The sequence below is a fragment of the Oceanisphaera submarina genome (genome assembly GCF_046521305.1).
GTDB lineage: Bacteria > Pseudomonadota > Gammaproteobacteria > Enterobacterales > Aeromonadaceae > Oceanimonas > Oceanimonas submarina.
Map to the genome: position 1 here is coordinate 56,011 of NZ_JBKGFN010000012.1, position 57,671 is coordinate 113,681.

The window sequence follows — 57,671 nt, forward strand, 5'->3', positions numbered from 1 at the left end:
ACCGAACGCCTGGCATTTTCCGGCGGCCCGGACGGCGGTACCTTCCAGTATTTCTCCAATGGCATTGCCACCCGGCTGTCACGCACTATGAAAGGCATGGAAGTATCCAACATGGCCTCCGCCGGATCGGTGGAAAACCTGCGTCGAGTCAACTCCCGCGACGCCGACTTCGGTATCGTTTACTCCGGCGACATCTATCTGGGACTGAACGGCAAACTGACCAACGACACCCGCAAGTATCGCAATGTCCAGGCCATGTCCTATCTGTATGGCGCCCCGGCGCATCTGATCGTGCTGGACAATTCCGGTATTACCGATGTGGCCCAACTGGAAGGCAAGAACATCGCCGTGGGCCCCGCCGGCTCCGGGGCGGCCGCCTCCGCCCAGCGCTTCTTCGAAGGGGTAGGCTTGTGGGAAAAGATCACGCCACAGTACATCGGCTACAACCAGGGCGCTTCGGCACTGGGCGACCGCCAGATCGACGCCCTCTGGGTCTTTGCGGGCTTCCCCAATGCATCGGTGATCCAAGCCGCTTCCAGTAACAAAATCCGCCTGCTGCAGGTGAACGAAGCCGCCAAGAAGGGCACCCTGTTCAATGACCATCCCTACTACGCGCCGGTCACCATACCGGCGGGCACCTACCCGAACGTGGATTATGATGTGATAACCATTCAGGACTCCGCGCTGTGGGTCGCCGGGCGTCACTTGCCCGAAGAGAGGGTGCGCGACAGCCTGAATGAAATTTATTCGGAAGAGGGCCTGAAATTCATGTATTCCGTCTCCCAGGCGGCCAGTTCCATGACCATCGACGGCGGCACCATGGGGATAGTGACCCCGATGCATGACGGCGCCAAGACGTTCTGGACCGAGCAGGGAAACAGCCTGAGCGCCTCTCAGCAATAAGCCATATACGGCTTCGACACGCCGACCCCGCTCTTGTGCGGGGCTTTTTATATCCGACTGCACGACAGGCAGCACCGGGCGTCGAAATACGTTAAGATATTGTCATCATTAATGTTTATGGTGTAATTCCGGCCCGTGATCAGCGTTGAGCGTAAAGATGGCTTCGCCCTAAAAATATCCCGCATCCTGCGGGAGGCGACCGAGCACCGGCTGGATATTTACCTCTTTATTCCCGGCGAATTGGGGCTGAACACCAATGTGGTGCCGGAAGAAGAGTTTTACCACGGTGCCATTCACGTGCAGCGCACCTATTTCAGCGATCAGCCGCTGCTCCCGCTGGTGCACAGCCGCCTTGCCCGCCGGGGTAAACTCACCACAGAACAATATCGGCTCAGCCTCAGCCTTTACGCCTATCAGTATGTGGTGGGGCTGGAGCAGTCCTGCCACCAGCTGCGTAACGAAAAAAGCGGTGCCGGCCAGGAGGCGATAGAAGAGGTGATCGCCCTGGCCCAGGATATTCTGCGCCGTCTGCGCCGCAATGTGCCCACCGATCAGACCCTGCTCAAGTACTACGTCAATATCGACAACTATCTGTCCTGGTTTACCGAGCAGCGACTGTTGTCTCTGGTGGCCCACCTACCCCGCAACGGCGACTACAAGACCACCAAGTCACTGCTGCTGGAAATCTGTGATATCGAGCGTCGGCATCGCGTCACCCAACAATACAATTCAAGCCACACCACAGAGGCCCTGTCTCGTATTTCCAACAAGATGCGGCTGCTGCGCAGATTGATCGAATATCCGGTGACGCTCAAGGAGAAAACCCGGGAGCTGGGCGGCGGCGAGCAGAAGCTGCTCAAGGCGGGGGTCACCGCCGTGGTAATGACCTCGGTATCGCTGGCCGCCTACGAGGTACGCGAAACCCTGGGCGGCATATCGCTGATGGTGATCTTCGCCCTGGCCCTGCTCTATGCCCTGCGTGAACTGTTCAAGGATGACTTGCGCAACACCCTGTGGCGCTGGCTGCGCAAGGGTCGTCCCAAATGGCGACGACAGTATTTTGATGTGCACAGCAACCAGCTGGTGGGCCGTCAGCTGGAGTGGTTCGACTACCGCCGCCCCTCCCGGCTGAGCGAAGAAATCCTGGCGGCACGCCACGCCAACGTAAGCCAGCGGGAAGAGGTGGTCATGCACTACGGCAGCCACTCCCGCATGCTGCCTACCCGCTTCCTGAGTGGCTACGAACAGACCCGCGAGCTATTGCATCTGGATTTGAGTCTGCTGTCCAAGCTGATGGAAAAGGGCTCGCACCACGTTTATCAGCTCAAAGAAGGCCAGGTGTCCCGGCAGCCGGTGGAAAAACGCTATCTGATCAACCTGGTCACCCGTGAAATTCAGGGGCAGAAGCCGCCGGTCATCCAGCGCTGGAAGGTGGTAATGAGCCGATCCAAAATCGTGGAAATAGAGGAGATACCCCAGCGGAAAGCCGCCGGCTCTTCTCCGGGATCATAATTCACAATAAGGTATTCCCTTGCTCCGTTCCGGCCGAGAATGCAGGCCGGGTGGCTCAGGCATCGGTGCTCCGCCCACCCTGGCATGATTCATGCTTTTTACTTCGTGTAGGCCGCCTCAAGGCAGGTCCAACTCCGGCATGGTGCCGGCTGCCGTTTCCCGGTGTTCACACCGCAGCTGTGACGCTCGCCTGAGTCATAACGGCGACATTCCAAGAGGCAGCCGACGCGACAATGCACCATGCTGGCTAGACAATAACAGGAATGCACCACACCAGTGCATCACCTGCACCGCCATCGGGCACGTAGGAGAATACATTCATGGACAGTATCAGTAGCGCCATCGACACCCTGGCACAGAGTGCCAACACCCTGTTTATTTTGATGGGGTCTGTCATGGTGTTTGCCATGCACGCCGGCTTCGCCTTTCTCGAAGTCGGTACCGTGCGTCACAAGAACCAGGTCAACGCCCTCGCCAAGATCATGACCGACTTCGGTTTTTCCGCCGTCGCCTATTTTTTTGTCGGCTACTGGGTCGCCTATGGCGTCACCTTCTTTCAGGATGCCGAAACCCTGTCGGCAGGCCAGGGCTATGAGCTGGTGAAATTCTTCTTTCTGATGACCTTTGCCGCAGCCATTCCCGCCATCGTCTCCGGCGGCATCGCGGAGCGGGCAAAGTTCTGGCCTATTCTGTGCGCCTCGTCGCTATCGGTGGCCTTCATCTATCCGTTTTTCGAGGGCATCGCCTGGAACGGCAACTTCGGCCTGCAAGCATGGCTGGAAGCCACTTTCGGCGCACCCTTTCATGATTTTGCCGGTTCGGTGGTGGTTCATGCCCTCGGCGGCTGGATAGCCCTGGTGGCCATTCTGTTGCTGGGAGTTCGTCGGGGCCGCTACCGCAACGGCAAGCTGGTGGCCTTTCCGCCCTCCAGTATTCCGTTTCTGGCTCTGGGCGCCTGGATACTGTCCATCGGCTGGTTCGGCTTCAACGTGATGTCGGCCCAAACCCTGGACGGCATTTCCGGCCTGGTGGCGCTGAACTCCATGATGGCCATGGTGGGCGGTATTATCGCCGCGCTTATCCTCGGCAGAAATGACCCGGGCTTTATCCATAACGGCCCCCTGGCCGGTCTGGTGGCCGTCTGCGCCGGCTCGGATCTGATGCACCCCATCGGCGCCCTGCTCGTGGGCATCATCGCCGGCGCTCTGTTCGTGTGGCTGTTTACCCTGCAGCAGAACAAATGGAAGATAGACGATGTGCTCGGTGTCTGGCCGCTGCACGGTATCTGCGGCGCCTGGGGCGGTATTGCCGCCGGTATTTTCGGCCAGCAGGCGCTGGGCGGCATGGGAGGCGTCAGTATCGTTTCCCAGCTGCTGGGCACCGGTGCCGGTATCCTCGTAGCCTTGCTGGGCGGCCTGTTGGTGTACGGTAGCATCCGTCTGCTGGTGGGGATTCGCCTGAGCGACGAGGAGGAGTTCAACGGCGCCGATCTCAGCATCCACAAGATTGCCGCCACCTTCAATGACTGAGTAATACCGGAGCAGCCGCAAACGGTACCGACAGGCGCTCCCCTGATTAACAGGGCAGCGCCTGTTGTCATTTCAGCCTCAGTACGATCGCACACAAAACCCACTTCTTATGGTGATAACGAAAGAAAAACGGCAACAATTAGGCATAAAACTTCACGTAAAGCCAAGAAACTGGCATTATGCGCGCCGCTTAGCCACAACTGACATGCTCATGTGGCGGATCAGAGGCCCCAACCCTCACCTCAGGGCATCCCTTGATGCCACCGTTTTGTTCCCTTATATCGGATAAAGAGAGTCCATCTGATGACAACCGACAAGAAAAAACTGTCGCTGACCAGCAAGGTCCTGCTGGGCATGAGCCTCGGTATTGTGGCCGGCTTTATCTTCCGCACCCTGCTGGCCGAGGTAGCCTTCGTACAGGAGTATCTGGTCAATGGCCTGCTGCAGGTGGGTGGCGAAATTTTTATCGCCAGCCTCAAGATGCTGGTGGTGCCGTTGATTTTCGTATCGCTGGTCTGTGGCACCAGTTCGCTGAAAGATCTTTCCACCCTGGGTCGCCTCGGTGGCAAGACCCTGGCGTTTTATCTGGTCACCACCGCCATCGCCATCAGTCTGGCGCTGTTGATGGGCAACCTGTTCAAGCCCGGTGACGGCGTCGATCTCACCACCGCCACCAGCTTTGCCGCCAAGGAAGCGCCCAGCCTGGGTGATGTCATCATCGGCATGTTCCCCACCAACCCCATCAACTCCATGGCCCAGGGCAACACCCTGCAGATCATAGTGTTTGCGGTACTGTTCGGTATCGCCATCAGCCTGGCCGGCAAACCGGGCGAACGCATCGCCGCCCTGTTCGGTGACTTCAACGAAGTCATCATGAAGCTGGTAACCCTGCTGATGAACGTGGCGCCCTACGGCGTCTTCTGCCTGATGGCCCAGCTGTTCACCAGCCTGGGTCTGGATGCCATCGTCAACCTGATGGAATACTTCCTGGTGCTGGCCGGGACTCTGCTGCTGCATGGTCTGGTGACCTACTCCATCATGTTCCGGGCCCTTACCGGCCTGAATCCGCTGACCTTTCTCAAGAAAATGGAAGATGCGGTCATGTTCGCCTTTTCCACCGCTTCCTCCAACGCCACCATTCCGGTAACCATGGAAACCGCCACCCGCCGCATGGGCGTAGACAACAGGATTGCCGCCTTTACCGTGCCGCTGGGCGCCACCATCAACATGGACGGCACCGCCATCATGCAGGGCGTGGCCACCGCCTTTATCGCCCAGGCCTTCAACATCGATCTGAGCTTCAACGATTATCTGATGGTGATCATGACCGCCACCCTGGCCTCTGTCGGCACCGCCGGCGTACCCGGTGTAGGCCTGATCATGCTGGCCATGGTGCTGAGCCAGGTAGGTCTGCCGGTAGAAGGCATAGCACTCATCATCGGCGTGGATCGTCTGCTCGACATGATCCGCACCGCGGTCAACATCACCGGTGATTCCGTGGTTACCTGCATAGTGGGCAAGAGCGAAGGCGCCATGGATGTTGCGCGTTTCAACAACCCCGACGCCGGCAAGAGTGAAGAAGAAATCCACTTTCCGCACGATACACAACCGCAGACCAAAACAGGGGCCTGACAGCCGGTGTTCACCTGCATCACACCCGGGTCTGACCCGGGTGGTTTTTTTATCCGTCAACTCCCGCCCCCATTCCGGCCATTTTTTCTGCATGCCGGCCAGCAAAATAGCCCTGGCAACCATTGCCCTCGGCCGCCGAAAGTCGCATGATGGACTCATACACCACCGCCTGAGGACAGGGATGAATTCAGCCTCGATGCCCGCCTTAGGCAGGCTGGCTTCAGTGTTACGCCAGTTACCCGATTACCGTCTGCCGCTGGGCCTCTTCCTGCTGTTTGTCTCCGGCACCCTGTGGGCGAATGAATCCCGCGTACCACTCAGCGTCACCCAGCAAGTCTATCTCAATGCCCATCCGACCCTGTCGATGTGTGTGGATCCGGACTGGTTGCCGTTTGAAGCAATAGACAAAAACAACCAGCATGTGGGCATTGCCGCCGATCTTATCGCATTGGTCGCCGCCAGGACCGGATTGCAAATACAGCTGTATCCGACTTCCGGCTGGGAAGAGAGCCTGGCCGCCTCCCGTAACGGAGACTGCGTGGCCTTGAGCCTGCTCAACCAGACTCCGGAACGCGAACAGTGGCTGATCTTTACCGACCCGCTGCTGGACGACCCCAATGTGCTGATCACCCGCGAAGAACACCCCTTTATCTCCGATGTAGCCGGCCTGACCGATAAGACCATCGCCCTGCAACGGGGCACCGCCATGGCCGAACTCTTTGCCCGGGACTTCCCCAATCTGACCATTATCGACACCGATACCGAACCCGAAGCCCTGCAACTGGTATCGGATGGCAAAGCCGATCTGACCCTGAGATCGCTGGTGGTGGCGGCACAGACCATCAAGCAGCAGGGCTGGTACAACCTCAAGATTTCGGGACAGATCCCCGGTTACGAAAACCGGCTGCGCATGGGAGTACTGAAGTCGGAACATACCCTGCGCGATATTCTCAACCAGGGCATCAATGCCATTACCGAGCAGGAGCGGCAACGAGTGATGGATCGTCATCTGTCGTTGCAGATGGTGTCGGAGGTGATCACCGATTACACCCTGGCCTATGGGCTTGGGTTACTACTGGTTGCCGTCATCGGTACCAGCCTGTTCTGGGCGCGCCGTCTGCGTGCTCTGAACCGGCAACTCGAGTTGATGGCACAGACCGACTCCCTGACCCACTTGCCCAACCGCCACGGCCTGAACGCAACGCTGGAAAAAGATCTGCAACGCGCTATGCGTTACCATTATCCGCTGGCGGTGATCATGATCGACATCGATCACTTCAAGCAGGTCAACGATCAACACGGCCATCTGATCGGGGACAAGGTGCTGATCCGGTTTGGCGAGCTGTTAAAGATGCATCTGCGCGAAGCCGACTCCATCTGCCGCTGGGGCGGTGAAGAGTTTCTTATTCTCTGTTTTGACACCGATCTCGAACACAGCCGGCAATTGGCCGAACGACTGCTGACCGGCATACGCGAACACCGTTTCCCCGGTCAGGAGCACATTACCGCCAGTGCAGGCCTCGCGGCGCTCGAACCCGCCGATACCCTGGATACTCTGGTACAGCGAGCCGATGAGGCCCTTTACGAGGCCAAGCACAACGGTCGGGATCAGGCCTGCACGGCCAGACCATCACCCACGACAGCCAAACCCGGCAACAGGTCCTGAACACAGGGTTTGCATCCGCCCAATCCCGAGCGGCCGAACCTCTTTAATCGAGTGAAGCCACAGAATTCACTCAGGACGCTTAAGTCTTGGGGCCGATATGTCATACAATGCCGACCGGAAATTCAATCCAGCGGCGTTGACCGGCGCCAGTGCCAGCCAAAAGCAGGCCCTGCGTTGAGCCGCTGAACCCCCACCTATCAAGCAGGGAACGAGCGAAATAATGACAACCAAAGTACCCACCATCGTATATACCTTGACCGACGAGGCGCCCGCCCTCGCCACCTACTCTTTGCTTCCCATCGTGCGCACCTTCGCCAGCGCCGCCGGTATCAAGGTGACCCTGAGCGATATCTCTCTGGCCGGCCGTATTCTGGCCGCCTTTCCCGAGCGCCTTAGCGAAGCACAACGCGTGGCCGACGGCCTGAACGAGCTGGGCGAGCTGACCCAGGATCCACATGCCAACATCATCAAGCTGCCCAACATCAGCGCCTCTGTGCCCCAGTTGCGTGCCTGTGTGGCCGAGTTGCAGGCCCAGGGATTCGATATTCCCGATCTGCCGGAAGAAGCCAAAACCGACGAAGAAAAGTCCGCCGCCGAGCGCTATTCCAAAATCCTCGGCAGCGCCGTCAACCCGGTGCTGCGCCAGGGTAACTCGGATCGCCGTGCTCCGGCTGCGGTCAAGGCTTTCGTACGCAAGTATCCCCATTCCATGGGTGCCTGGAGCAAGGCCTCCCGCTCCCACGCCGACTACATGAATGGCGGCGACTTTTTCTCCAGCGAACAGTCTGTCACCATGGACAAAGACCAGACCGTCCGTATCGAATTCGTCAACAAGGCCGGCCAGGTCGAGCTGAAAAAAGAGCTGCCGCTGCAGACCGGTGAAGTACTGGACGGCATGTTCATGAGCGCCAAGGCGCTGGAAGCCTTCTTCGAACAGACTCTGCAGGACTGTAAAGAGACCGGCGTCATGTGGTCACTGCACGTCAAGGCCACCATGATGAAGGTGTCGCATCCCATAGTGTTCGGCCACGCGGTCAAGGTGTTTTACCGGGAAGTGTTCGAGAAATACGGCGAACTGTTCGACGAGCTGGGCGTCAACCCCAACAACGGCATGAACAGCGTACTGGAGAAGATCAAGACTCTGCCCCAGTCCACCCAGGATGAAATCGAGCAGGCCATTCACGACTGCTATGAGCACCGCCCGGAAATGGCCATGGTCGACTCGGTCAAAGGCATCACCAACCTGCACGTACCGAGCGACGTGATCGTGGATGCCTCCATGCCGGCGATGATCCGCAACTCCGGTCAGATGTGGGGCCGCGATGGCAAACAGAAAGACACCAAGGCGGTCATGCCCGAGAGCACCTATGCCCGCATCTACCAGGAAGTGATCAACTTCTGCAAAACCAACGGCGCCTTCGACCCCCGCACCATGGGCACAGTGCCCAACGTGGGTCTGATGGCGATGAAGGCCGAAGAATACGGCTCGCACGACAAGACTTTCGAGCTGACCGAAGACGGCACCATGCGCGTTGTCGATGCCAACGGCCAGGTGCTGATGCAGCACGATGTGGAAAAAGGCGATATCTGGCGTGCCTGCCAGACCAAGGACGCCGCCATTCGCGACTGGGTGAAGCTGGCCGTGACCCGCGCCCGCCATTCTGCTACTCCCGCAGTATTCTGGCTGGATGCCGACCGCGCCCACGACAACGAGCTGAAGAAGAAGGTGGAAGCCTATCTGCAGGAGCACGATCTGACCGGCCTGGACATTCACATCATGTCCTACAACGAAGCCATTCGCTTCTCGATGGAACGCATGATGCGCGGCCTGGATACCATTTCCGTGACCGGTAACGTGCTGCGCGACTACCTGACCGATCTGTTCCCAATCATGGAGCTGGGTACTTCGGCCAAGATGCTGTCCATAGTGCCCATGCTGGCCGGTGGCGGCATGTACGAAACCGGCGCCGGTGGCTCGGCGCCCAAGCACGTACAGCAGCTGATGGAAGAAAACCACCTGCGTTGGGACTCGCTGGGTGAATTCCTGGCGCTGGCGGTGTCGCTGGAAGAGCTGGGTATCAAGGAAGGCAACGCCCGCGCCAAGATCCTGGCCAAGTGCCTGGACAAGGCCACCGAGCTGCTGCTGGATAACGGCAAGTCGCCGTCGCGCAAAGCCGGCGAGCTGGACAACCGTGGCAGCCACTTCTACCTGAGTCTGTACTGGGCCCAGCAACTGGCCGCCCAGACCGATGACGCCGACCTGGCCGCCCACTTCGCGCCGCTGGCCAAGGCGCTGGCCGAGAACGAGCAGCAGATAGTCGCCGAGCTGAATGCGGTGCAGGGTCAGTCCGCCGGCCTGAACGGCTATTACCACGTCGACCCGGCTGCGGTAGAAAAGGTGATGCGCCCCAGCACCACCCTGAACCAGACCCTGGCCGCGCTGAAAGGCTGAGCCTGACCGTCTGAGCCAATTTGGTTACACCAAAACCCCGTCATCCTGGATGACGGGGTTTTTTATTATATGCTACATCGCAGATACATAAGATTATACTAATGTATGTCATTTCGGCCCTTGAAAGCCGCGGGCGGACGACGACCATCGTCGGCCGCTTCATCAAACACCCATCCCCGCATCTCAGCTTGCCCGTTACACATTCATTAGTGATGAAACCATATTTCCGCCGTTTATCGTCCGTCTTGTTCGTCGACTCATTGCTTGCGGCGGCTTGAGATACCCCTGCTGTCCGACCCGCAAAAAATCGCAAAAACATCCTTTAAATAACTATAAAACCGTACCATACAGCATAAATACCTACACTTGTGATCGTTTATCAAGCTGCTCCTGCTCACCGTCACACACTTGATTGCCTTGTTCTCTTGCGTCGGGGGTCGTCTTTTGACAGTCTATAATAGCCCCAAATGAGGTTAGAACCCGAAACGAAGGAGTGCACGGAATGAACAAGCAAAAAGGACTCAAGCTGGTGACCGGGCTGTCGGCGCTGGCGCTGTTCACCAGTACCGCCGCCCAGGCCGACAACTGGCGCTATGCCCACGAAGAATACGAAGGTGACGTACAGGACGTGTACGCACACAAGTTCAAGGAATACATCGAGGAGCACTCGGATCATAGCCTGCAGATTTATCGTTTTGGCGAACTGGGCGAATCCGATGACATCATGGAGCAGACCCAGGCCGGTATTCTCAACTTCGTTAACCAGTCTCCCGGCTTTACCGGTGCCCTGATCCCCGAAGCCCAGATTTTCTTCATTCCCTATCTGATGCCCACCGACATGAATACCGTGGTGACCTTCTTCCGCGAGAGCAAGGCCATCAACGAAGACTTTCCTAGGCTCTACGAGCAAAAAGGCCTCGAGCTGCTGAAAATGTACCCCGAAGGCGAAATGGTCATCACCCTGGATGAAAAGGCCACCACGCCGGAGGAGCTGCACAACAAGAAGATTCGGGTCATGACAAACCCGCTGCTGTCGGAAACCTATTCCGCCTTCGGCGCCACCCCGACGCCCCTGCCCTGGGGTGAGGTCTATGGCGCCCTGCAGACCAACATGATCCAGGGTCAGGAAAACCCGATATTCTGGATCGAGTCCGGCGGCCTCTATGAAGTATCCCCCAACCTGATCTTCACCGGCCATGGCTGGTTTACCACCGCCATGATGGCCAATCAGGACTTCTACCAGGGCCTGTCCGATGAAGATCAGCAGCTGGTACAGAAGGCAGCCGACTACGCCTTCGAGGAAATCATCGAGCACATCGATGGTCTCGCCGACCGCTCGCTGGAAAAAATCACCAAGAACAGCAAAAAAGTGACCGTTACTCGTCTCGATAACACCCAGATTGCCGCCTTCAAGGCACGAGCCCCCCAGGTGGAAGAGAAATTTATCGACATGACCGGAGACAGCGGCAAGGCACTGCTGGACCAGTTCAAACAGGATCTGAAAGATCTGTAAATAATTAATAACGAGCCCATGGCCCCATCGGATACTCCGATTGGGCCATATCATGCCCTGCCGGAGACGCTTCGCCACCGGGACCGGAACGGCTTTGGAGCACAACCATGTCTGAGCACACCCCTGAATTAGAAGATGACACCGCTTCCTATCACTCGGGCCTGCCCGGTGTTCTCGGTGTGATCGACGAGTGGATTGCCCGATTCGAGGCCGTGATGCTGGCGTCCGGCGTACTGCTGATGGCCATCAACACCTGCGCCAATGTCATCGCCCGCTTTGCCTTCAACGAAGGCTTCTTTTTTTCCGGCGAGATCAACCGGATTTTGATTATCTTCATCACCTTCGCCGGCCTGGGCTACGCCGCCCGTCACGGTCGCCATATTCGCATGTCGGCGCTGTACGACTCGCTACCCGCCAGGGCGAGAAAGGTATTGATGATCATCATCGCGCTCTTTACCGCCCTGGTGATGTTTTTTCTCAGCTATCACGCCTATGGCTACATCGACACCCTCCACAGCCGCGGCCGCATACTGCCGGCGCTGGGCATCGAGATCTGGTGGATTTACGTCTGGGCACCCGTGGGCTTTGCCGTCACCGGCATTCAGTATCTGCTGACCGCCGTCAAGAACCTGACCAGCGATGGCGTCTATCTCTCCACCGGGGTGGTGGATGGCTACAGTGATACCGAGACCCATACCGAAACCAAAGTTTAATCCCGGGCGACAATCAAACGCCTGGCGTCAATAACCATAGAAAGGCATAACGCATGGCAACGCTGTTAATGGCCATCATGATTGGGCTGCTGCTGTTGGGTTTTCCCATGATGATTCCGCTGATCACCGCCTCCGTGGTCGGCTTCGTGATGATGTTCGACGGCTTCGGCCAAATGGGTACCTTTATTCAACAGATGATGGGCGGCATTCGTCCGGCTTCGCTGATTGCGGTGCCCATGTTTATTCTCGCCGCCGACATCATGACCCGTGGCCACTCCGCCGACCGATTGATCAACATGGTCATGGCCTTCATCGGCCACATCAAAGGCGGGCTGGCGATCAGCACCGCCACCTCCTGCACCCTGTTCGGTGCCGTGTCCGGATCCACCCAGGCCACGGTAGTGGCGGTAGGCTCACCGCTGCGGCCGAAAATGCTCAAGGCCGGTTATTCCGACTCCTTTACCCTGGCGCTGATCATCAATGCCAGCGATATCGCCTTCCTGATCCCGCCCAGTATCGGCATGATCATCTATGGGGTCATCTCCGAAACCTCTATCGCCGAGCTGTTTATCGCCGGCATAGGACCCGGTTTGCTGATTTTGGTGATGTTTTCTCTCTATTGCCTGTATTACGCCCACAAGCACCAGGTACCTACCGAGCCGAAAGCCAGCTGGACGGAACGTTTGGTCGCTGTACAAATGGCGCTGTGGCCGCTGTTTTTTCCGGTGATTATCGTCGGCGGCATTTACGGCGGTATCTTCAGCCCGACGGAAGCGGCAGCCGTATGCGTGCTTTACGCCTTTCTGCTGGAATTTGTGGTATTTCGCTCACTCAAACTTCCGGAAATCTATCGCATCGCCAAATCCACCGGTCTGATCACCGCCGTGGTCTTTATTCTGGTCGCGGTCGGCAACGGCTTTTCCTGGATATTGTCGTTTGCCCAGGTGCCGCAGGCCATTCTGGAGTCGGTGGGGGTTAACGACGCCGGTCCGGTGGGGGTGATGATTGCCATCTGTGTGGCTTTCTTTATTGCCTGCATGTTTGTGGATCCCATCGTCGTCATCCTGGTGCTGACGCCCATCTTCGCCCCGGCGATTCAGGCCACCGGACTGGATCCGGTCCTGGTGGGGGTGCTTATTACCCTGCAGGTGGCCATCGGCTCGGCCACACCGCCATTCGGCTGCGATATCTTCACCGCCATCGCCATCTTCAAGCGACCCTATATGGAGGTGATCCGCGGTACTCCGCCCTTTATTTTCATGTTGGTGGCCGCCGCCGGTCTGATTATCGCCTTTCCGGATATAGCGCTGTTTTTACGCGACCTGGCCTTTCCCGATTGATGCCGGCACCATGAAGCAAGCGATCTATTCGATGGTCATTTCAATCCCGAACAAGAAGCCCGCTCCGCCGACCCGCCCGAGCACTTCCCTGTGACGCTCAGCACATGCCATCCGACCACCATGGAGGGTGGGAATGCCGGCATTGCAGGAGCTTTTGTTGGCCCTGTCATGTGATGGTCGGCAAAACAGCTCCCTTGGTACTCCTTGATGCTCCGGCGTCGCCTGTTGACATCGTCTACAGGCCACTTGGTGCTCGAGAAGGCCAATTGCCCGATACAGGAGAGATCAAAAAAGGGCCCTGAGGCCCTTGAGAATAACGCGGTTACGGTTCAGAAATGCCAGCTCAGGCCCAGCATCAGACCCTTGATGTCATAGTCGCTGCGGTTAATAGCTGGGGCCTATTTCCAGCCAACGGGCTCAGACCATTATCTTCCAGCTTACGCAGGCCGTCGGGATCAATTAACCCCCTGCTCGACCAACTCCTTGATCGATATCATGCCGTCCACCGCCAACAGCTGACAAAATGGCTGCGCCAGGCCCGTCGGCTCAACGAATTCACGCAGACAAACGGTGTGTCTCCACTGCCTGGCAAGCCAGAACCAGCAAGAAGAACGGATCCTGTATGAAAGGATGTTCCCAGCCATCCCTATCGGCACCAGGAGGTGCACCATGGCTAACTATCGTCGCCTGTGGACGATATTACTCGTCGTTTTCGGCCTTACCTTTGCCGTACTCGGCTATTTTGGCCGGGAAGTCTATCGCGAGGCACCACCCATTCCCGCCCGGGTAGTGACCGAAAGCGGCATCCTGATCACTACCAAAGACGGCATTCTCGACGGTCAGACCGCCTGGCAATCGGTTGGCGGCATACAGCTTGGCTCGGTCTGAGGCCATGGCGCCTATCAAGCGCCGGACTGGACCGCCGACTGGCTGCACCGGGAAACCTCCGGTTCGCCGATAAGATAAACGGTTCATACCCGTCACCTTAAACATTCGGTGGACCTAACTGCTCCGGCCTGGCCGGTTTGCCTCTGGCCCGCGAGCTGTCCCCGCACGTCATTTATTTCCATGTAAAATAATAAATTCGTTATCATGACCCAACATGCCTCGGGCACCTCACTCGGCCGGATGAATCGAATGACGACCTTGCAAAACAATGAGCATTATTTTGAGCAAACCTTTGACAAGCTGAAATCACCCAGCGCCCATTATCACCAGATCGAGTTCGAAGAATGCCGCTTTACCGACTGTGATTTTTCGAGCGTCACCTTTGAAAAGTGCAAATTCATCAACTGCGAATTCACCCGCTGCAACCTGAGCCTGGTCGCCCTGCCCTATACCATGCTGTTTGACGTCGCCTTCAGCGACAGCAAACTGCTGGGCGTCGACTTCACCCGGGTCAGCTGGCCGGTTTACCACCTCGACCACGAACTTCGGTTTTATCAGTGCATACTGAATGATGCCTCCTTCTTTGGCCTGACCCTGAACGAGCTGGTGCTGGAGGAGTGCAAGCTGCACGACGTGGACTTCCGGGAGGGCAATTTCGCCCAGGCCCGCATGATGGGCAGCGACTTCACCCACAGCCTGTTCATGCGCACCAACCTGCAGGGCGCAGATTTCAGCGACGCCACCGACTACGCCATCAATGTGCTGGAAAACCGGGTGCAGGGCGCCCGCTTTTCCCGCTACGAGGCGTTGGGACTACTGGAATGTCTGGGCATCGAGCTGATGGACTGAGCGGCAACCCCCACTATGCCCAGGCTGCCGCCATAAAAAGATACCAAGTAAAGACTCGTTCGAATTCCACCGCAGGCCTCGTCCGCCCACGGCCTGCGGGAGCAAAAACGGAGCGAGGGTCAGTGCGCAAAATATGACAGTGGGGTGACAGTAGCATTGACACGGGAGCGTCCGACTATAAGATGAGCGCATCTTTAAAGACACAGATTACTTCATGACTTCCGTGCTTTTCGTCTGCCACAGCAACGCGGCCTGCTCTCCCGTCGCAGAGGCGCTGCTCCGACACCTGGCTGCCGACCGCTATCAGGTGATGAGTGCCGGCGTAGATCCCGCCGAAATCAACGCCAACGCCCTGGTGGCCCTGCAAAAGCTGGGGGTCAATGCCGACGGCCTGCACAGCAAGGGGCTGGACTCGATTGAAGGTGAGTATTTCGACATCGTCATCAGTCTGAGCGAACAGGTCGAAGCAAGCGCCCGGGCGGTGCCATCGGCCCGTTTCATGGCCTGGCATTTCGACGACGGCTGCGTCTTCACCCCGCATCAGGCCACCAAAATGATCCAGGAAATCTACGAGCGCATCAAGCTGCTGGTGCTGGTACAGGACCGGCAGGAAAAGCCCCTGTGGTAACGGCCTCTCCCCTGTTCTTGTTCAAGGCGCTGGCCGACGATACCCGGCTGCAGTTGGTATTGCTTATCATGGCAGAGCAGGAAATGTGCGTTTGCGAAATGACTCATGCCCTGGACCAGAGCCAACCCAAGATATCCCGCCACCTGGCGCTGCTGCGCCAGGCCGGTCTACTGGCCGATCGCCGCGAGGGCCAGTGGGTGTATTACCGGCTGTCGCCGCTCCTCGACGATTACAGCCACACCCTGCTGCAACACACCCTGGAACGCCACCGGGCCTATATTGCCCCGGCACTCGACCGGCTGGCGACTATGGGCAACCACCCCGAACGCCAGCGACTGTGCTGTTAACCGTCGTTCCCATGCCGGCCTTGCCATTCCTCGGGTAAGGCTTGCCGCAAGTGGGCCAGCAAGGCCGTGCTCTTTTTGGGCTGCCGCCCGAAAGAGTACAACAAACCGACCGGCAACGGCGGCAGCCGCCATTCGGGCAGGCAAACCAATAAACGGTCCGGATGGGCTTTTTGATACCCTTCGGCAAAGCGCACCGGCAATACCCCTATGCCCTGGCCACGCACCAGGGCGTCCAGCTGCATCATGTAATTGTCCACCGTCAGTCGTGAGGGCGGCGGCTGAAAGGCATATTCTCCTTCGCTACCGTGGCGCAACATCAGGCCTTCTCCTGTCTCACCCAGCCAGTCCACCCAGACGTGAGCCGACAACTCTCGCGGGTGCCCGGGCGGCCCCTTGTCGGCTAAATAATCGGGGCTGGCATACAGACGGCATGGCCAGTCGCAGAGGATTTCATGGCGCAGGCCACAGTCCGGATCCGGGCCCAGCCACAGCCAGATTTCGCCCTGTCCCTCACCGGCTCCCGGCGGCCGCGTTTCCGTATGCAGGGAAATCCGCAGCCCCGGGTAATCGGCCAAAAAGTGCTCCAATGCCTGGGGAAGCCAGCCCCGAACACAACTGCTGTGTACCCGCACCACCAGCTCGCCGCTCACCTCCTCGCGCAGATCGTCCATGGCCTGCCGGCCCTGTTCGGCCAGACGCAATATCTGCCGGCTGTAACGTTCGAACAACAGCCCCGCCTCCGTGGCCTGCAACCGGTTGCCCCGGCGGTGCAGCAACGGCTGGCCCAGTCGGGCTTCAAGCTGGCTCAGGCGCCGGCTCAGGGTGGACTTGGGCAATCCCAGCCGGCGGGCGGCCTCGGTCAGGCTGCCGCAGGCCATGACGGTGGCAAACCCTTCCAGCTCCAGTAAATCCTGCATGCAAACCTCCACGAAACACTGGAACAAGGTTCAGGCGTCCATCCTGTCTCAACCGGGAAGACACGCTAAAAAAATGAGAACCGTTTAATATAAAAGTGCGAGACGGCCAAATGAAAAAGCGGAATGGCCGGCAGGGGCCGGCCATTCAGAACATCAACGCCCAGGTGCCTCTACCTCAGAAATCGATGCTGATACCCAGGTTGACCCGGCGACCGTCCAGCACGGCGCCGTAGGTGTCGTTGGTCACTTCCTTGTCGGCAATGTTGTAAATGCCGGCGGTCAGATCGGTGCCCGGCGTCAGCTGATACACCAGGCCCGCATCAAAAAAGGTATAGCTCGGCGTGCCCTCGCTCATGCTGGTACGGCTGAGGTAATCACTGGTTTCACCCCGGTAGTTAGCCTGGGTCCACAAATTGAGCCGGTCGCTACTCTGCCAGTCGAGGCTGGCGTTGGCCATGTGCTCGGGCATCTTGTTGAGGGGCTGGCCCGCAAACTCGCCGCTTTTCTGCTCCGATTCGGTATAGGTATAGCTGGAGCTCAGGCGCAGATCCCGGGTCAGATCATAGTCAAGGCTCAGCTCAATACCCTGCATCAGGGCGTCATCGATGTTTTTACGGGTGCTCAGGAACAGATAGTTGTTGCCCTCAAAGGGACACTGCCAGGTGGCCGGATCGTTGCGATCACCACCGGGCTCACAGAATCTGTCTTCCGCAATCTTGTCCTTGAACTCGGTACGGAACACCATCAGGCTGGAGTTCAGCCCCAGCTCCTGGCTCTGATAGACGAAGCCGGCCTCGTAACTGGTGCTCTTCTCCGGCTGCAGATCCGGGTTGCCGATGATCAGCGCGCGCGGATGGGGTGCGGGAGAGCCACCGCCGCCGGTGCCGCGACCAAAGCCCGCTGTGGCCTCGGCCAGCCCGGGCTGCTTGTAGCCGGTGGATACACCCCCCTTCAGGGTCCACGCCGGGGTCAGGTGATAGGTGGCGTAGACCCGGGGCGACAGGTGGCCGCCAAACAGCTCGTCATCGTCGTAGCGCAGGCCTGTGGTCAGGTTGAGATCATCGGTCAGCGACCATTCGGCCTCGGCGTACAGGGCCGCGATCCAGCGATCCACCTGGGCCACGGCGCCGGGGACATTGCTGGACAGCAGGCCGTTGGTCTCGTCGGTGAAGTCTTCAAACTTGTACTGGCCACCCAGGGTCAGCACGTGCTCGTTCCAGAAATAGCTGCCCTGGGTGTTGAGGATGGTAACTTCCTCACGCTTGGTCAGATCCTGCACCCGCTCCGACACATCGTGCTGCACATAGCTGCTGAGCTGCAGATCGCCATAGCGGCCATCATGAGACAGCTGGTAGACATCCTTGTGGTAGGTGGTTTCGGAGCCGGTGGCGGTGAGCGCCACGCTCTTGCCCGGGGTGGTGGTGGCATCCAGGCTGGCGGTGTCGTAACTCAGACCGATTTCGTTGGCGTCATCCGGAGTCAGTATCAGTTTGACGCCGCCTTTCTTGCGGGTGCTGTCCGGCGTGCTGGCGGCACTGTCATCCCCGCCGACGAAGTCGCTTTCATCGGTTCCCTGCCAACTGCCGTTGACCTGGGCACCGAGCAAGCCGGGGATCAAGGCGCCACCGGCGAACAGATTGACCTGCTGGGCATCATTGCTGACGTCGTTGAACGACTTGGTGTAGTCGGTGCTGATGGTACCGCTCCAGGCGCCCTCGGTCTTGCGGGTGATGATGTTGATGACGCCGCCCATGGCCTCGGAGCCGTAGAGGGAGGACATGGGGCCGCGGATCACCTCGACGCGCTCTATCATCGAAATGGGCGGCAGCGCGATTTGCTTGCCGCCGTCGCTGCCATTGGTGTTGACCGCACGGCCCGCCGACACCGGTTTGCCGTCCACCAGATACAGGGTATAGGCCGGCGCCATGCCACGAATGCTGATGTCTTGAGCCTTACCGCCTCCGGTCACATAGACGCCGGGAATATTGCTCACCGCGTCCGTGATGTCGGTGTAGGCCTTTTTCTCCAGCTCTTCCCGGCTGATCACCGAAATACTGGCGGGTGCCTCGGCAATGTTTTGTTCAAAGCCGGCGGCGGTCACCACCACCGTCTCCAGGGCGGTAAACTCCTCGGCCATGGCTGTGCCGCCCATGCCCAGCATTGCCAGGCCCAGCGCCTTGCTCAGGGCGGTGCGGGTAAAGAGAGCGGGAGCGTTGAAAGGCTCGGACATGTCGTTGACTCCTTGAGTAATTGGTTTTCCATGATGAAGCGTGTCTACCACTCGCAATAGTGTCATGATAATGATTATCATTGCGTTTCAAATGGAAATTATTGCAACAAGGTGTTGTAAAAAACGGAACACAAAAGCAGGCATGACACGGACCGGAAAATCCAGGCAGGGAAAGGTCGGTGCCCGCACGTGGCAGACACCGGAGAAACGATCAGAGTTTGTTGCTCAGGGTTCGTTCAAGACTGCCGACAAGCTCGCTCAGCCAAACGCTCAGATCTCCCTTGGCGGGGCGAACCAAGGGCTCGAGCCGCCACCGATCGGGGTCGCCGATCCCCTTGCCGGCTTCCAGCTGCAAATCGGCCCAATCACCATTTACCTGAGGCAGCGCCAGCCCCATCACCAGCGGCACCAGTCGGTCATCGTCAGTGGCCAGGGCGCCGATATTGGCGTTGAACAACAGCTCGTCCATGGCCAGGGCCTGGCGCTGAACATGCCGTTGCAGCGCCCGGCGGTTGGCCTCGATTTGCCCGGCCTGACCGGGCCAGATGCGGGCCAGATCCCGCGCCGCCACATTGGTCATCAGCAGCAGATTGTTGGTGTCGAGCCAGAAATAATCGGGCTCGGAGCGGTTCGGCCGCAGGGTCACCTGGGCACCACTCGGCGCCAGCTCTCGCGCCACATCCACCGGGATCACCGCGATATTGCGCTGGCGCAGCAGCGGATAGCTGGACAACGCCGGCCACACCGACTCTATGGTCAACAGCGCCGTAGCCTGGGGCAGGCTGGCGGCATCCGTCTTGCCCAGCCAGCCGGGAATGCGGTTCACCGGCAGGCGCCGGGGCGGCAGATACGTCACCTCCACCCCGGTGTTTTGCATCAGCGACAGCCCCAGGGCGTGCAGTACAGGCACGCTGCTTGCCAGCACCGGGCGGGACTCGGCGGCCTGGGCGCCAAACCCCAGGCACAGCAGCAACAGACAGACTTTTTTCATCATTCGATGTTTCTCCAGCGACGCAGCACCAGCGCCAGCACAAAGCCGGCGGCGGCAAACATGACGATGGCCGCCCCCGAGGGAATGGGCAGGGCACCGGCCATGGGCGCCACTATGCCCAGCAGGCAGCTAAAGGTGGAAAACAGCACCGACAGCCAGAAAAACTGGCGGCCGTTGCGGCTGATCAGCCGTGCCGTGGTGGCGGGGATCAACAGCAGGGCGCCCACCAGAATGGCCCCCACCACCTTGACCGCGGCCACCGTCACCAGGGCGATCAGCACAATAAACAGGTAGTCATAAAGCCGCACATTAATGCCCCGGGTCTGGGCCAGCTCCGGCGACAGGCTGGCCAGCAGCGCCCGGTTGGCGCCCCGCCAGATCAGCCACAGCGCCAGGACGGCAATCACCGCCAGCACCAGGATATCGGTGTCCTTGACCGTGAGAATGGAGCCGAACAGCACGTTTTCCAGAATGTGCACGTTCACCTTCTTGGCCACATAAAGCAGCAGCGCCGCCCCCAGGGCGATGGCGAACGACAGAAACACCCCCACCAGGGCGTCATAGGGCACCTGGGTGCGGCTTTTCACCCAGTGCAGCAGCAGGGCGAACATCAGGCAAAAGCTGAACAGCGCCACCAGCGGCTGCGTGGCCGGCTCGCCCAGTAAAATGCCCAGCGCCACCCCGGTGAGGGCGCCGTGGCCCACCGCCTCGGAGAAAAACGCCAGCCGCTTGACCACCACCAGCGGGCCCAGCGCCCCCAGCAACGGGCCCATCAGCAGGGCCGCCACCAGGGCGTTGGTGAGAAAGGCATACTGAAACATCTCGGGCAGCCAGCCGCCCTGATAGAGGGCAAACACGCCCTGTCGCAGGCTTTCCATCAGGCGCAGGCCTCCAGTGCCGGTTGTGCGTATTGGGTGAGCACCTGCTGGGGCCGGCCATGGGCCCGAAGGCCGCCGTCAATCAGCCAGACCTGGTCGGCGAAGCGGCGCACCCAACTCATGTCGTGGTGGATCACCAGCAGGGTGGCGCCGGCCGCTTTAAGGGCCAGTATTTCCCGGTTGATCAGCCGCTCCGCCTCGCTATCGAGTCCGGTCATGGGCTCGTCCAGAAACCAGAGCGAACTCTCGCGTTCCAGTCCCTGGGCAAACAGCAACCGCTGGCGCTCGCCCCCGGACAACTGACCCAGCCGCAGGTGCAGCTTGTGCTCCAGCCCCACCCGGGCCAGCAGCGCCTCGATGCGTGCCTGGCAGCGGTGGCGGGAGCGGCCAAACAGCGGCCGCCGGCTCAGGGTGGTGAGCATGAACTCTTCGATGGTAATGGGCAGCGAAGGCTCAAAGCGGGCCAGTTGGGGCACATAGGCCAGGTGACCGGCACGGCCGGGCCAGTGCCGGGTGATCTCGCCCTGATGGGGTTGCAGCCCCAGCAGGCACTTCATCAGCGACGACTTGCCGGCGCCGTTGGGGCCGATAATGGCGTGCAGTCGACCCGCCACCATATGGCCGGACATCGGCGCCAGAATGGGCACCCGGTTAAGGGACAGCGCCAGCCGCTCAAGGGTAATACCCGGTCCCATCAGGCCTCCCCGGCGGCAAAGCGCAGCGCCTGTACCAGGGTTTGCAGGTTGTGCTCCATCTCCCGGCTGACCAGCTCGGCGTCATAGTCGCCAAAGGTCATGTGGGAGAAGTGGTAAATGCGGATGCCGGTGGCCTGCTCTATGGTGTCCACATAGCGGTTTTCCATGTCGAGCTCGGTGAACAGCAGGTGAATATCGGCCTCACGAATGCGCTCGATGGTTTTCTGCAGCTGGCTGGCGCCGGGCTCCACCCCGTGGGCGGGCTCGATGACGGTGTCGATGCCGATGCCGAACTCCTGCAACAGGTAGCCATAGGCGTTGTGGGTACTGGCGATGCGGATGCCGGACAAGTCCAGCTCCAACAGCTCGCGCCGATAGCGGTTTTTCATGGCGCGCAGCTCGCGGCCGTAGGCCAGGGCGTTGGCCTGAAACGCCTCTGCGTTGTCGGGATCGAGCCGGCCCAGCTCCCGGGCAATGGTATAGAGCTGGCGAATGGCGGCGTCGATGGACACAAAGGTGTGCGGGTTGTAGTTGTTGTCGCCGTTGCCACCGCCGAGCAGGGGCAGATCCTGGTTGGCCTTGATCAGCGTCAGCCTAGGCAGCGCCAGCCCCTGCAGGGCGTGCATGGCGAACTCGTCGTGGCCGATGCCGTTGAGCACCAGGGCGTCCATGCGGGTGAGACGCTTGAGATCCGCTGGTTGCAGCTCGTAGCTGTGGGGATTGAAGCCGCTCTGGATCAGCGGCAACACTTCGCCCTTGTCGCCCAACACCTTGCTGACATAGCTATAGTAGGGATGCAGGGTAATGCCCACCACCAGGTGTTTGGCCGAGACGTTGAAGCTGAGCAGCAGGCCGGCGCAGAACAATAGCCATTTTTTCATTGTTATTTATCCATTTGTGTCCAGTGAGCCAGATCCCGGCAATGGTGTGGAGCATCGCCACCTGGGTGGTAAAACAGCCCCCCGGCCGGTGCCAACCAGAGTGCAAAGGCCGCGCCAGTGGTCGGCTCTGTGGTGGCATAGCAGTTAGTCTCCGGCTGTTGCCAGACGAGCCCCTCCCGATCAAAGGGTGGTACGCTCAGGGCGGCCAGCCGCCCCGCCGTGGGCCAGGGATCGCCGGCGGAGGTCAGAAACCGAATCTCCTCGGCGGCGATGGCCAGTTCGGTGAGCAGGCGGCTGTCTTGCATATTAAGGCCGGTGTGAGGCGCAGCTTCGGCTGCCGCCTGCTGGCGCCAGGCGATGCCGGCGGCGCCGGCCAGCAGTATCAGCGCCAGGGTCAGCATGACCCAGAGGGTTTCGCGCCGGCCGTCATCGGGCGGCACCCGCTCCAGGCTTCCCGTCTTTCGTTCAGAGCTCGACATAGTCGAATTCCGCCGGCTGTTCGTGGCCGGCGTCGAACTGGATGTAAAACTCCTGGTCGCTCCAGGGGAGCCGGACCTTCGAGTGGGCATCGGCCTCGGCCCGGGCCATTTCTTCGTCGTCATAGCTATACATCACCACCTCGGCACCGGTGGCCAGGGTGCCGTCGCTGTAGCCAACGCGGCAGTCCACTGTGTCGCCGTTGCGGCTGCAGTCCATTACCGGGTAGTGCGCCAGGGCCGGGGCAGCCAGCCCTAGCCCTGCACACAGCAGCAGGGCTCGCATCATGGGACGTCTCCTCATTCAGGCATGGCTTCAAAGGTAAGCAGGTAATTAACCCCAGCCTGATCCGTCAGCGGGCTGTCGACGGGCTGACGCAGGCCGGTGCTCAACAGATGCGGGCCACCCTGTTCGGGGGTGAAATGCACCTCGCCGTTGGCGTCCGTCATCAGTTCGGTCTGGCGGCGGTCATCCCGGTAGTTGGTGCCGTAAGGCACCACTTCCACCTTGAGATCCTTCACCGGCTCGCCATTGAAGGTGAAGCGAAACCCGACCTCTTCGCCCACGACAATGTCGCTGGGGTGGGTCAGGGCATCGAGCTCAAAGCCCTTTCCTGTGGTGACCAGCACCTGGCGGGACGGACCCTGCTTGGTCACGTAAAAGGCGCTGATGCTCTGCACCGCATAGGTGGTCACCTCGCGGGCGGCCTCGGGCAGTTGCCCCTGCACTTCCTGCTTGTTGCCGAAAATGCGGCGCTGGGTGTTGCGCTTGCCGATCACGTAGTTGGTGGTGTAACGCTCGGGCGTGCGCAGCTCCACCTTGTAGGTGCCGCTGTCGGTTAGCTCCAGATCGAACACGCTGCGGCGCTGGCCCTTGAAGTAGGAGCCGATGCGGCCGGGCTCGTTGGCCGGGTTGTAGATGGTGACGTAATCGAGGCCAACCGGCTTGTCGAAGCTGAACACGCCATGGGAAGCGGTGGCGTCCACGGTGATCCATTTCGCTTCTTCAACAGACAGGCTGAATTCGCTGGGCAGCATCCACAGCGGGTGGGCGCTGGCGCTGCCGGCCAGCAGGGCCAGGGCGGCGATAGAGGCCTTTATTTTTTTCACGTTATTGTGCTCCTGTGCTGATAATGACGTCGCCCAGTTCTTCCGTGGGCTTGAGATGATAACGGGCGGGCTCGCCGCCGAATTCGATAACCTGGCGCACCAGGCTGCGGCTGCCGTGTTCCCGGGCCGCCTCCACGTTGAGGCGATACTTGCCCGGAGCCATCGGTTTACCGGCCTGATCGGTACCATCCCAGCTCAGCCGGTATTGCCCCGGCTTGCGGGTGGCGGAGGTGACCGCGTCCAGTTCGCCCTGGTCATACCGGCCGGCCTTGCGCCACCAGCGGCGCATGTCTTTGAGCCAGTCGCTTTCCTTGCGCCACACCGCCAGGGTTTTGACCGGTTGCTGCCGGTCGTTTTCCACCCAGACTGCCACATAGGGCCGGTAGTGGCCGCCGCCGCTGCCTTCGGGCAGGGTGAGCTCGATGTTCACCGGTTGTGCCATGGCCGGGGCGGCGCACAACATCAGGGCCAGCAGGGGCTTTTTCATGAAAATCTCCACTCAGTAAAGGATCAGCAGATACAGGCCGGCCATCAGTACACAGCCCAGGCCGGTGACCGCCAACAGGCGGCCGCGCTTGCGCCGCATGGGCAGCACCAGCCAGAAGCCGGTCAGGGTGAACAGCAGCATGACGGCGGCGGATACATCGATAAACCAGCTCCACGCCGGGCCGGCGTAGCGACCCATGTGCAAATCGTTGATCACCGCCATCCAACCGTAATGCTGCTCTTCGAGGAGCACGGCTCGATCTTCCAAGCTAACTTCCACCAGGCTGTATCCTCCCGGACGCTTGATATCAATCAGCAGCAGCGCCTCATCGGCAGACCAGTCGAAACGCACCTCTCCGCCGGCCAACAGCTGCTCTTGCTGCAGCCATTGCCAGACCCGGCCGGCGGCAAGCAAGGGATTCTGTTGCCACTGCCCGGTGTTGGAAAACCGATAGGGCAAGGTCAGCTCAAGGGTCGCTTCTGGTATTGGCGTCGGTAACCACTGGCGATTGTTCAACGTCAGCCCGGTCAGGGTGAAAAACAACATGATGGCCAACATCAGCATCGAGCAGTAGGTGTGCACCGGACGCACCCAGCGAGGCGCCGCCGAGACGCGTAACGATTTGCTTAACATGACAACAGAACACCCCTGCATCCAAAAACAAAGCGGATAATGTTACCAATGATAATAATTGTCAAATTCATTTGTATTAACAGTCATGAAGGCTTCCACTGCGTGCCAGACAGCCTCCCGATGCAGGTGGCCTTGCCACCTTTCAATTACCGCCGTTATGGTGAATAATTGAACGTCCTGAATGAAGCCTATCCGCGAGGTTCGATGAACATCCAATCTACCTTCCCTGCCGGTTTGCAAGGCTATCAGCGCGCCGCCGACAGCGTGACCGAAGCCTCGGTCAATATCAGCCGGCAAAATATCAACCAGCTGAACAATGAATCCCGGGTTAATCCCGAGGTCAATCCAGATCAATTCGTGGATGCCAGCAAGCCGTCCGGCACCGACAATCTCGTTCAACTACAACAGGCCGAGCTTCACGCCCAGGCGAACATCAACAGCATCGAGAGTGCCGATGAAATGCTCGGCACCCTGATCGATATCCGGGTGTAACATGCAGCTTGGTACTTCACTGCCCGAATTTTCGGCCTTTGCCGCGTCGCCTCCCCTCCGCCAGGTTACGCAAGAGCACGACCAGCGCGCCCTCATTGCCCCCGTCGAAACGATGGATAGCTTTACCTCCGCGGATCGTCAGCAACAGGATGCCCGGCACAAGCTGTACGACCGCTTTGGCCGCTCCCGCAATGACGATGCGGCACAAGCCGGCCAAGAGCCGCACAGGACGGCAGGTGATCAGCCAGCCAATGACGAAGCCGAAGCCGGCAAAGAGACACAGGCCGAAACCATCACTGCCAAGGAAAAAGCCGAGAAAACCGCCGAACAAGACCATGAGGCACTGTCGCCGGAGCAGGAAGAACTATTGCAGGCGCTGCAGTTGAGGGATCGGGAAGTACGGCTGCACGAACAGCAGCACGCCGGTGTGGGTGGCCAGCATGCGGGTGCGCCCAGCTATGAATACGAAACCGGCCCCGACGGCAAACAATATGCGGTAGCCGGTGAGGTGCAGGTGGATCTTTCCCCCGTCGCCGACGACCCGGCCGCCACCATAGACAAGATGCAACAGATCAAGGCGGCAGCATTGGCTCCCGCTGAACCCTCTCAGGCCGACAAGGCCGTCGCCGCTCGCGCCGAACAATATATTCTCGAGGCTCAGGCCGAGCTGCAGCAAGGATCCTCAGAGCATAAGTCTCAAGCGGAAAGCAACAGAAATAAAGTCGCTTCGACCCAGGCCAGCGACGATCTCACCCAGGCCCACCCGTACTCGGCGGCCGCCGATGTCGCCGGACAAATGGCACTCAGAAATCAGGTCATTGCCGGTGCATATGGCAAAGCCGCCCAGGCCGACTCCCGCAGTCTGTTAAAGCTGGCCTGAAGCATCGTCTCGCATCACCGACTGTATATCTCAGGCTCTACATCACATCCGGACACGCCGATACTTCCGCTTTATAATCGCCACCAGTTCAGTCAGCACGAGGCACGGCATGAATTCCCTAAAATACCTGACCGGTTATCCGGAACAAATCCAGCTCCAGGCAGGTGAACTGCTCACCAGCGGCCGACTGGGAGATTACCTCGAACGCAAGTACCCACACCAACACCAGATCCAGAATGACAAGGCCTTGTATGGCTATATCAACGGCCTGAAAAGCCAGTACCTGCGCAAGAGCCCGCCTTTAAGCCAGGTGCGCTACGACAGCAAGCTCAATGTACTCAAACACGCCCTGGGCATGCATACCTATCAGTCTCGGGTACAGGGCAGCAAACTCAAGGCCCACAACAGCATTACCGTAGCCGCCCTGTTCAAGGAGGCGCCGCCGGAATTTTTACGCATGATAGTGGTACACGAGCTGGCTCATTTTAAGGAAAAGGATCATAACAAGGCCTTCTACCAACTATGCTGCCATATGGAGTCCGGTTACCATCAGCTTGAGCTGGACACCCGGCTATGGTTGCAGTGGCGGGAACGAGAGATATGAAGTCGACCCCTAATGGGTCAAATTTACCTCTCAGGCCACATTTACCTGGGTTATGTGGAATATACGTATATCACCCCACTCACCACACTTCTAGAATACACGAGGAAGCATAACGTCAGGATCACAACTATGAAAAAATCGGTATTGTTGGCCAGTGCCCTGGCCATAAATGCGTTACCGGCCACGGCCGAAATGCCGCCTCAGGCTGCGGTGTGTGTCAGCTGTCACCAGGCCAACGGGCTCGGCATACCTAATCTCGCCCCCTCCATCTCCGGCATGCCGGCACCCTATCTGACTGCCCAGTTGCAGCACTTCAAGTCCGGCGAGCGCAATAACGCCATCATGCAGCCCATGGCCATGATGCTGGACGATGCCGGTATCAAGGCCACCAGCGAATGGTTTGCCAGCCTGCCGGTTGAATTGCCCGACGCCCCCGCCTTTCGCGGTCAGAAGCCACCTCAAGACATGACCGGCGGAGAAAAGCTGGCATATCTGGGGGACTGGCAGCGTGACCTGCCCAGCTGTGTGGCCTGTCACGGCCCCGAAGGCGTAGGTGTAGGTGTAGGCGAGGCTTTTCCCCGACTGGCCGGCCAGCATACCGATTATATCGAAAGCCAGCTCAAAGCCTGGCAGGCCGGTACCCGCAGCGGCGACACCCACGGCCTGATGGCGTCGGTGGCCAATAAATTGACGGCGGAAGAAATCACCGCCGTTGCCAGCTACTTCGCCAGCGTGGGAGCAAAATAATGATGAAACTGTCTTCTTCCCTGTTACTCGGCCTGTCGCTGGCTGCCACCGGCTCTGCCCAGGCTGTTGGTTCCGTTCAGGCCGCACATCCCGACAAGCTTGCCGTGCAGGATGAACTGCCGGTCGACAAGGCTGCCAGCGAACATCCCCTTCCTCCCAGCTGGGACAAGCTGCCGGCCGGCGAATTTGGTGAAAGAGTCGTTCGAGGCTATCAATATTTCGTCAATACCCAGTCTCTGGCCCCCCGGTTCGTGGGCAACGGCCTTAACTGCATCAACTGCCATATGGATGCCGGCAAAAAGGAAAACGCCGCACCACTCTGGGCTGCTTATATGAGTTATCCGGCCTTCCGCAAGAAAAACAACAAGATCAACGACTATCAGGAGCGGATCCAGGGCTGTTTCATGTATTCCATGAACGGTACCCCGCCCGAGCTGGGTGATCCGGCGCTAGTGGACTTATCTGCCTACGCCTATTGGCTAGCTCAGGGTACCCTGACCGGTGAAAACTTCGACCCAGCCGCTATGACGGTCCCCAGCGATGAAGATTTGCTCAAGGGCGGAAAGCGCGACGACTTCCCTTTCATGCAGGCCTACCTGGATGCGGGTGGCAGCAAAGAGCCCGAACTGCCCGGTCGCGGTTATCCCAAGATAGACGAGCCGGAGCTGGCCCCGGACATCGCCCGTGGCAAGGCGGTCTATGAACAGGAGTGCTCGGTGTGTCACGGCACCAACGGTGAAGGCCAACAGGTAAACAGTCATTATGTGTTTCCGCCGCTGTGGGGCCCACAGACCTACAACTGGGGTGCAGGCATGCAACGCGTTAACACCGCCGCCTATTTCATCAAGCGCAACATGCCGCTGGGTCAGCCCGGCAAGCTCACCGATCAGCAGGCCTGGGACGTGGCCATGTACTTGGACACTCGGGAACGCCCGCAGGACCCCCGTAATCACGGCGATCTGGAAAAGACCCGTGAGCAGTACCACGGTGGCAAGAGCTATTACGGCACCGAAGTCGAAGGCAAGGTACTGGGTACCGCAAGCTACCCCAACCATCCCAACAAGCCACAGTAAAACCCTGTTAACATACAAGCAATAAAAAGGCCGGATCTCCGGCCTTTTTATTGTCCGTTAACTGTTTTTAGTATTTATATTAAAACATAATGGGCATGCCAAAATTCAGCTGTACGTCCGGTGCATCTTCCGTTAAACCAGCCTGTAAACTCATATTTACTGATGTCTTGTCATTGATGGCCAAAGAAAAACCGGTGGTCAGACTGTCCAACTGCAATACCTCGCCCGATTTATTACCGTTTACCGATGATTCAAACACGGTTCTGTGGTTAAATCCAAGACTGAATGACAGACGGTTATTAACGGCAAATCCCATCCCCATACCCAAGAAGAAACTGTCACCCAGATCATACTTGTCATTACCGGCACTACCATTGCTAGAATCTATATCCACACCGGCATCCGCTTCCATATTCCAGGTGTAGCCACCAGTAGCAAACAGTACGGCCGGATCCAGCGGATAGATCATGGTCAAGCTGGGCTCAAGTGACCAGGCCCCCGAGCCGGTTGGTGGATCGGTGAAAATACCGTTGACGTCGAGAGTTTGATCAAATGGCGACTCACCGGTGTCAGATTTAACTCTTAAGCCACCTATCCAGAAAGGAATCGATTCCAGATTAAACTGGTACCGTACCGCTGCTTCGACATCGCCCAGGCCACCGCCGCTAGGGGTCAGGGTGGTTGTTTCATCTCCATTACTCCCCGAACCGGGTATTCGCTTGGTAATGGAGTCATGGCGATAAACCACAGGCACCCTTAGCTCCAGCTCAATGCGATTAGTCAAGCCATAACGCGCAGCCAAGGCCCAGGTAAAAGTAGTCAAATCAGCATCTTCCGCCTCTATAATCCCGACAAGCAGGGCTGGCACTTGGGTAAAACCAAGGATAGAAATACGATTAGAAGTATTTTGTGAGTAACTGAATGAGGGCTCTATTTCGAATCGACCTTTAGGCGTCATTAACCCCTGAGTCTCGAGAGCGCTGGCCACGGTATCAACAACCTGCCTCTCTTGTGCCTGTACTGTACCTACTACAGAGAGCAGCAAGCCGGCAGATATTATCCTTTTTTTCATATTTATCTCCTGATTCCATATCTTGCTATCAATCGATGCAACGAAGCCCTGGAAATGCAAAGCAACTCGGCAGCCCTCCCTGGACGGCCCGACACCAGATTAAGCACTCTCTTTATCGCAATCGCTTCCGCCTCCTCTCTTGCTTTTCTTAGGCTCAAGTTAGTGTATTCCTCTGGAGACAATTTTTCTTCCAACCCCATTAGCTCTGCATTTAAATAGTTTTCTTCACAAGAAGACACACCGATAACGACTCTTTCAATAAGCTCAGTTACATTACCAGGCCAGTCATATTTTACTATGGCTTGTTCTGCATCACTGGAAAAACCCAATAGCCTTTTCTCTTGTTCTCGACTTAACTTATAAAGATAGTATTTTGCTAGAACAAGTTTATCCTGGCCTCTGTCTCTTAACGGCGGTATGTCTATCCAGTTCTTTTTCAGCAACATCAGGAAGTCCGGGGAAAACACACCAGCTTCATCTATTTCATCAAAGCGCAAGCCGCAGCAGAAAATAAACTCACAAACATTCAACCTGGTTTTATTTTTTGAAAAAAAACTACAGATATGGTGTTGAATGTATTGTGGTAAACATTCAACACTGTTAATACAAAAGCAAATGGAGCCATTAGGGTCATTTTGCAAGTCAAGGTTTAATATAGATAGATAATCATCAGGCTCATGACTATTTACGCTAAAATCTAAAAATCGATATCCTTTCAAATTAGCCCATGTTTTAGCAAGTAAACGCTTACCCGTTCCTTCTTCGCCAGAGAGAGTGACGCCTCCCCCCGAGTAACGATGAAGATATCGCAAGGATTTTTTAAAGTTATCATGCCTTCCTATTACCTCCCCTCGCTGAAATGACAGACTCAAGTTGTTTTTAAGATTTGTCATACCATAAGCTCGGCCTATAGTAACAAATAATTTATCTTCTGATATTGGGGTAGTGTGATAGTCATAACAGTGAGTAGTCACAAAAACCTGCCACTCTTTTCTAAAAATCTGACATTTTGACAGCACAGCAATCCACGACACCCCCTTGTAGCTATCGAGCCAACGTTCTAATTTGGTATCGGGTTGTTCTGCTCCGCTACAGTCGATGATGCCAATTGATGCTTCAGAATTATCCAGGTACAACCCTGCAGCTTCCAGACTCTTATACCTCACCAAGGTCCAGTTGGAATGCTGGCTGCCCAACACTCGCAAACCAGAAGAGTACTGAAGAACCAGAATCTCCCTTTCTAAGGCCATCTTGCACCGCCACCTTCACCATCCAATGATGTCTATCACTATAGAACAGAACTGGGCAATCACGGGAAAACGAAAAAAAATAACCACAACCAATTGAAAAGAAACAAAAAAAATCAACAAGAGCACAAAGATGAAAGGTAACCACTCACGAAGACCCCGACAGGATCTGCAACCATCTTGTCGGGGTTATATATTAAATTTCAATTTCAATATCCTGCCTGTCTCATTGCATTTCTGACCCTGCTCGATACTCTCTGACTCTCTCTGTAAGCATTAATATTGATAGGGGTAACAACATCAATATTCAAGGTAACATCAGTTCTGATACCATTACCCGAATTCTCAACAATGTAACCTAATTGACCCTTCCCGATTAGAGGCGTGATTTTCAAGCCTTCAGCACCAGAGATATTGTTTATTACCTGGGGGTGCGGGCTATGTCTGTCCATGTTGAACATATTACTGAAAAATACGTTCTTACCATTAACCATTGCCTCCATTTTCAACCCTATTGAGTAGTTTGCGCCACTCCAAGAGAAGCCGCCTCGCTGCTGTTCCAATATGCTTTCCGACAAGACTGGCGCATTGTCAAGAGAAACGTCATAACTTTTCGAAAAGGCTATAGCAGGAATAAAAAAAACTATTACCATCAGCCATTTCATCATTATCACCTCACTAAACATTAACATTCAATAATCATATTCCGATGGTAACATCAAGTCTGTCAGATGAGGAAGCCGCTGCATAAGGGCCATTCTCGACGGCGCACTAGGCGCAGAGTGATCCCAATCTTCTTTTTGATTAAAACTTGATTTTGCAAACTCGGTATTATCTCTGATAAAGAGAAATATACCATTACTGCTTTTATCAAATTCATCACCATCCATTATATGCAACCCTATTGAAGGATCACCTATAAGTACCGTATCATCCATTACGCCTTTAACTACCACGAAATGGTTATACCCATTGTAGTTAACCAAGGCTATTGATGGTATGCCCAGTTTGGTTACATCGTCCCTTGTCAACTGATAGCCGTCCGCTTTAAGCCCTCTTCTGGCTAAAAAATTCTTCATATCCAGCATGGAAAAGCCTTTTTCTTCTATTTTTTTCTTGTCTCCAAATTTGAACATCTCCTCAAAAATCGTTGCTTCGGTGAATGGCATGCCGTAATGATGCGTAAGTAAAGAAGCCAAAGCCGCAGAACCACAACTAAAGTCATACTGTTGCTTAACAACTTCACCAAATTTTATTTCACCAAAGCTCTTGACCGGCACTCTCAAGTGCCCCCCACCAGCTCCTGGCAAGTTCAATGCAAAACTCACCACTGGAAATAATACCAACAGTAACAATAATTTTTTCATGTTATCTGGCCGACACTATGTTAACAGATGTACTCATATTGGTAATGTTGTTATTACCAGACGACAGGTTAACCATAACAATACCATTGGTTCCAGCCAAGGCGCCAGGCGATATATTATTAGCTCCGGTCAATACAATGGCGCCAGACATGTCATTTCCCACTATGGCCCCTCCTTGTCCTGTTATATTATCCTGATCAATTAAATTGGCCATGCCTCTGCTTCCATCCAGAAGACTATTATCAGCAATAGGTAGCATATCCAAGTCTTGAGCGGCAAAGACAGAAAAATTCAAAAAAGCCGACAACAATATTAATCTTTTCATACCTCCCTCCTTAAAATAAGCCGGCCCTAGGGCCGGCATAAAGATTAGAATTGTACGCTGGCATTCACGTTTACACTTTGCTGACCCATGGCGCTTTGTCCAGAAATCGCCTGTTGAGTATTAATACCGTGAGTTGCACCTGTGTTACCTACGGTATTGTTGCCGGAGCGAATCATAGATACCGACCAGACATTAGTTGCAGCATCGGCTCGAGTTTTTTGATCCAGATCCTGATCAGACATCTGTTTTGCAAGACCTGCACCGGCACCCACGCCAGCACCAAGGCCTGTACCAGCACCAAGGCCTACGCCATCGGCGTCATTGAAACCAAAGCCCAAACCCAGAAGACCCAAACCCAAGGCATTACCACCGTCACCACCTTCGCCGTGACCCAGGCCAACACCTACTCCCAAGCCAAGACCAAGGCCAAGGCCGGTACCAAGGTTGGCACTTCTCTGGTCGGCATCAGCATAGTTGCCGCTCACAGCAACCGAGCCGGCATGTACATCCGACTTGGATTTGGTATCTCCGGTATAGCCCTTTTGGATAGTAAAGTTAGACTGCTTGTTAATGGCAGTCGTTTTCTTAACGCTGATGAATTTATAATCAAGATCTATGTCTGTCTTATTAACGTCAACGTCGATTTTTGTTTTCTTGACATAGGTCTTGTCAACATCAACGACCACACTTTTGTCGTTAGCCTGATTACCGTCATAATTGGTGTTATGACTACCATCATCATTATATTCAGTGCCGCCACCGCCCCAGCCATTTGCTGCTGCACCAAAGGAAGCACCTACGGACAAGGCAACCAGAACTGCTAAAGTTTTCTTTTGCATAGACATAAAAATTCCCTCTTCTCTTAATTAAATAAGTGTCTAGTTATTTCTCCGCCCATATATCTTGACGGAGATTAGGGTTTCATTTGTTGTTTAACCCTGACTTAAAGGTTAGTGGAGGAGGGAAAATGGGGTGTAGCAAGGGTGATTAAGGGCCGACAAGTTTGATATATAAAAAACAATAAAAATGGAAATAAGAAATACAGTGTCTCATCTTTAAGACATCAGGCTCTAGTCCAGCCTTAATCACTCCTGGTTCTGTAAAGAACAGCATAACAATCATCACGGCAAGTATTTGATAAGAATCAATTTTATAGTGTTCACTAGCACATCACACATCAAAAAAGAATCAATTATCCCCCTTTTCCGATTGGAGGGAACCTTCAGATCTGTAACGACGAGGTGGGTATACATAACCAAATTCTTAAGCAGACGTTGTGAATGAATAAGCCCCGGAAAGCCTGTTCCCGCAGGGCTTTCCGGTTTTAACTGACTTGCTGGCAAACAGGCATACCGGATCCGGTGGCTTTGTTCATCACCTTAACCCCGGCCAGAATTTCATCGGCTTGGCTGTGGTAGTTACGCAAGCTCAACGGGAGGCTCATCAACGGCTTGTGTCGGGACATCTCCGTTTTCGCCAGCGACCACTGACTAGTAGCCAGACGTGGTTTTCCAGTCGACCAGATGACCTGATTTCAGAGCGACAACGGCTTCGTTCCTCGAGCAGGGTGAGAGCACGTGTGTTCATTTTTCACCCATTGAGCCAAAACCTGCGATAAGCACTTGCTCCAGATAGGTGCTGCTCATACTCGCTATCTTCTGTTTTCGCCGGATACTGGCCTTTTTCGTGGTTTCGGCTCGAAACATATTCAGCACCAAATGCCGCATGCAAGCCAGGGTTTAAGCCGCCTCACCCCGATAAATAGGGCAATTATCTTCGTTTATCGATACGTCCTGCATCCATCGATACGCCAGTGTCCCCGCACAGCGGCAGCGAAGCGAGCCTTGTCCAGCCTGCCGAACAGATGTAGTAGCGATACTCGAGGGACTGTTTTCCTGATTTTTCCAGCCGATAGCCGATGGCTACGCCCAGTATTTTCAAGCCCGTCCACTCCGGGAAGTCGCTGGCCACGTTATCAGCAGGCAGCACATGATATTCTCTGACTTCAATGCGCCCATGGCCTTTTCCACCGTCACATTGTCCGGGTCGGTTGCTGTCGAATGAAGTGGCTTGATCGCACGCTGAACTGCGCAATGCAGCAGCTCCTGATTACCTTTAACCGCCAACAGCTAGTCTCCACCTTGCTTGACGATGGTGCTGGCGATATCGGTCTGACAGCCCATGGCATCGATGGAGACCAGACATCCTTTGATATCCAGTAGCTTGAGTAACGCCGGAATGGCGGTAATTTCGTTCGACTTGGCATCGGCTTCAACTGGCCCATGGCCGCCTCGCTGGTGCAGGCAAAGGCGCGGACCATATGGATGGCAGACAGTCTGTCATCTCGATGGTAAGAGATCCCCATCAATGGCAATCAGCTCACCGCTGGTACAAAAGGATCTTCGGGATTATTTGAGGAATGAAAACGGGGGATTTCTAGGCTGTCAAGCTATGAAATTCAACGGTGCGATTAAAAGAAGTCCAAGTAAGCTCGCCTGAATGACACATAAAAAATCCAATAATCTGTGATCATCGGATTTTGTCAGTTGTGCAGGAGCAACCAATGGATCCTTAAGTGAATGGTATTACCCATTTGCCCTTTTTATTTCATGTCACTTCACCCCACCCTACGGATGCTTTCCTGCTCAACGTCACCGGTAGCCGATCGCCCCAGCGATCGCATGTCGTATCCGGTAGGGGACTGATGCGCCCGCAGGCCGAACTCCTGCAGCACCGCAAACACATGATCGAATATATCTCCCTGAATACCTTCGTATTCCACCCAGCTGGTGGTGTTGGTAAAGGCATAAATCTCCATCGGTATGCCGTTGGGGGTGGGGTCGAGCTGGCGTACCATCAGCGTCATCTGTTGGTGGATGCGCGGATGACTCTTCAAAAAAGCGTCGAGGTAGACACGAAAGGTACCGAGGTTGGTCAGCCGCCGGCCGTTGACCGGTGACGATAGATCCAGCTGCTGCTCGCTGTTATAGCGACTGACTTCCTGCACCTTCTGCTCCAGATACGGCGCCAGCAGCCTAGCTCGCTGCAGGCGAGCCACATCCTCTTCATTCAGAAAGCGCACGCTGCTGCTGTCGATCAGCAGGCTGCGCTTGATGCGACGCCCGCCCGACTCGCTCATGCCACGCCAGTTCTTGAAAGAATCGGAAATCAGCGCATAGGTGGGAATCGTGGTAGTGGTATTATCCCAGTTTTGCACCTTGACCGTGGTCAGGCCTATGTCGATCACGGCACCATCGGCACCGTATTTGGGCATTTCCAGCCAGTCCCCTACCGACAGCATGTCGTTGGCCGAGAGCTGGATACCGGCCACCAGGCCGAGAATGGGATCCTTGAATACCAGCATCAACACCGCCGTCATGGCGCCCAGGCCGCTGAGCAGGATGAGGGGCGACTTGCCTATCAGGGTCGAGATGATCAGCAGGCCGATAAATATGCTGGCGATCAGCTTGAGGCTCTGAAAGATGCCTCGCAGCGGAAAGGTGCGCATGGCCGGCTGCTGCCGAAAGATATCCAGCAGGGCATCGAGCAGCGCAAACAGCGACAACAGGCCATAGAGCAGGATCCACAGGTGCGCCGCCGTCTGGATAACGGGCAACGACAGGCCATCGCCGTCGAGCCAGAGCCCGGCTTGCGTGTAGATGATGATCCCCTGCAGGGTCAGCGCCAGCCGGTTGAACAGCTTACGCTCGAAAAACGCCTGTCGCCACAGCTGCCGAGAGCCTCTGGCACGCCCCTCCACCCATTTGAGCACCACTCGATGCAGGACGAAGTGGATCGCCGCCGAGATGATAATGATGAGCAGCAAGACGGCGGCGGTATAGGCCAGGGCCGAGAATTGAGGAACATGCGTGTCCAGCCAGGGCATGATCAGCCCCTTCAGGTCTTTTACCTCGTCCATCATGGTTTTCCGTTTAGTAACAGTCAGGCCGATATGCTAAAGGCTATTAGCATCACTATCAAACTTCGCCTTTGGGGCCGTAAAGATAGGAGCCTCCGGCTTTCAAGGCGCGCAGATACGCAGGCCGGGCCTGCAGATCAGAAACATAGGCCCGGAGTCGGGGGTAGCTGTCGGCGAGCTCACTCCTGTGCATGGCGGCCTCCAGCGGAAAGCTCATCTGGATGTCGGCCGCGCCGAAACGATTGCCGGCAAACCAATCATGACAGGACAGATGGTCGGCTACAAAATTCAAATGGGTCTTCATTTGATTGTACAGAAAGGCCTTGTCTACCCCCGCCACTATTCTATTTACGATGGGCCGGACAAAAAACGGCACCGACGCCTGCTGTACCTTGTCGAACACATGGCGCATCAGCAGCGGCGGCATCAAGGATCCTTCCGCATAGTGCAGCCAGTACACATAATCCCACCAGTCGGGGGTATTATGTATCGGCAACAGGGTCTGCCGGCCATAGGTCTGCGCCAGATAGTCGATAATGGCACCGGACTCGGCCAGGGTAATGCCGCCGTCGATCAGCACCGGCGCCTTGCCCAGCGGGTGCACTCGCCGCAGGCTCTCGGGTGCCAGCTGGGTGCCTGTATCGCGCCGGTAGTGCTTGATCTCGTAGTCCAGGCCCAGCTCTTCCAGCAGCCAGAGGATTCGCTGGGAGCGGGAATTGTTCAGATGATGCAGCTGTATCACGCCATGCCTCCTTTGAAAGCATTCATTATCCGGAGTCGGAAAACGAGAGTTCAAAACACCAACATAGCGGCTGTCATCCGCTTTATCTACGCCGCAGACAAGCTCCCTTCGCCCCAGTGCCGCTAGAGCCGGGGGATTAAGACTTATGTCGAATATAACAATTCGATAACAAGTCATATCATGGTCTCCGCAATGACACCATTGAGATGGTCATCATCAAGGAGAATCCCGTGTCACAACCCAACAACCCGAGCTATCGCGAGCAACGCAAACCCCGCCGCGACTTCGACAGCCGTGCCGCCTATCTGGAGCATGAGCTGTCGATCATGTCGCCCAAACGCTGGCGGCTGAACCTGCCGTTCAAGGATTACAGCTTCGAACTGGAAGATTTGGTACCCGCCCTTGCTGCCACCATAGGTAAAATCGTGATGGTGGCTGCCGTGGTCGCCGCCTTCGCCGGCCCATTGGGGCTGTCCGACGCCTTTGTGGTGGAAAACGTCCGCTTCGAGATGCTGATCGCCGCCGTGCTGTTCGTGATCCTGTTCTCGGGACTTATCAATCCCACCGCCAACCTGGCCGGTACTCACGGCCCCATGATCCCGCTTATCCCGCTGATCGTCGCCTCCGGCGGCCACCCGCTGGCACTGGGACTGCTGGTCGGACTGTTCGGCCTGATGCTCAGTGTCAGCAAGGGCGGCAGCAAGCTGATGGCGCTCACCAGCGACGGGGTGCGCGGTGGCCTGCTGATTTACCTGGGCGCCGTGGGCCTGTTCAGCCAGATCAAGGCTCTCACCGCCTGGGCCAATGGCCTGGACATGGGCTATGTGGCTTTTGCGGTAATCCTGAGCACCATCATCATGTATGCCCTGCTGGCCCGACTGGAAATGCGCTGGTTGTCCATTCCACTCGGCTCCGGCATCGCCTTCGTGATTGCCATTGCCCTGGGGGCACCGTTCGAATTTGTTACCGAACCGGGTATGCCGCACCTTTCTCCTTCCTACTGGTGGGGTGAAAACACCGGCTGGCAGATGGGCTGGCCCGAGTTGCATCATTTCGTCAGCGTGGCGCCTTTCGCCGTACTGGCGGTAGCCATGTGGTCCCCCGATTTCATGGGCCACCGGGTGTTCCAGGAACTGAACTATCCGAAAAAAGCCACCAAGGTGCTGATGAACGTGGACGACACCATGGGCATCGCCTCGGTCCGTCAGGCCGTAGGCAGCGTACTGGGCGGCGGTAACCTGGCGTCTTCCTGGGGTACCTACATGATCCCCGCCGCCATCGCCAAGCGCCCCATTCCCGCCGGCGCCATGCTGACCGGCATCATGTGCATCATAGCCGCACTCTGGGGTTACCCCATGGATCTGGCGGTGTGGGCGCCGGTGCTGCGGGTCGCGCTGATCGTGGGCGTCTTCATGCCGCTGCTGGAAGCGGGCATGCAGATGACCCGCAACACCACCAGCAGCCAGTCTGCCGGCATAGTGGTATTCGCCTCCGCCTTTGTTAACCCGGTATTCGGCTGGTCCATGACCATGCTGCTCGACAACCTGGGCCTGATTGGCGACAAGGAGCGCGGCAAGACACTGCGCCGAACCGACCGTTGGGTGATCCCCGGTGTCACCTTCGTCATCCTGCTGACCATCATGGCCGCCGTGGGCATGCTGCCGGGCATACCGGCGCTGATCACCGGCCACTAGAGCAACACGCGACCAAAAAGAGGCGGGCACCATCGCAGTGCTCCGCCTCTTTTTATTGCCGTGAGTTGACGCCGCACCACACCACGCGAACAGCGGGAAAGCGGCCGTCATTCCACTCCTACACCTCGATTTCCATCAGGTTGCAGCTCTTGGCATAACCCAGGGCGCGTTGCAGCGTCGGGAAGATAAAGGCGCTGGCGATACAGGCGCCCAGCTCGATGCGCTGGCCGTGATCCAGCTGGGCATGGATGCGCGCTTCCAGCAACGGATCCGCCAAGCGGTAGGAAGCCACACTGGTGGCGAAGTCGTGAATGTCCTTCAGCGGCTCCGCCAGTTTGCTGCCGCCATTGATGGTCGCCTGGATCAACGACGGCGCCACGCCGTTTTCCAGCGCCATGCGCACATTCAGCTGCAGGCAGCTGCCGCAGTCCGCCACCTGCATCGCCGCCAGCTTGGCGATCCAGAACTGTTCCACGCTCAGGGCTTCCCTGTGGCTGGTCAGGGGGATAAAGGCGGCGAGTTTGGCGTAGCCTTCCGGTGAGTGCTCCAGAAACTCGCGCAGGTAACCACAGTCATGCTGGTAGTGGGCTTCGAATCCGTCGATCTGTTCCAGGTATTCCGCTGAGGTCATGGCAAGGCTCCATTGCTTTCAAGTGGGTCACAGAATAAAAGTCATGCACCGTTATGCATGGCCGGGCCATCATCCATCAGGTTTGTGCGGTGAAAAAGTTAGGTTCTATCGTGGTTCGCGATAGATCCGGCGACATTGGCCGGAGTGTCGATCGGCTGGCTGTAGTAATTGCCGTACAACCGTTTGGCTTCTCGGGCGAACCACTGGGCCGCGGCGCCTTTTGGCGTCTTGTTGGACCACAACAGATCCACGCCCAGGCTCCAGGCACTGCGCGCATTGGTGACATTCAGCTCCACCAGCTTGCCGCTTTTCAGAAACAGACGCGCCTGTTCGTAGGGGGCGTTGACCCAGCCGACATTCTTGCCCGCCAGCTCCAGCGCCTGCAGCAGGGAATCGCAGATCCACACCTGGGACGACAGCTGCCAGCGCTGGTTGTCACTGGCCGAGGCCGTCATCAGCTGCCGATGTTTGGCCACCTCCGTCAGGGAGGTGGCGCGGGACTGGGCCAACGGATGTTCGGGCGCCGCCAGCATCAGCACCTGTTGCTGCCCCAAATTGGCGAAATCCACTTCGTCCGGATAGTCGGCCTGGCCCGCGACGAAACCAAAGTCCGCCTCACCCGCCGCCACCTTGCGGATCACCGCCTCGTTAACCCCGGTTTCCGACACCACCTGGGTGTAGGGGAAACGTTCGGCGAAGGCGGCCAGCGCCTCGTTCAGCCGATCCGGCATGATCAGCTCTTCGAACACTATGGTGAAGCTGGCTTCCTCGCCGCCCTGAAAGGCCTGCGCCGCCTGTTCGAAGCGTTTCATCTGCGCCAGGGTTTGCCGTGCCAGCGGCAGCAAGGACAGCGCGACTTCCGTCGGCGCCGGGTATTTGCCGACACGATCGAACAGGACCAGGTTTAAATCCAGCTCCAGGTTCTGTATCTGGGTGCTGATCACGGACTGCACCTTGCCCAGACTGCGGGCCGCAGCGGAAAAAGAGCCGCTTTCACAAGCGGCGACGAAGGCTCTTAGCTGATCGAGATTGGTGATGTTCATTGCAGGTCCCGTCACTGACTGTTTGAGATAACGCCTTGAATAAAGAACGAAGTACAAAAACAGGGACACAACCGTTTAAGCACGAGGTAAAAACCGGCTTATTGGCATCCCCTTTCTCCTCACCTCACTCTATTTAAACGCAAATTCCGGTGCCAGCCGGCTCAGGCCTAGGCCATGGCTCTTGCTCAGCTTGATCTGCACCGGCACCCGCTCTTTCAGCGCCTCGATATGACTGATCACCCCGATCATCTTGCCGCTGGCGTTCAGCGCGTCCAGCGCATCCAGCGCTACCTCGAGGGTCTCCGCATCCAGGGTGCCGAAGCCTTCGTCCAGAAACAGCGAGTCGATACGGGTCTTGCTGCTGACCAGATCCGACAGCGCCAGCGCCAGCGCCAGGCTGACCAGGAAGCTTTCGCCTCCGGACAGGGTCTGGGTATCGCGCGCCACGTCTGCCTGCCAGGTGTCGATCACCAATAGCTCCAGCTCGCCGCCGGTTTTACGCGCCAGCCGATAGCGGCCGTGCAACCGCACCAACCGCTGATTGGCTAGCTGCACCAGATGTTCCAGCGTCAGCCCCTGGGCGAAACGGCGATACTTGGCGCCGTCCGCCGACCCGATCAGATGGTTCAGCTGATCCCAGAGCTGCAGCTGTTGCCGCTGAGCCGTTATATCGGCAAACAGCGCCTGCTGGCGTTGGCGCCGCTCGGCGTCGGCTTCAAGGCTGACTCGCAGACCACCGATATGTTGCTGTATACGACTGAGCTCGGCTTGCAGCTGTGCCACCCGCTCGACCAACGGCATCTCTTCCTCTGCCGGATCAAATGCGCCCAGCTCGGCCTGCCGTTGTCGGGCCTGCTCCAGCAGGGTATTCGCTTTGTCCAGCGCCTGTTTCAGCCGCTGTTGCTGCTGTTCCAACTGATCTCGTTCCTCATCGCTCAGCACCGCAGTCAGAAAGGCGGCTTCATCGGAGAACGGGCTCTGCTCCAGCGCCTGCTGCCAGCGCTGGCGCAGCTCCGCCAGCTCCCGCTCCAACTCGTTCAGCTGACGGCCTTGCAGGCGAATGCCGGCATCGAGCTCTTGAAGCTGCTGCTCCAGCGGGTGCAGCTCCTCTTGCACCTGCACCAGCGCCTCGCCCGGGTTGAGTTGCTCCTTTATCTTCGCCCCGTCGGCCTGCGCCAGTTGCTGCCAGCGCGATTGCCACCGGGCTGCCTCGGCCTCGACCTGCTGGTGTTGCAGCCGTTGCTGTTCGGCCAGCCGTTCCAGTTGGCGTTGCTGTTGTTGCCGCCACAGCTGCCAGTCTTGCTCACGGCTATCAAGCCAAGTCTGCCAATCGGAGGGCGCCGGCCAGTTCAGCTCCGCCAACGACGCCACCAGCACCGCCTGCTGCTGTTGTTGCATCTGTTGTTGCTGCTGAATACGTAACTGCTGTTGCTCGGCTTGCCGGGTTAACGACTGTAGCTGCTGTACCAACAGGTGTCGCTGATGCTGTAATGCGCCTTGCTGATTCTCCGCCGCCTGTTGCCGCTGCCGAGCCAGGTTGAGCCGCTCCTGTTGTTGCTCCACCTGTTCCTGTCGTTGTTCCAGATCCTGCAGCCATTGCTGACGGTGGCCAATCTCCTGCTGCTGAGCGTCGGCTTCGAGTTCGGCCATGCCAAGCGTCAACAGACAGCCTTCCAACTCCCCGGCCAGCGTCGCGGCGGCTTCATCCAGCTGCCGGCCTTGCTGAAGGTCCTGCTCTTGCTGAGCCTGTAGCCTGGCCAGCTGGCGGTTGAGTTCCTGCCCTCGTTGTTCCAGCAGCTCTCGCTGCTGCTTCTTCTCGGCCAGGCTCAGTGCGGTACTATCGTCCAGCGCCTGATAAGCCTGAATGGCCGGATGCGATTCGCTGCCGCACAGGGGGCAGGCTTCGCCCGGCTGCAACCGCTCGCGATGCTGCTCCAGAGCTCGAATGCGCTGCTCCTGCGCCAGCAGTGTTTCCTTGTCGCGGATCTGCTCCTGCAATCCCTTGTAGTCCTGGCGAGACTTATTCCGCTGCTGTTCGAGCGTGGCCAGTTGTGACGTGCATTCATCCTGGCGCCGACGCAGCGCCTCTTGCTGTTGCTGCTGCCGGGCTTGCTGCTCCCAGGCGCGCAATACATTGGCCCATAGCGGCTGCTGGTTCCGCAGGGCCTGTACCTGATGTCGCAGATCCTGGTGGGTTTGACCAGCCAGGAGCCGGGTTAATGCCTGCTGCTGCTGTTGCCCCTCCGCCGCGGCCTGCTCGACCCCGGCCGCGGCGGCAGCGCATTGCTGTTGTAGCTGACCCTGTTGCTGCTCCAGCTCGTGCTGTTGCTGCAACCCTTGCTGCCGCTCCCGAGCCAGCTCTTGCAGCTCACCCTGCAGATTTTCCAGCTGACGCACCTGTGCACGCCAACCCGCCAGGTATTCCCCCAGCCGCTCCCCCACCGGGTTGGCAGCCATGGCCTGCGCCAGTTGTTCCAGCTCGCGGGCCAGCTGTTGCTGCTGTTGTTCCAACTGTCGTGCCTGTTGCCCGCTGAGCTGTGAGCCCTGCCAGCACAGGGTATTTCGCCGCTCGGTCAGCAGCTGCAGCTCATCCTGCTGGTCTGCCAGCTGGCGGCTTTGTTGCTGCTGCCGGGTCTGGCTGTGCTGAAGTTGCTGCCACATGGGCTGCAATCGTCCGGCCGGTATCGCCGCCGCCAGCCGGGTCAATTGTGGTTCGGCCTGTTGCCATTGTTGTAGCGCTTGTTGCTGCGCCTGCCCGGCCTCGGCCAGCCGTTGTTCGGCTTGCCTACGCTCTCGCCAGCGCTGCAAGGCCGTTTGCGCCTGTTGCAGTTCGGTGTCTCGCGACAGCCATTCGGCCTCGGCGGTATCAATATCGCTCTGGTACTGCCGACGCTGTTCGTCACCGAGCAGCTCCATGCCCTGAGCTCGGGCTTCAAGCTGCCCCAGGGCGCCCTTCTGCTCCCGGGTCTGTTCGAACACCCTCTTCGAGATCTGGGCGTAGATATCGGTGCCGGTCAGCTCTTCCAGCAGTTCGGCCCGCTCGTTGGCGTCCGCGTGTAAAAAGGCGGCAAAGCCGCCCTGGGCCAGCAGCATGGATTTGGTAAAGCGGCCGAAATCCAGGCCACTGAGTTGCTCGGTCAGATTCAGCTTGTCGTTGATCTTGGTGGTGACAATGGTGCCATCGAGGCGGGCCAGTTCCACCTTGGGGGCCTGCAGCTTTCCGTCGACCTTGTCCCGGGATCTGCGCTGACTCCAGAAAGCTCGATAGCCTTCTCCCTTGATCTCGAACTCCACCTCCGCCAGGCAGTCGGCAGTGTGGCGGGTCATCAGCTCGTTGCCGCTGGCGGAGATATTCTTCATGCGTGGCGTCTGGTGATAGAGCGCCAGACAGATGGCATCGAGCAGCGTGGTCTTGCCGGCGCCGGTGGGGCCCGTGATGGCAAAAAGACCGCTGTCCCGAAACGGCGACCGGGTGAAGTCGATTTTCCACTCCCCCTTCAGGGAGTTCAGGTTTTTCAGACGCAGGCTGAGGATCTTCATGCTTCTTCCTCCATCTGCACCAGCAATTGATGATACAGCTCGCTCAGCGCCTGTTGCCGTTCGGCTTCCAGCGGCTCCGGTGCCAGCCGTCGTTCGAATACCTCCACCGGTGTCAGCTCACTCAGGGTGATACCCTGCTCTGCGGTCAGGCCCTCACCGCTTTGGCCTCGTTGCCGACGCACCACTAATATTTCCAGCGGCAAGCCCTCGGCCAGTTGCTCCACCCTGGGTTGCAAATCGCTCAGGTAATCATCTTCGCTCACCGTCACTTCCAGCCAGACGGGTGCCTCATGGCCGGCGGCGGCCGCCTTCATCTCTGCCGACAATTGCTCCAGATTGCCGCGAACCCTGGCCAGAGGTTGAAAGGTCGGCACCGGCAGCGGCGTCACCCTTTGCAGCCCCTCGCCGTTCACCTCGACCAGCAACACTTCTTTCTGTTGCCCCACTTCGTCGAAGCTCAGCGCGATGGGCGAACCGCTGTAACGAATGTGTTCATGGCCGCCCACCTTCTGCGGTCTATGAATATGTCCCAGGGCAATATAATCGGCCGGCGGAAAGGCGCTAGCGGGAAAGGCGTCCAGGGTACCGATGTAGATCTCCCGTACCGAGTCGCTGCTGCTGGCACCCACCGTGGTCAGGTGGCCGGTGGCGACGATGGGCAGCGGCAACGCCAGTTGCCGCCGCAGCCGTTCTGCCCGCTCGAACAACCGCCGGTAATGGTCGGCGATGGCCTGTTGCAGGGCCTGCTGCTTGTCGGCGGCGCTTTGCCCGGCTTCGCTGGCCATGACCTCCCGCGCCCGGATGAAGGGCACGGCACACAATACCGCCCCCGGCCGGCCGTCACGGTCCGGCAGCACCAGTACCTGATGATCCGCATCGTCCAGCATGCCCGGTATCACCTGTACATTCAGGCATCCCAGCAGGCTGCGCGACTCGTTCAGCATGGCGACCGAGTCGTGGTTACCGCCCAGAATCACCAGCTGGGCGCCGGTTTGCTGCAGTGCGACGATAAAGCCGTTATACAGCTCACGGGCATAGCTGGGCGGCGTACCGGTATCGAATATGTCTCCCGCCACCAGCACCGCCGTCACCTCCTGCTCCTTTACCAGCTCGACCAGCCAGCGCAAAAAAGCCTGGTGTTCATCGAAGCGGGTTTTACCCATGAAATGCTGGCCCAGATGCCAGTCGGAGGTGTGCAGTATGCGCATGGTGACTCTTGTTGGTAACGGCGATGACCGCTATTAAACCCGCTAAGCCGATGGCTGGCAAATCTCCCTTGGCGGCGAGGTAAAACTTGCTAGACTGGCCCTTTCCCGCTGATTTGTACTGATACATGTCCTTTTCATACGATTATCTCGCCCTGGCGGCGGCGGCCTGCTGGGCCGTGGCCAGCCTGCTGTCGGCCAATGCGGCCCGCCACCTGGGTGCCTTTGCCTTTTCCCGCTGGCGCATGTTCTGTGTCAGCCTGATGTTGTGGTCGGTCGCCTTGCTGACCGGCGGCTGGAGCAGCCTGAGCGGTCACGGCCTGAGTATCATGGCCATTTCCGGTCTGATCGGAATTTTTATCGGCGACACAGCGCTGTTTGCCGCCATGAACCGACTCGGCCCTCGCCGGGCAGGGGTCTTGTTTGCCACCCATGCGCTGTTTTCCGCCCTGCTGGCCTACCTGGTGTTCGGTGAGATGATCGCAGGCTGGACTCTGGTCGGTTGCTTTCTGCTGGTGGGGGGCGTGATGACCGCCATTTTCATGGGTAGGCGCAGCAATGAAACCCACGCCTGGGAGCAGGATAACGGCAGCCCCTGGCCGGGCATCGCCCTGGGACTGATATCGGCCTTGTGTCAGTCGGTGGCGACCCTGATGGTAAAACCGGTGATGATGAACGAGATAGACCCGATAGATCCGGTATCGGCCTCGGCGGTGCGCATGAGTGCCGCCTTTCTGGCTCACCTGGCGCTGCTGTGGTGTGGCCTCTCGATAGCCAGACCCTTGCGCCGCATTAACGGGGCCATCTTCGGCATGGTGGCACTGAATGCCTTTCTGGCGATGGGAGTCGGTATGACACTGATACTGCTGGCCCTGCGCCATGGTGAGGTGGGCATGGTGGCCATGCTCAGTTCGGTAAGCCCTGTGCTGGTGCTGCCGTTACTATGGCTGATCATGAAGCGCCGCCCGGCCAATGGAGCCTGGCTGGGGGCGCTGGCAACCGTGATAGGTACTCTGTTGATAGTGGGGCGCCATTAAACATGAAGACGCCATGTTTCAGGGCACCATGTTTTAGAGCGGCAAGCCTTCCTTGTCGAGCACCCGGCGCACCGCCGGATCGTCTTTCATATCCTGAAAGTGACGGGCCACATGAGGATAGGCAGCCAGTCCATCGGGTAGCACTCGTGTGGCCCAGAAGGTAAACACGAAGGCACAGGCATCCACTATGCTGAGATGCTCATCCATATACCAGGTATGACTGGCCAGATGATGATCCATCCGCTGCAGCAGGGGCGCAGCCTGTGCCGGCACCGCCGCCTTGACGGCATCCAGCGCCGCCATACTGGTATCCGTGGTGTATTTCCGGGCAGTAAAGTGCGGAGACAGGGCCCGATAAACATCGGTGTTGAAGAAACTCAGCCAGTAATCACACTGATATTGCAACACGGGATCGGTACCCGGCCCCAGATGCTCGCCCTGTGGCAAACGCGATAAATAACGCAAGATGGCACTGTTCTGGTACAGGGCCCCCATGTCTTCGGTAAATAACACCGGCACCGCGGCCAGATAGTTAATCTTGAGAAACTCGGGATCCCGGGTATCCGCCAACGCCAGTTCATAGGGGATGTCCAACCAGGACAACACGATATGAGGAGCGAGTGAACAAGCGCCAGGCCTGTAATATAACTTCATTCAATAACCTCCTTGGTGGCCCTCAGGCCGCTCGGTCAATCTGCATTTTTGGTCTCTAGCCGGCCCGAGCCTCCGGCTTGCACCTCGATTAAGTATCAGCAGGAAAACGACAATTCGCGATATTCCTGCCCATACTTTGCCACCCGGATAGTCATAAAGTTGAAGCAGGCCTCAGTCTTCCACCTTCAGCAGCATTTTTTTTAACAAAACGGCAAGCTGTTGCTGTTCATCACTCGACAGGGTGCCAGCCAGCTCGGCCTCGGCAGCCAGGTGATGCCCGACCGCTTCTTCCACCACCTTGAAGCCCTGTTCGGTCAAGGTCACTATCACACCGCGCCTATCGTGATCCGCCTGGGCCCGGCTGACCAGGCCACGGCTTTCCAGCCGGTTGATACGGTTAGTCAGGGCGCCGGAAGAGATCAGCACCATGGACTGCAGCTGGTTGGGAGACAGCTGAAAAGAAGGCGGATGCCGACGCAATGCCGCCAACACGTCAAACTCTCCCACATTCAGCTCGTAATGAGCCAAATCCTGCAACACCCGGCGGGTAATGAAATATTCGAGCCGCACGATGCGGCCGATGATCCTGGTACTGTCAAAGTCCAGATCGGGGCGAACACGGCGCCAAAGGGTCACGATGCGGTCAATTTGATCCATCACCTGATCGCCGGTGCCGGCAGAGGTATTCTGCATGTGGTTATCATTCATTGTTATAGGGTGCTCCGTTATGCTGGCAGCCATTTTCATATCAAGAGATATTGATAATAACATAAAGAATTCCGTCGCCGCGCGGCTGTCATGCATCCCGGGCCGTCGCAAATACGGTTTTTGCAGGCTGCCTCGGTTTTAACCCGACCGTTTAATGGCCGCCGCACTTGGGGTATACTCCGTGGGTTTAACGAAATTCAATGGAAATAAATAAGCCAACTGGGAGAATAAAAAGGTGAGCCTGTTAAGAAACCTGTTGCTTGCCGGCGTTGCCGCTGCCTCTTTGAGTGGTATGGCCTACGCCGCCAATGATATGTCGCCAGAAGCCGTTGCCGAACGCACCAAGCCGGTAGGCAGTGTCTACACCGCCGCCGATCTGGAAGGCATTGTCGATACCGCCGCCGCCGGAAGCAGCAGCGAACCCGCCGAGCCGCGTAGCGGTGACGCTGTGTTCACCGCCGCCTGTTCCGCCTGCCACGCCACCGGCGCTGCCGGCGCGCCCATCAAGGGTGATGCCGCCGCCTGGGGACCCCGTGTCGCCAAGGGCCGCGATACCCTGCTGGACCACGCGCTGAATGGCTTCAATGCCATGCCGCCTCGCGGTGCCTGTGGCAACTGCTCGGATGAAGAAATTGCCAACGCCGTTGATTACATGATAGACGCCATCTGAGTAAAACGACGCCTTGAAGGCATCATTGATAAAAAAGCCGCAGAAGTGCGGCTTTTTTGTTGGCTGCAATAAAAAGCAGTAGCAGGGCCGTCTTCGCCGACACGCTTCGAGCCCATCCCTGGGACGCGCGGCAAATGCCTTCCCTGGCATTTGATGGTCGGCTACGGCAATCCCTGCTACTGCTTTGTGCAGCCAGCACACCACCGCATCCCCAACGGCGATTAGTTGAGTTACAGCTGACAGCTTACCGCATTATTTTTTGTCGAACATGGCCCGCAGGTTGGCGATGCTGGCCTGGCCCTTTTCCATTCTTTCGCCTTCGCTCGGCGGCTTGCGGTTGTGCTCCCAGTCCAGATCCTGCTGCGGCAGTTCCAGCAGGAAGCGGCTGGGCTCGGGCCGTATCTGCTCGCCAAACTGGCGTCGTTCCCGACACAGGGTAAAGGTCAGCGCCTGCTGGGCCCGGGTGATGCCCACATAGGCCAGCCGACGCTCTTCCTCTATGTTGTCTTCATCGATGCTGCTCTGATGCGGCAGCAAGCCTTCTTCCATGCCCACCATGAACACATAGGGATATTCCAGCCCCTTGGAGGAATGCAGCGTCATCAGCTGTACCTGCTCGCCATCGTCTTCGTCCTCGCCCCGCTCCATCATGTCGCGCAGGATCAGCCGGGTGACCACCTGCGGCAGTGTCATGGCATCGTCCAGATCCGAACCTTCCAGCATCTGGCTGACCCACTTGAACAAGGTAGAAACATTCTGCATGCGCATTTCGGCAGCCCGCGGGCTGGGCGAGCTCTCGTACAGCCACTCTTCGTAGTTGATGTCCTTGATCATGTCGCGCACCGCTTCCACCGCGTTGCCTCGCGCGGCCTCGTCGCCCCGGCGCACCAGCCAGTCGCTGAAGGCGCGCACCGACACCAGACCACGGCCGGTCAGCGTCTGCTCCAGACCCAGTTCAGCGCTGGCGGCAAACAGGCTCTTGCCTCTGTTGTTGGCGTAGGTGCCCAGCTTTTCCAGGCTGGTGGGACCGATTTCCCGCCGTGGGGTATTCACCACCCGCAAGAAGGCATTATCGTCATCCGGATTCACCAGCAGCCGCAGGTAGGCCATGATGTCCTTGATTTCGGCACGGGAGAAAAACGAGGTGCCGCCGCTGATCTTGTAGGGAATGCGGTTGGTCATCAGCGTTTTTTCCAGCGTGCGCGACTGGTGATTGCCTCGATAAAGAATGGCGTAATCACCAAACTTGCTGCCGTTCATGAACTTGTGGCCCATGATCTCGGCCACCACCCGCTCGGCCTCATGCTCCTCATTCTTGGCGAACAGCACCCGCACCGGCGCCTCATAGCCCATCTCCGAGAACAGCTGCTTCTCGAACACATGGGGGTTATTGGCAATCAGAATATTGGCGCACTGCAGTATCTGGCCCCGGGAACGATAATTCTGCTCCAGCTTGACCACCTTGAGGCTCGGGTAGTCCTCCTTCAGCAGTACCAGGTTCTGCGGCCGGGCGCCCCGCCAGGAATAAATGGACTGATCGTCGTCGCCCACCACGGTAAAGCGAGCCCGCTCGCCGGCAATCAGCTTGACCAGTTCGTACTGGCTGGTGTTGGTATCCTGATATTCGTCCACCAGCAGATAGCGGATCTTGTTCTGCCAAAACGCCCGTACTTCGCCGCTGGTCTTGAGCAGCAGAGTCGGCATCAGGATCAGATCGTCAAAATCCAGTGCATTGTAAGCCTTCATCTGCCGCTGATAACGCTCGTAGCATTGGGCAAACAGTACCAGCTCCGGATCGTTGGCCAGACGCGCCGCCCGTGGTGGCAGCACCAGATCGTTCTTCCAGTTGGAGATAGTACTGATCAAACGGGCGATTTTTTCCTTGTCGCCCTCCAATTCCTGCTCGGTCAGATCCCTGATCAGCGCCAACTGATCCTGATCGTCAAACAACGAAAAGCCGGCCTTCAGGCCCAGCGTTTTATGCTCGCGGCGAATGATGTCCAGCCCCAGGGTGTGAAAGGTCGACACCATCAGGCCACGGGCTTCGCTCTTGCCCAGGGTCTGACTTACCCGCTCCTTCATTTCACGCGCCGCCTTGTTAGTAAAGGTGACCGCGGCGATGTTGCGCGCCTTGTAGTCACACTGGCGCACCAGATAGGCGATTTTGTTGGTGATGACCCGGGTCTTGCCACTGCCGGCGCCCGCCAGCACCAGGCAGGGTCCGGCTATGTAGCGCACGGCGTCGTCTTGGGCTGGATTGAGTTTCATGGCATTTCCGACAGCTGAACAGGGCCGCTTATTCTACCGGCTGCGCTCCAAGGGGTGAAGGGCCGAGCGACGAAAGGTATCTTGTCATCGCTCCGGCTTTGGCTCATGATCCCGGTCAGCGCTCATTCAACAGACAGGCCCATGGCACCGGACATCCTCACCCTCAGACGCGACTTCCCCACCCTGGCCCAAATCGTCAACGGTCATCCGCTGGTGTACCTGGATAACGCCGCCACCACCCAGAAGCCCCAGGCGGTGCTGGACGCCCTCAATCACTATTATCGTGATACCAACGCCAATGTGCATCGCGCCTCCCACGCCCTGAGCGGTCAGGCGACCCGCGCCTTCGAGCAGGCCCGGGAAAAGGTGGCACGCTTTATTCGTGCACCCTCGGCACAAGAGATCGTCTGGACCCGGGGCACCACGGAAGCCATCAACCTGGTCGCCTATAGTGTTGGCCGCCACTTTCTCAAGGCCGGGGACGAGATCCTGATCTCCACCCTGGAGCACCACGCCAACATAGTGCCCTGGCAACAGGTGGCCACCACCACCGGCGCTGTGCTGAAGGTGATCCCGCTCACCGCAGAGGCCGAGCTGGATCTGGAGGCCGCCCGTGAGCTGATAACATCACGTACCCGGCTGCTGGCGGTAGGCCATGTATCCAACGCTCTCGGGCAGGTCAATCCGGTGACCGAGCTGATCGCCCTGGCCAAGGCGGTGGGTGCGGTGACCCTGGTAGATGGCGCCCAGGCGGTGGGTCATTTCCCCGTTGACGTACAGACTCTGGACTGCGACTTCTACGCCTTTTCCGGCCACAAGATGTTCGGCCCCACCGGCATCGGTGTGCTCTACGGCAAAACCGAGTGGTTGGAAAAAATGCCCCCCTGGCAGACCGGTGGCGAAATGATAAAGACGGTGAGTTTTGAGCACACCGACTTTGCCGCGCCGCCGTTCAAATTCGAGGCGGGAACCCCCAACATCGCCGGGGCCATCGCCCTGGGTGCGGCGGTGGATTACCTGCAGGAGCAAAACCAAACCACCCTGCAGCGCCACGAACACGAGCTGCTGCAGCGGCTGGTCGAAGGGCTGAACAGCATGAGCGACATTCGCGTCATCGGCCGACCCCAAGCTGGCGCCGTGTCCTTCGTGATGGATGAAGTGCATCCTCAGGATCTGGCCACCCTGCTCGATATGCAGGGCATTGCCGTGCGCACCGGCCATCACTGCGCCATGCCGCTGATGCAGGCCCTGGGGCTGAAAAACGGCACGGTGCGCGCCTCGCTTGCTTTTTATAACAGTGCCGATGACGTCGCCGCCCTGCTGGCCGGCATCGATAAGGCCCGGGAGCTGCTCTAATGACCCACCCCTTTGGCACCGAGATCACCGACACCGAGGTGCGCGCCCTGTTCGCCGCCGCTCAGGGCTGGGAGGCCCGCTACCGCCAGCTGATCCTGCTGGCCAAACAGCTGCCGCCCCTGGCCCCGGAACACAAGACCGAGGCCAACGCCATCCACGGCTGCGAAAGCCAGGCCTGGCTGCTGAGTGAGCAGGATGAAAAGGGCGTCTGGCAGTTTCACTGCGACTCGGACGCCCGCATCGTCAAGGGGTTGATGGCGGTGGTGCTAGCCGCGCTCAGCAACAAGACTGCCGAGCAGATTCGGGCCTTCGATATGGACACCTATTTTGCCGAGTCGCAACTGCTGCCACACTTGAGCCCCTCCCGGGGTAACGGCCTCAGAGCCGTGGTCACGGCCATTAAAACCCAAGCCGAAAGCTGAATCGATCGCAATACGAAGCCGCAGCGCGGTTGCACTCCTCCGACACGCTGCGAGCCCATCCATGGGACGCTCGGCAAATGCCATCCATGGCATTTGACGGTCGGCTACGGCAATCCCCACTGCAGCTTCGTGAAACTCCGGCGCAGCCTGTTGGATACTGACCGTCAACTCCGAGCTCAACCAAGGAGGGCAAAGGGTATCTGCTTCGCCGGCCCTCTGCGCCATGGATGGCGCAGCGGAGCCCCTAGGGATGGGTTCACGGCGTGCCGGAGAAGCAGTGCGCTTTGGCCGACGACAGTTCACGATTACGGTCGATACTTAGGCCAGCGGTTATAGCCGATTTCGGGATTGTTGGATTGATACTCCCGAATAAACTCCGACTCTCGGCAGTTTATTTCTACCGCATCATGTGACTCAAACAGAATGTCTTTTGTGATAGTCATGCTCTGCCGCTGCTCACGGGTGAAGTCTTTCGCAATCAGCTCACCACTGGCACTGCCGAAGTAGTTGATGCTATCGGTCAGATCCTTGCCTATATAAATTTTTCCGTTCGGATAAGTAATCTTGTAGATAACTTTCAAGGACATACCCCTCTCCTTAGTGCAAGTTTGGCTCAGTAGTCTGATTGCAACTAGCTCGACTTACGGCTTAAAGCTGATCGCTTATAGCTGCTTGCGAAGCAAGCTTTGAGAGTACCCGGCTGACCATGAAGAAGCCGAAGGTAGCGGTGATATGGGTGATGGCGCCGAAGCCGGAGGCACAGTCCATCTTCATGGTGCCGTCCGATTCCTTCTTGGTGCTGCAGATGCCACCGGCGCCGTCCGGATAGCGGGGTTGTTCGGTAGAAAACACGCAATCTACACCAAACTTGCGCTTGGGATTCTTGCTGAAGTTGTGGAAACGGCGCAGATCGCCGCGTACCTTGGCCGCTAACGGATCCTGAATGGTTTTGCTGAGATCGCGGATCATGATCTGGCTCGGATCCGTTTGCCCACCGGCGCCACCGGCGGTGATCACCCGGATCTTGTTGCGTTTGCAATAGGCGATCAGCGCCACCTTGGCCTTGACCGAGTCGATGGCATCCACCACATAATCGAACTCCTCCAGCAGGTGCTCGGCCTGATTATCCGGGCTGATGAAGTCATCCACCACCGTCACCCGACAATCCGGGTTGATCAACTTGATTCGCTCGGCCATGGCCACGGTTTTTTCCTGACCAATCTGGTTGCTCAGGGCATGGATCTGACGGTTGGTGTTGGTAATGCAGATGTCGTCCATGTCGATCAGGGTGATGGCACCAATACCGGAGCGAGCCAGCGCTTCCGCCGCCCAGGATCCTACCCCACCGATGCCGATCACACACACATGGGCCGCCGCAAACCGGGCCAGGGCATCGGCCCCGTACAGCCGGGCTATCCCCCCAAAACGCTCGTCAAAACTCATCATTCTCTCCAACTTGGTGCAGACAACGCATAACCCGGAAAGGGCGATGAGAGGATACGGCTAAGCCGACCGTGACACACCATGGCCAAAAAGTGCTTCTGCCATGTCGGCATTCCCAACATCCATCGCGGTCAGATGGTGTGTCTGAGCGTACATGGAGGTATTTACAGCGTGTCGGCGTGCCGTGCCTTTCAGCGACCGCCCTCGGGATGGGCAATCTACTTATATGGTCGCCATTATACGGTGAGGGCCTTTAGAGAAAAACAAAAAGGGAGGCCGAAGCCTCCCTGTCTTTGTAGCTCTGTTTATTTTTATCTATCAACCACCAACGGCGATGTTTTTCATATCGGTCATGTAAGAACGCAGTGTCTTGCCGATGGTCTCAACCGGGTGGTTGCGAATGGCTTCGTTCACGTCGATCAGGCGACGGTTGTCAACGGAGTTAGATTCGACCTTGATGGTCTTGCCAATCACATCGGTACCTACTTTCGGCATGAATTTCTCGCGCAGCAGCGGCACTGCGGCGTGAGCAAACAGGTAGTTACCGTACTCGGCGGTATCCGATATAACCACGTTCATTTCGTACAGACGCTTGCGGGCAACGGTGTTGGCGATCAGCGGCAGTTCGTGCAGAGACTCATAGTAGGCAGACTCGTCGATGATGCCGGAAGCAGTCATGGCTTCGAAGGCCAGCTCAACACCGGCTTTCACCATGGCAACCAGCAGAATGCCATTGTCGAAGTACTCCTGCTCGTCGATCACTTCATCACAAGCCGGGTACTGCTCGAAGCTGGTCTCGGCAGTCTCTTCACGCCAGGTCAGCAGGTCTTTGTCGTCATTGGCCCAGTCGGCCATCATGCCGGCAGAGAAGTTACCCTGGATGATGTCGTCCATGTGCTTGTTGAACAGCGGACGCATCAGGCCTTTCAGCTCTTCGGCTAGGTCGAAGGCCTTGATCTTGGCCGGGTTGGACAGACGATCCATCATGTTGGTGATGCCGCCCTGCTTCAGGGCTTCGGTGATGGTTTCCCAACCGAACTGGATCAGCTTGCCTGCATAACCGGCATCGATGCCGTCGGCAATCATCTTCTCGTGGGCCACGATGGCACCAGCCTGCAGCATGCCGCACAGAATGGTTTGCTCGCCCATCAGGTCGGATTTCACTTCGGCCACGAAGGAAGATTCCAGAACACCGGCACGGTCGCCGCCGGTAGCGGAAGCCCAGGCCTTGGCGATGGCCAGACCTTCACCCTTGGGATCGTTCTCCGGGTGAACCGCGATCAGGGTAGGTACGCCGAAACCACGCTTGTACTCTTCGCGTACTTCGGTGCCGGGGCACTTGGGCGCGACCATCACCACTGTGATGTCGTTACGGATCTGCATGCCTTCTTCAACGATGTTGAAACCGTGGGAGTAACCCAGGGCCGCACCGTCTTTCATCAGGGGCATAACGGCATTAACGGCAGAGGTGTGCTGCTTGTCCGGCGTCAGGTTCATCACCAGATCAGCGGTGGGGATCAGCTCTTCATAGGTGCCCACTTTAAAGCCGTTCTCGGTGGCCTGCTGGAAAGACTTGCGCTTTTCGGCAATGGCTTCGGCACGCAGAGCGTAGGCCACATCCAGGCCGGAGTCACGCATGTTCAGACCCTGGTTCAGACCCTGGGCGCCACAACCGACGATAACGACCTTCTTTCCTTTCAGGTAGTTACATCCATCGGCGAATTCGGCGCGATGCATGAAACGGCATTTGCCGAGCTGTTCGAGCTGCTGACGCAGATTCAGGGTGTTGAAATAGTTAGCCATGACCTTTTGCTCCAATTAATCCGTTTAATTTGAATGCTTGCACCGTTTTTCCGGTGACGACCCAGACACTATACCTCAGGCTTTTCATTGCTTAAAATGATATATTCGAAATAGAGTATTTCATTTTATGCAACGTAATTCTTTGGACCGCCCATGGATTTCCGCCATCTCGAACTGTTCGTACATCTGAGCCAGAGCCTGCATTTCGGTCACACCGCCGATGCCATGGCCGTGAGCCCTTCCACCCTCAGCCGTGCAATACAACGCCTGGAACAGGAGACCGGCTGTGAATTGCTGACAAGAGACAACCGCAGCGTGACCCTGACCCCGGCCGGTGCCCGACTGCAACTGTTTGCCCAGGGCTGGCTGGCGGACTGGCAAAACCTGAAGCAGGAACTCAAGCACGGCGACGACAGCCTGCAAGGGCGGTTGCGGGTGTTCTGCTCGGTAACCGCCAGCTACTTTCTGCTGCCCGGTATTCTGGAGCGTTTTCGCAGCCGTTATCCCCGGCTGGAAATACGGCTGGAAACCGGTGACCCGGCGCTGGCCATCGACAAGATACTGGACGATGTGTCGGATCTGGCCATTGCCGCCCGCCCCGACGCCCTGCCGGCCAAGGTGCACTTCGTCAATCTGCAGACGGTACCAATGGTGTTTATCGCCCCTACCTCACCGGGCCCGGTCAGCGAACTGCTGGAACAGCGCCCATTGGACTGGCAACGGCTGCCGGTGATCGTCTCCGAGCAGGGCGTGGCCCGCAAGCGTGCCAACCAATGGTTCAAGGCCAAGGGCATCAGCCCCAATATCTATGCGGAGGTGGCCGGCAACGAAGCCATCATCGGCATGGTGGCGCTGGGGTTCGGCATCGGCGTGGTACCCAGGGTGGTGATCGATCACAGCCCCATGGGCGACAAGGTGCGGGTGCTGTCGCCCAGCCCGGCGCTCAAGTCCATCGAGGTAGGGGTCTGCCTGCTGAAGAAGCGGCTGGACGACCCGCTGATCCGCGCCTTCCAGCAAACCGCACTGGAACCGTCGTAGTAGGGGGGTTATACCTATCGGATGAAGCTCCGCTTGCAGGTCGGACAAAGGGCCCGCTCCGCCAACTCGCCGTAAATCCATCCGTGGAGGCTCAGCCGTGGCACGGATGGTCGGCTGAGCAGATCCCCTTCGCCCTCTTGATGCACCGAAGCCGCCTGCTGGCATCGTCTGCCACAACACTGTGCTCAAGAAGAGGCAACAGGGATTGCCTCCTCCGACCGTCACATGCCATGGATGGCATGTGCGAGCTTACAGGGACGTACTCGTAGCGTGTCGGAAGAGGCGGCCCTGTTGCCTCTTGGCAGCGGAATCAAAGCATTAACCAAATGTATCAGCCGATCGGCAGTGATCGGTTCTGAATGCTGCCAACATTACTCCCAGCTGATATCCACACTCTGTAATCGTTCCGGGCTGATGTAGT

General features: G+C 57.7%; 53 protein-coding genes and 2 pseudogenes (2 of these 55 only partly in view). 24 read left to right on the forward strand and 31 right to left on the reverse strand.

What is annotated here, in order from left to right:
• The 13 genes and pseudogenes from ACLEIV_RS12445 to ACLEIV_RS12505 all read left to right on the forward strand — a co-directional run.
• Window positions 1-903: the 3' portion of a TAXI family TRAP transporter solute-binding subunit gene (locus tag ACLEIV_RS12445; RefSeq protein WP_410456960.1), read on the forward strand. Its footprint begins 96 nt before the window's first position; 903 of the gene's 999 nt are visible here — the last part of the coding sequence; its start codon lies beyond the left edge, outside the window; the stop codon is at window positions 901-903.
• A gap of 135 nt (window positions 904-1,038) precedes the next feature.
• On the forward strand, window positions 1,039-2,415 hold the full coding sequence (locus ACLEIV_RS12450) for a hypothetical protein (protein ID WP_410456961.1): 1,377 nt from the start codon (window positions 1,039-1,041) through the stop codon (window positions 2,413-2,415).
• Between the two features lie 320 nt (window positions 2,416-2,735).
• Window positions 2,736-3,944: an ammonium transporter gene (locus tag ACLEIV_RS12455; RefSeq protein WP_410456962.1), complete on the forward strand. Its 1,209-nt coding sequence runs from the start codon at window positions 2,736-2,738 to the stop codon at window positions 3,942-3,944.
• 303 nt (window positions 3,945-4,247) lie between these two features.
• Window positions 4,248-5,576, forward strand: a complete 1,329-nt coding sequence (locus ACLEIV_RS12460) for a dicarboxylate/amino acid:cation symporter (RefSeq protein WP_410456963.1) — start codon at window positions 4,248-4,250, stop codon at window positions 5,574-5,576.
• Window positions 5,577-5,757: 181 nt separating this feature from the next.
• Window positions 5,758-7,242 carry a diguanylate cyclase gene (locus ACLEIV_RS12465; RefSeq protein ID WP_410456964.1) on the forward strand — a complete coding sequence of 495 codons (1,485 nt, stop codon included), beginning with the start codon at window positions 5,758-5,760 and terminating at the stop codon, window positions 7,240-7,242.
• Between the two features lie 220 nt (window positions 7,243-7,462).
• On the forward strand, window positions 7,463-9,694 hold the full coding sequence (locus ACLEIV_RS12470; protein ID WP_410456965.1) for an NADP-dependent isocitrate dehydrogenase: 2,232 nt from the start codon (window positions 7,463-7,465) through the stop codon (window positions 9,692-9,694).
• A 502-nt stretch (window positions 9,695-10,196) separates the two neighbouring features.
• The gene (locus ACLEIV_RS12475) at window positions 10,197-11,207 is read left to right on the forward strand and encodes a TRAP transporter substrate-binding protein (RefSeq protein ID WP_410456966.1); all 1,011 of its coding nucleotides are present in this window, start codon (window positions 10,197-10,199) and stop codon (window positions 11,205-11,207) included.
• A gap of 107 nt (window positions 11,208-11,314) precedes the next feature.
• The gene (locus tag ACLEIV_RS12480) at window positions 11,315-11,920 is read left to right on the forward strand and encodes a TRAP transporter small permease (protein WP_410456967.1); all 606 of its coding nucleotides are present in this window, start codon (window positions 11,315-11,317) and stop codon (window positions 11,918-11,920) included.
• A gap of 53 nt (window positions 11,921-11,973) precedes the next feature.
• Window positions 11,974-13,260, forward strand: coding sequence for a TRAP transporter large permease (locus ACLEIV_RS12485; protein WP_410456968.1), 1,287 nt, complete (start codon window positions 11,974-11,976; stop codon window positions 13,258-13,260).
• Between the two features lie 669 nt (window positions 13,261-13,929).
• A pseudogene (locus ACLEIV_RS12490) lies at window positions 13,930-14,226 on the forward strand (hypothetical protein).
• A gap of 171 nt (window positions 14,227-14,397) precedes the next feature.
• Window positions 14,398-14,997, forward strand: a complete 600-nt coding sequence (locus ACLEIV_RS12495; protein WP_410456969.1) for a pentapeptide repeat-containing protein — start codon at window positions 14,398-14,400, stop codon at window positions 14,995-14,997.
• Window positions 14,998-15,211: 214 nt separating this feature from the next.
• Window positions 15,212-15,625: an arsenate reductase/protein-tyrosine-phosphatase family protein gene (locus tag ACLEIV_RS12500; RefSeq protein ID WP_410456970.1), complete on the forward strand. Its 414-nt coding sequence runs from the start codon at window positions 15,212-15,214 to the stop codon at window positions 15,623-15,625.
• On the forward strand, window positions 15,619-15,972 hold the full coding sequence (locus tag ACLEIV_RS12505; protein ID WP_410456971.1) for a metalloregulator ArsR/SmtB family transcription factor: 354 nt from the start codon (window positions 15,619-15,621) through the stop codon (window positions 15,970-15,972). Before ACLEIV_RS12500 ends, ACLEIV_RS12505 begins: the two co-directional genes overlap by 7 nt.
• Here the strand turns inward: ACLEIV_RS12505 and ACLEIV_RS12510 are convergent.
• The 11 genes from ACLEIV_RS12510 to ACLEIV_RS12560 all read right to left on the reverse strand — a co-directional run bounded on the left by ACLEIV_RS12510 (window position 15,969) and on the right by ACLEIV_RS12560 (window position 25,270).
• Window positions 15,969-16,889 carry a LysR family transcriptional regulator gene (locus tag ACLEIV_RS12510; protein WP_410456972.1) on the reverse strand — a complete coding sequence of 307 codons (921 nt, stop codon included), beginning with the start codon at window positions 16,887-16,889 and terminating at the stop codon, window positions 15,969-15,971. The genes ACLEIV_RS12505 and ACLEIV_RS12510 overlap by 4 nt on opposite strands.
• A 175-nt stretch (window positions 16,890-17,064) precedes the next feature.
• A complete protein-coding gene (locus tag ACLEIV_RS12515) occupies window positions 17,065-19,119 on the reverse strand; it encodes a TonB-dependent receptor domain-containing protein (protein WP_410456973.1) in 2,055 nt (684 codons plus the stop codon).
• A gap of 211 nt (window positions 19,120-19,330) precedes the next feature.
• Window positions 19,331-20,113 carry a hypothetical protein gene (locus ACLEIV_RS12520; protein WP_410456974.1) on the reverse strand — a complete coding sequence of 261 codons (783 nt, stop codon included), beginning with the start codon at window positions 20,111-20,113 and terminating at the stop codon, window positions 19,331-19,333.
• On the reverse strand, window positions 20,110-20,988 hold the full coding sequence (locus ACLEIV_RS12525) for a metal ABC transporter permease (protein WP_410456975.1): 879 nt from the start codon (window positions 20,986-20,988) through the stop codon (window positions 20,110-20,112). Before ACLEIV_RS12525 ends, ACLEIV_RS12520 begins: the two co-directional genes overlap by 4 nt.
• The gene (locus tag ACLEIV_RS12530) at window positions 20,988-21,683 is read right to left on the reverse strand and encodes a metal ABC transporter ATP-binding protein (RefSeq protein WP_410456976.1); all 696 of its coding nucleotides are present in this window, start codon (window positions 21,681-21,683) and stop codon (window positions 20,988-20,990) included. The genes ACLEIV_RS12525 and ACLEIV_RS12530 overlap by 1 nt, the downstream gene beginning before the upstream one ends.
• Window positions 21,683-22,564, reverse strand: coding sequence for a metal ABC transporter solute-binding protein, Zn/Mn family (locus tag ACLEIV_RS12535; RefSeq protein ID WP_410456977.1), 882 nt, complete (start codon window positions 22,562-22,564; stop codon window positions 21,683-21,685). Before ACLEIV_RS12535 ends, ACLEIV_RS12530 begins: the two co-directional genes overlap by 1 nt.
• A gap of 2 nt (window positions 22,565-22,566) precedes the next feature.
• Window positions 22,567-23,043 carry a DUF6162 family protein gene (locus ACLEIV_RS12540; protein WP_410456978.1) on the reverse strand — a complete coding sequence of 159 codons (477 nt, stop codon included), beginning with the start codon at window positions 23,041-23,043 and terminating at the stop codon, window positions 22,567-22,569.
• Window positions 23,030-23,329, reverse strand: a complete 300-nt coding sequence (locus ACLEIV_RS12545; protein ID WP_410456979.1) for a hypothetical protein — start codon at window positions 23,327-23,329, stop codon at window positions 23,030-23,032. Before ACLEIV_RS12545 ends, ACLEIV_RS12540 begins: the two co-directional genes overlap by 14 nt.
• Before the next feature lie 11 nt (window positions 23,330-23,340).
• Window positions 23,341-24,150, reverse strand: a complete 810-nt coding sequence (locus ACLEIV_RS12550; protein ID WP_410456980.1) for a DUF4198 domain-containing protein — start codon at window positions 24,148-24,150, stop codon at window positions 23,341-23,343.
• A gap of 1 nt (window position 24,151) precedes the next feature.
• The gene (locus ACLEIV_RS12555; protein WP_410456981.1) at window positions 24,152-24,637 is read right to left on the reverse strand and encodes a DUF2271 domain-containing protein; all 486 of its coding nucleotides are present in this window, start codon (window positions 24,635-24,637) and stop codon (window positions 24,152-24,154) included.
• Between the two features lie 12 nt (window positions 24,638-24,649).
• A complete protein-coding gene (locus tag ACLEIV_RS12560) occupies window positions 24,650-25,270 on the reverse strand; it encodes a PepSY-associated TM helix domain-containing protein (RefSeq protein WP_410456982.1) in 621 nt (206 codons plus the stop codon).
• A gap of 204 nt (window positions 25,271-25,474) precedes the next feature.
• On the opposite strand from ACLEIV_RS12560, the gene ACLEIV_RS12565 reads away from it, so the two are divergent.
• The 5 genes from ACLEIV_RS12565 (at window position 25,475) to ACLEIV_RS12585 (ending at window position 29,066) form a co-directional block, all read left to right on the forward strand.
• Entirely contained in the window at window positions 25,475-25,762 is a 288-nt protein-coding gene (locus tag ACLEIV_RS12565; RefSeq protein ID WP_410456983.1) for a flagellar biosynthesis protein FlgE, read from the forward strand.
• Window position 25,763: 1 nt separating this feature from the next.
• Window positions 25,764-26,642 (forward strand): putative metalloprotease CJM1_0395 family protein, encoded by an 879-nt coding sequence (locus ACLEIV_RS12570; protein ID WP_410456984.1) that lies wholly within the window; start codon window positions 25,764-25,766, stop codon window positions 26,640-26,642.
• Window positions 26,643-26,751: 109 nt separating this feature from the next.
• Window positions 26,752-27,246: a M48 family metallopeptidase gene (locus ACLEIV_RS12575; RefSeq protein WP_410456985.1), complete on the forward strand. Its 495-nt coding sequence runs from the start codon at window positions 26,752-26,754 to the stop codon at window positions 27,244-27,246.
• Window positions 27,247-27,375: 129 nt separating this feature from the next.
• Window positions 27,376-27,993: a c-type cytochrome gene (locus tag ACLEIV_RS12580; protein WP_410456986.1), complete on the forward strand. Its 618-nt coding sequence runs from the start codon at window positions 27,376-27,378 to the stop codon at window positions 27,991-27,993.
• Entirely contained in the window at window positions 27,993-29,066 is a 1,074-nt protein-coding gene (locus ACLEIV_RS12585; RefSeq protein WP_410456987.1) for a c-type cytochrome, read from the forward strand. Before ACLEIV_RS12580 ends, ACLEIV_RS12585 begins: the two co-directional genes overlap by 1 nt.
• Window positions 29,067-29,145: 79 nt before the next feature.
• Here the strand turns inward: ACLEIV_RS12585 and ACLEIV_RS12590 are convergent, their stop codons facing one another.
• From ACLEIV_RS12590 to ACLEIV_RS12630, 9 genes and pseudogenes are all read right to left on the reverse strand, one after another.
• Complete coding sequence (locus ACLEIV_RS12590; protein WP_410456988.1) at window positions 29,146-30,138, reverse strand: transporter; 993 nt, start codon at window positions 30,136-30,138, stop codon at window positions 29,146-29,148.
• Window positions 30,139-30,140: 2 nt separating this feature from the next.
• Entirely contained in the window at window positions 30,141-31,388 is a 1,248-nt protein-coding gene (locus tag ACLEIV_RS12595) for a VpsR-related response regulator (RefSeq protein ID WP_410456989.1), read from the reverse strand.
• Between the two features lie 206 nt (window positions 31,389-31,594).
• Complete coding sequence (locus ACLEIV_RS12600) at window positions 31,595-32,053, reverse strand: hypothetical protein (protein WP_410456990.1); 459 nt, start codon at window positions 32,051-32,053, stop codon at window positions 31,595-31,597.
• A gap of 24 nt (window positions 32,054-32,077) precedes the next feature.
• Entirely contained in the window at window positions 32,078-32,752 is a 675-nt protein-coding gene (locus ACLEIV_RS12605; RefSeq protein WP_410456991.1) for a C39 family peptidase, read from the reverse strand.
• Between the two features lies 1 nt (window position 32,753).
• Window positions 32,754-33,077, reverse strand: coding sequence for a hypothetical protein (locus tag ACLEIV_RS12610; protein WP_410456992.1), 324 nt, complete (start codon window positions 33,075-33,077; stop codon window positions 32,754-32,756).
• A gap of 44 nt (window positions 33,078-33,121) precedes the next feature.
• On the reverse strand, window positions 33,122-33,922 hold the full coding sequence (locus ACLEIV_RS12615; protein WP_410456993.1) for a hypothetical protein: 801 nt from the start codon (window positions 33,920-33,922) through the stop codon (window positions 33,122-33,124).
• 738 nt (window positions 33,923-34,660) lie between these two features.
• Window positions 34,661-35,433 (reverse strand): annotated as a pseudogene (locus ACLEIV_RS12620) (ISAs1 family transposase); the annotation flags it as partial.
• Between the two features lie 261 nt (window positions 35,434-35,694).
• Window positions 35,695-36,978 carry a mechanosensitive ion channel family protein gene (locus tag ACLEIV_RS12625; protein ID WP_410457031.1) on the reverse strand — a complete coding sequence of 428 codons (1,284 nt, stop codon included), beginning with the start codon at window positions 36,976-36,978 and terminating at the stop codon, window positions 35,695-35,697.
• Between the two features lie 76 nt (window positions 36,979-37,054).
• Window positions 37,055-37,738 (reverse strand): glutathione S-transferase family protein, encoded by a 684-nt coding sequence (locus ACLEIV_RS12630; protein ID WP_410456994.1) that lies wholly within the window; start codon window positions 37,736-37,738, stop codon window positions 37,055-37,057.
• A 230-nt stretch (window positions 37,739-37,968) separates the two neighbouring features.
• On the opposite strand from ACLEIV_RS12630, the gene ACLEIV_RS12635 reads away from it, so the two are divergent.
• Window positions 37,969-39,432, forward strand: a complete 1,464-nt coding sequence (locus ACLEIV_RS12635; RefSeq protein ID WP_410456995.1) for a DUF3360 family protein — start codon at window positions 37,969-37,971, stop codon at window positions 39,430-39,432.
• Between the two features lie 118 nt (window positions 39,433-39,550).
• Here the strand turns inward: ACLEIV_RS12635 and ACLEIV_RS12640 are convergent, their stop codons facing one another.
• The 4 genes from ACLEIV_RS12640 to sbcD form a co-directional block, all read right to left on the reverse strand.
• Entirely contained in the window at window positions 39,551-40,063 is a 513-nt protein-coding gene (locus ACLEIV_RS12640) for a hypothetical protein (RefSeq protein WP_410456996.1), read from the reverse strand.
• A 98-nt stretch (window positions 40,064-40,161) separates the two neighbouring features.
• Entirely contained in the window at window positions 40,162-41,106 is a 945-nt protein-coding gene (locus tag ACLEIV_RS12645; protein ID WP_410456997.1) for a LysR family transcriptional regulator, read from the reverse strand.
• Between the two features lie 129 nt (window positions 41,107-41,235).
• The gene (locus ACLEIV_RS12650) at window positions 41,236-44,646 is read right to left on the reverse strand and encodes an AAA family ATPase (RefSeq protein WP_410456998.1); all 3,411 of its coding nucleotides are present in this window, start codon (window positions 44,644-44,646) and stop codon (window positions 41,236-41,238) included.
• Window positions 44,643-45,854: an exonuclease subunit SbcD gene (sbcD, locus tag ACLEIV_RS12655; protein ID WP_410456999.1), complete on the reverse strand. Its 1,212-nt coding sequence runs from the start codon at window positions 45,852-45,854 to the stop codon at window positions 44,643-44,645. Before sbcD ends, ACLEIV_RS12650 begins: the two co-directional genes overlap by 4 nt.
• A 125-nt stretch (window positions 45,855-45,979) precedes the next feature.
• Here sbcD and ACLEIV_RS12660 point away from each other — a divergent pair, with 125 nt between their 5' ends.
• Window positions 45,980-46,888 carry a DMT family transporter gene (locus tag ACLEIV_RS12660; protein WP_410457000.1) on the forward strand — a complete coding sequence of 303 codons (909 nt, stop codon included), beginning with the start codon at window positions 45,980-45,982 and terminating at the stop codon, window positions 46,886-46,888.
• 33 nt (window positions 46,889-46,921) lie between these two features.
• Here ACLEIV_RS12660 and ACLEIV_RS12665 read toward each other — a convergent pair whose 3' ends face one another.
• Complete coding sequence (locus tag ACLEIV_RS12665) at window positions 46,922-47,542, reverse strand: glutathione S-transferase family protein (protein WP_410457001.1); 621 nt, start codon at window positions 47,540-47,542, stop codon at window positions 46,922-46,924.
• Between the two features lie 171 nt (window positions 47,543-47,713).
• Complete coding sequence (locus ACLEIV_RS12670; protein ID WP_410457002.1) at window positions 47,714-48,235, reverse strand: MarR family winged helix-turn-helix transcriptional regulator; 522 nt, start codon at window positions 48,233-48,235, stop codon at window positions 47,714-47,716.
• Between the two features lie 307 nt (window positions 48,236-48,542).
• On the opposite strand from ACLEIV_RS12670, the gene ACLEIV_RS12675 reads away from it, so the two are divergent.
• On the forward strand, window positions 48,543-48,920 hold the full coding sequence (locus ACLEIV_RS12675) for a c-type cytochrome (RefSeq protein ID WP_410457032.1): 378 nt from the start codon (window positions 48,543-48,545) through the stop codon (window positions 48,918-48,920).
• 252 nt (window positions 48,921-49,172) lie between these two features.
• On the opposite strand, the gene rep is transcribed toward ACLEIV_RS12675, so the two are convergent.
• Entirely contained in the window at window positions 49,173-51,188 is a 2,016-nt protein-coding gene (gene rep, locus ACLEIV_RS12680) for a DNA helicase Rep (protein ID WP_410457003.1), read from the reverse strand.
• Between the two features lie 141 nt (window positions 51,189-51,329).
• Here rep and ACLEIV_RS12685 point away from each other — a divergent pair, with 141 nt between their 5' ends.
• Complete coding sequence (locus ACLEIV_RS12685; RefSeq protein ID WP_410457004.1) at window positions 51,330-52,544, forward strand: aminotransferase class V-fold PLP-dependent enzyme; 1,215 nt, start codon at window positions 51,330-51,332, stop codon at window positions 52,542-52,544.
• Window positions 52,544-52,966: a cysteine desulfurase sulfur acceptor subunit CsdE gene (csdE, locus tag ACLEIV_RS12690; protein ID WP_410457005.1), complete on the forward strand. Its 423-nt coding sequence runs from the start codon at window positions 52,544-52,546 to the stop codon at window positions 52,964-52,966. Before ACLEIV_RS12685 ends, csdE begins: the two co-directional genes overlap by 1 nt.
• A 305-nt stretch (window positions 52,967-53,271) precedes the next feature.
• Here csdE and ACLEIV_RS12695 read toward each other — a convergent pair whose 3' ends face one another.
• The 3 genes from ACLEIV_RS12695 to ilvC all read right to left on the reverse strand — a co-directional run bounded on the left by ACLEIV_RS12695 (window position 53,272) and on the right by ilvC (window position 56,212).
• A complete protein-coding gene (locus tag ACLEIV_RS12695) occupies window positions 53,272-53,553 on the reverse strand; it encodes a GIY-YIG nuclease family protein (RefSeq protein ID WP_410457006.1) in 282 nt (93 codons plus the stop codon).
• Between the two features lie 61 nt (window positions 53,554-53,614).
• The gene (gene tcdA, locus ACLEIV_RS12700) at window positions 53,615-54,409 is read right to left on the reverse strand and encodes a tRNA cyclic N6-threonylcarbamoyladenosine(37) synthase TcdA (RefSeq protein WP_410457007.1); all 795 of its coding nucleotides are present in this window, start codon (window positions 54,407-54,409) and stop codon (window positions 53,615-53,617) included.
• Between the two features lie 318 nt (window positions 54,410-54,727).
• A complete protein-coding gene (gene ilvC, locus ACLEIV_RS12705; RefSeq protein ID WP_410457008.1) occupies window positions 54,728-56,212 on the reverse strand; it encodes a ketol-acid reductoisomerase in 1,485 nt (494 codons plus the stop codon).
• A gap of 153 nt (window positions 56,213-56,365) precedes the next feature.
• Between ilvC and ilvY the strand changes: the two genes are divergently transcribed.
• A complete protein-coding gene (gene ilvY / locus ACLEIV_RS12710; protein WP_410457009.1) occupies window positions 56,366-57,250 on the forward strand; it encodes an HTH-type transcriptional activator IlvY in 885 nt (294 codons plus the stop codon).
• 371 nt (window positions 57,251-57,621) lie between these two features.
• On the opposite strand, the gene ACLEIV_RS12715 is transcribed toward ilvY, so the two are convergent.
• Window positions 57,622-57,671: the 3' portion of a potassium channel family protein gene (locus ACLEIV_RS12715; protein WP_410457010.1), read on the reverse strand. The gene runs 997 nt beyond the window's last position; only the last 50 of its 1,047 coding nucleotides appear in the window; the start codon falls outside the window, past its right edge; it ends in the stop codon at window positions 57,622-57,624.

Coding starts and splice junctions, on each gene's coding strand:
- ACLEIV_RS12600 (WP_410456990.1), bottom strand. CDS start 32,053: ATGATGAAATGGCTGATGGTAATAGTTTTTTTTATTCCTGCTATAGCC.
- ACLEIV_RS12615 (WP_410456993.1), bottom strand. CDS start 33,922: ATGTCTATGCAAAAGAAAACTTTAGCAGTTCTGGTTGCCTTGTCCGTA.
- ACLEIV_RS12530 (WP_410456976.1), bottom strand. CDS start 21,683: ATGGGACCGGGTATTACCCTTGAGCGGCTGGCGCTGTCCCTTAACCGG.
- ACLEIV_RS12565 (WP_410456983.1), top strand. CDS start 25,475: ATGAACATCCAATCTACCTTCCCTGCCGGTTTGCAAGGCTATCAGCGC.
- ACLEIV_RS12515 (WP_410456973.1), bottom strand. CDS start 19,119: ATGTCCGAGCCTTTCAACGCTCCCGCTCTCTTTACCCGCACCGCCCTG.
- ACLEIV_RS12685 (WP_410457004.1), top strand. CDS start 51,330: ATGGCACCGGACATCCTCACCCTCAGACGCGACTTCCCCACCCTGGCC.
- rep (WP_410457003.1), bottom strand. CDS start 51,188: ATGAAACTCAATCCAGCCCAAGACGACGCCGTGCGCTACATAGCCGGA.
- ilvY (WP_410457009.1), top strand. CDS start 56,366: ATGGATTTCCGCCATCTCGAACTGTTCGTACATCTGAGCCAGAGCCTG.
- ACLEIV_RS12645 (WP_410456997.1), bottom strand. CDS start 41,106: ATGAACATCACCAATCTCGATCAGCTAAGAGCCTTCGTCGCCGCTTGT.
- ACLEIV_RS12650 (WP_410456998.1), bottom strand. CDS start 44,646: ATGAAGATCCTCAGCCTGCGTCTGAAAAACCTGAACTCCCTGAAGGGG.
- ACLEIV_RS12660 (WP_410457000.1), top strand. CDS start 45,980: ATGTCCTTTTCATACGATTATCTCGCCCTGGCGGCGGCGGCCTGCTGG.
- ACLEIV_RS12590 (WP_410456988.1), bottom strand. CDS start 30,138: ATGAAAAAAAGGATAATATCTGCCGGCTTGCTGCTCTCTGTAGTAGGT.
- ACLEIV_RS12575 (WP_410456985.1), top strand. CDS start 26,752: ATGAATTCCCTAAAATACCTGACCGGTTATCCGGAACAAATCCAGCTC.
- ACLEIV_RS12665 (WP_410457001.1), bottom strand. CDS start 47,542: ATGAAGTTATATTACAGGCCTGGCGCTTGTTCACTCGCTCCTCATATC.
- ACLEIV_RS12580 (WP_410456986.1), top strand. CDS start 27,376: ATGAAAAAATCGGTATTGTTGGCCAGTGCCCTGGCCATAAATGCGTTA.
- ACLEIV_RS12535 (WP_410456977.1), bottom strand. CDS start 22,564: ATGAAAAAATGGCTATTGTTCTGCGCCGGCCTGCTGCTCAGCTTCAAC.
- ACLEIV_RS12455 (WP_410456962.1), top strand. CDS start 2,736: ATGGACAGTATCAGTAGCGCCATCGACACCCTGGCACAGAGTGCCAAC.
- csdE (WP_410457005.1), top strand. CDS start 52,544: ATGACCCACCCCTTTGGCACCGAGATCACCGACACCGAGGTGCGCGCC.
- ACLEIV_RS12500 (WP_410456970.1), top strand. CDS start 15,212: ATGACTTCCGTGCTTTTCGTCTGCCACAGCAACGCGGCCTGCTCTCCC.
- ACLEIV_RS12510 (WP_410456972.1), bottom strand. CDS start 16,889: ATGCAGGATTTACTGGAGCTGGAAGGGTTTGCCACCGTCATGGCCTGC.
- ACLEIV_RS12560 (WP_410456982.1), bottom strand. CDS start 25,270: ATGTTAAGCAAATCGTTACGCGTCTCGGCGGCGCCTCGCTGGGTGCGT.
- ACLEIV_RS12675 (WP_410457032.1), top strand. CDS start 48,543: ATGGCCTACGCCGCCAATGATATGTCGCCAGAAGCCGTTGCCGAACGC.
- ACLEIV_RS12545 (WP_410456979.1), bottom strand. CDS start 23,329: ATGATGCGAGCCCTGCTGCTGTGTGCAGGGCTAGGGCTGGCTGCCCCG.
- ACLEIV_RS12610 (WP_410456992.1), bottom strand. CDS start 33,077: ATGAAAAGATTAATATTGTTGTCGGCTTTTTTGAATTTTTCTGTCTTT.
- ilvC (WP_410457008.1), bottom strand. CDS start 56,212: ATGGCTAACTATTTCAACACCCTGAATCTGCGTCAGCAGCTCGAACAG.
- ACLEIV_RS12470 (WP_410456965.1), top strand. CDS start 7,463: ATGACAACCAAAGTACCCACCATCGTATATACCTTGACCGACGAGGCG.
- ACLEIV_RS12570 (WP_410456984.1), top strand. CDS start 25,764: ATGCAGCTTGGTACTTCACTGCCCGAATTTTCGGCCTTTGCCGCGTCG.
- ACLEIV_RS12540 (WP_410456978.1), bottom strand. CDS start 23,043: ATGTCGAGCTCTGAACGAAAGACGGGAAGCCTGGAGCGGGTGCCGCCC.
- ACLEIV_RS12525 (WP_410456975.1), bottom strand. CDS start 20,988: ATGGAAAGCCTGCGACAGGGCGTGTTTGCCCTCTATCAGGGCGGCTGG.
- ACLEIV_RS12495 (WP_410456969.1), top strand. CDS start 14,398: ATGACGACCTTGCAAAACAATGAGCATTATTTTGAGCAAACCTTTGAC.
- ACLEIV_RS12475 (WP_410456966.1), top strand. CDS start 10,197: ATGAACAAGCAAAAAGGACTCAAGCTGGTGACCGGGCTGTCGGCGCTG.
- ACLEIV_RS12605 (WP_410456991.1), bottom strand. CDS start 32,752: ATGAAAAAATTATTGTTACTGTTGGTATTATTTCCAGTGGTGAGTTTT.
- ACLEIV_RS12695 (WP_410457006.1), bottom strand. CDS start 53,553: ATGTCCTTGAAAGTTATCTACAAGATTACTTATCCGAACGGAAAAATT.
- ACLEIV_RS12460 (WP_410456963.1), top strand. CDS start 4,248: ATGACAACCGACAAGAAAAAACTGTCGCTGACCAGCAAGGTCCTGCTG.
- ACLEIV_RS12640 (WP_410456996.1), bottom strand. CDS start 40,063: ATGACCTCAGCGGAATACCTGGAACAGATCGACGGATTCGAAGCCCAC.
- ACLEIV_RS12480 (WP_410456967.1), top strand. CDS start 11,315: ATGTCTGAGCACACCCCTGAATTAGAAGATGACACCGCTTCCTATCAC.
- sbcD (WP_410456999.1), bottom strand. CDS start 45,854: ATGCGCATACTGCACACCTCCGACTGGCATCTGGGCCAGCATTTCATG.
- ACLEIV_RS12585 (WP_410456987.1), top strand. CDS start 27,993: ATGATGAAACTGTCTTCTTCCCTGTTACTCGGCCTGTCGCTGGCTGCC.
- ACLEIV_RS12555 (WP_410456981.1), bottom strand. CDS start 24,637: ATGAAAAAGCCCCTGCTGGCCCTGATGTTGTGCGCCGCCCCGGCCATG.
- ACLEIV_RS12485 (WP_410456968.1), top strand. CDS start 11,974: ATGGCAACGCTGTTAATGGCCATCATGATTGGGCTGCTGCTGTTGGGT.
- tcdA (WP_410457007.1), bottom strand. CDS start 54,409: ATGAGTTTTGACGAGCGTTTTGGGGGGATAGCCCGGCTGTACGGGGCC.
- ACLEIV_RS12670 (WP_410457002.1), bottom strand. CDS start 48,235: ATGCAGAATACCTCTGCCGGCACCGGCGATCAGGTGATGGATCAAATT.
- ACLEIV_RS12520 (WP_410456974.1), bottom strand. CDS start 20,113: ATGATGAAAAAAGTCTGTCTGTTGCTGCTGTGCCTGGGGTTTGGCGCC.
- ACLEIV_RS12465 (WP_410456964.1), top strand. CDS start 5,758: ATGAATTCAGCCTCGATGCCCGCCTTAGGCAGGCTGGCTTCAGTGTTA.
- ACLEIV_RS12595 (WP_410456989.1), bottom strand. CDS start 31,388: ATGGCCTTAGAAAGGGAGATTCTGGTTCTTCAGTACTCTTCTGGTTTG.